This is a genomic window from Achromobacter sp. DMS1, assembly GCF_001270295.1.
Genome location: NZ_LHSJ01000086.1, coordinates 1 through 44,101, shown reverse-complemented (window position 1 = coordinate 44,101; position 44,101 = coordinate 1). Strand labels below are relative to the sequence as shown.

Annotated in this window: 28 protein-coding genes and 12 pseudogenes; 13 read left to right on the top strand and 27 right to left on the bottom strand. The window is 68.6% G+C overall.

What is annotated here, in order from left to right; genetic code table 11:
• Nucleotides 1–423, bottom strand: a pseudogene (locus tag AD428_RS12160) (hypothetical protein); the annotation flags it as partial.
• 172 nt (nt 424–595) lie between these two features.
• Here AD428_RS12160 and flgB point away from each other — a divergent pair.
• From flgB to AD428_RS12140, 4 genes are all read left to right on the top strand, one after another.
• Nucleotides 596–1,003 carry a flagellar basal body rod protein FlgB gene (gene flgB / locus AD428_RS12155; protein WP_053244010.1) on the top strand — a complete coding sequence of 136 codons (408 nt, stop codon included), beginning with the start codon at nt 596–598 and terminating at the stop codon, nt 1,001–1,003.
• A 22-nt stretch (nt 1,004–1,025) separates the two neighbouring features.
• On the top strand, nt 1,026–1,445 hold the full coding sequence (gene flgC / locus AD428_RS12150; RefSeq protein WP_053244011.1) for a flagellar basal body rod protein FlgC: 420 nt from the start codon (nt 1,026–1,028) through the stop codon (nt 1,443–1,445).
• Between the two features lie 35 nt (nt 1,446–1,480).
• The gene (locus AD428_RS12145; protein WP_053244012.1) at nt 1,481–2,176 is read left to right on the top strand and encodes a flagellar hook capping FlgD N-terminal domain-containing protein; all 696 of its coding nucleotides are present in this window, start codon (nt 1,481–1,483) and stop codon (nt 2,174–2,176) included.
• Between the two features lie 131 nt (nt 2,177–2,307).
• Nucleotides 2,308–2,775 (top strand): MarR family winged helix-turn-helix transcriptional regulator, encoded by a 468-nt coding sequence (locus AD428_RS12140; RefSeq protein ID WP_053245326.1) that lies wholly within the window; start codon nt 2,308–2,310, stop codon nt 2,773–2,775.
• A 57-nt stretch (nt 2,776–2,832) separates the two neighbouring features.
• On the opposite strand, the gene AD428_RS12135 is transcribed toward AD428_RS12140, so the two are convergent.
• From AD428_RS12135 to AD428_RS12080, 12 genes and pseudogenes are all read right to left on the bottom strand, one after another.
• Nucleotides 2,833–4,149 carry an MFS transporter gene (locus tag AD428_RS12135; RefSeq protein ID WP_053245325.1) on the bottom strand — a complete coding sequence of 439 codons (1,317 nt, stop codon included), beginning with the start codon at nt 4,147–4,149 and terminating at the stop codon, nt 2,833–2,835.
• Between the two features lie 131 nt (nt 4,150–4,280).
• Nucleotides 4,281–5,427: pseudogene (locus AD428_RS12130) on the bottom strand (c-type cytochrome); the annotation flags it as partial.
• Between the two features lie 26 nt (nt 5,428–5,453).
• Nucleotides 5,454–8,069, bottom strand: a complete 2,616-nt coding sequence (locus tag AD428_RS12125) for a sensor domain-containing protein (protein WP_053245324.1) — start codon at nt 8,067–8,069, stop codon at nt 5,454–5,456.
• Nucleotides 8,070–8,867 (bottom strand): biofilm regulation diguanylate cyclase SiaD, encoded by a 798-nt coding sequence (gene siaD, locus AD428_RS12120; RefSeq protein WP_053245323.1) that lies wholly within the window; start codon nt 8,865–8,867, stop codon nt 8,070–8,072.
• Nucleotides 8,864–9,241, bottom strand: coding sequence for a biofilm regulation phosphoprotein SiaC (gene siaC / locus AD428_RS12115; RefSeq protein ID WP_053245322.1), 378 nt, complete (start codon nt 9,239–9,241; stop codon nt 8,864–8,866). The genes siaD and siaC overlap by 4 nt, the downstream gene beginning before the upstream one ends.
• Before the next feature lie 170 nt (nt 9,242–9,411).
• Entirely contained in the window at nt 9,412–9,897 is a 486-nt protein-coding gene (siaB, locus tag AD428_RS12110) for a biofilm regulation protein kinase SiaB (protein WP_304438945.1), read from the bottom strand.
• 24 nt (nt 9,898–9,921) lie between these two features.
• Complete coding sequence (gene siaA / locus AD428_RS12105; protein ID WP_200908031.1) at nt 9,922–11,907, bottom strand: biofilm regulation protein phosphatase SiaA; 1,986 nt, start codon at nt 11,905–11,907, stop codon at nt 9,922–9,924.
• A 386-nt stretch (nt 11,908–12,293) separates the two neighbouring features.
• Nucleotides 12,294–12,998 (bottom strand): ABC transporter ATP-binding protein, encoded by a 705-nt coding sequence (locus tag AD428_RS12100; RefSeq protein ID WP_053245321.1) that lies wholly within the window; start codon nt 12,996–12,998, stop codon nt 12,294–12,296.
• Entirely contained in the window at nt 12,998–13,786 is a 789-nt protein-coding gene (locus tag AD428_RS12095; protein WP_053245320.1) for an ABC transporter ATP-binding protein, read from the bottom strand. Before AD428_RS12095 ends, AD428_RS12100 begins: the two co-directional genes overlap by 1 nt.
• On the bottom strand, nt 13,783–14,748 hold the full coding sequence (locus AD428_RS12090; protein ID WP_053245319.1) for a branched-chain amino acid ABC transporter permease: 966 nt from the start codon (nt 14,746–14,748) through the stop codon (nt 13,783–13,785). Before AD428_RS12090 ends, AD428_RS12095 begins: the two co-directional genes overlap by 4 nt.
• Nucleotides 14,749–14,750: 2 nt before the next feature.
• Nucleotides 14,751–15,670: pseudogene (locus AD428_RS12085) on the bottom strand (branched-chain amino acid ABC transporter permease).
• 98 nt (nt 15,671–15,768) lie between these two features.
• Nucleotides 15,769–16,932, bottom strand: coding sequence for an ABC transporter substrate-binding protein (locus tag AD428_RS12080; RefSeq protein ID WP_053245318.1), 1,164 nt, complete (start codon nt 16,930–16,932; stop codon nt 15,769–15,771).
• Nucleotides 16,933–17,284: 352 nt separating this feature from the next.
• Between AD428_RS12080 and AD428_RS12075 the strand changes: the two genes are divergently transcribed.
• Nucleotides 17,285–17,779, top strand: coding sequence for a MarR family winged helix-turn-helix transcriptional regulator (locus AD428_RS12075; protein WP_053245317.1), 495 nt, complete (start codon nt 17,285–17,287; stop codon nt 17,777–17,779).
• A gap of 367 nt (nt 17,780–18,146) precedes the next feature.
• Here the strand turns inward: AD428_RS12075 and AD428_RS12065 are convergent, their stop codons facing one another.
• Entirely contained in the window at nt 18,147–18,920 is a 774-nt protein-coding gene (locus AD428_RS12065; protein WP_053245315.1) for an SDR family oxidoreductase, read from the bottom strand.
• Nucleotides 18,921–19,062: 142 nt separating this feature from the next.
• Here AD428_RS12065 and AD428_RS12060 point away from each other — a divergent pair, with 142 nt between their 5' ends.
• A complete protein-coding gene (locus AD428_RS12060) occupies nt 19,063–19,965 on the top strand; it encodes a LysR family transcriptional regulator (RefSeq protein WP_053245314.1) in 903 nt (300 codons plus the stop codon).
• A gap of 210 nt (nt 19,966–20,175) precedes the next feature.
• On the opposite strand, the pseudogene AD428_RS12055 reads toward AD428_RS12060, so the two are convergent.
• From AD428_RS12055 to AD428_RS24900, 10 genes and pseudogenes are all read right to left on the bottom strand, one after another.
• A pseudogene (locus tag AD428_RS12055) lies at nt 20,176–21,136 on the bottom strand (Nudix family hydrolase).
• Complete coding sequence (locus AD428_RS12050; RefSeq protein ID WP_053245329.1) at nt 21,129–21,995, bottom strand: ATP-binding protein; 867 nt, start codon at nt 21,993–21,995, stop codon at nt 21,129–21,131. Before AD428_RS12050 ends, AD428_RS12055 begins: the two are co-directional and overlap by 8 nt.
• A gap of 45 nt (nt 21,996–22,040) precedes the next feature.
• Nucleotides 22,041–23,267, bottom strand: a complete 1,227-nt coding sequence (argJ, locus tag AD428_RS12045; RefSeq protein WP_053245313.1) for a bifunctional glutamate N-acetyltransferase/amino-acid acetyltransferase ArgJ — start codon at nt 23,265–23,267, stop codon at nt 22,041–22,043.
• 118 nt (nt 23,268–23,385) lie between these two features.
• Nucleotides 23,386–24,877, bottom strand: a 1,492-nt coding sequence (locus AD428_RS12040; protein WP_152968065.1) for an efflux transporter outer membrane subunit, incomplete at its 3' end; no start/stop codon positions are given.
• Nucleotides 24,874–27,987 (bottom strand): annotated as a pseudogene (locus tag AD428_RS29490) (multidrug efflux RND transporter permease subunit). The gene AD428_RS12040 and the pseudogene AD428_RS29490, both read right to left, overlap by 4 nt.
• A complete protein-coding gene (locus AD428_RS12030) occupies nt 27,984–31,085 on the bottom strand; it encodes an MdtB/MuxB family multidrug efflux RND transporter permease subunit (RefSeq protein WP_053245312.1) in 3,102 nt (1,033 codons plus the stop codon). The pseudogene AD428_RS29490 and the gene AD428_RS12030 overlap by 4 nt, the downstream one beginning before the upstream one ends.
• Before the next feature lie 6 nt (nt 31,086–31,091).
• Nucleotides 31,092–32,492: an MdtA/MuxA family multidrug efflux RND transporter periplasmic adaptor subunit gene (locus AD428_RS12025; RefSeq protein WP_082308378.1), complete on the bottom strand. Its 1,401-nt coding sequence runs from the start codon at nt 32,490–32,492 to the stop codon at nt 31,092–31,094.
• Nucleotides 32,493–32,808: 316 nt separating this feature from the next.
• Nucleotides 32,809–33,560, bottom strand: a pseudogene (zapD, locus tag AD428_RS12020) (cell division protein ZapD).
• Nucleotides 33,561–33,635: 75 nt separating this feature from the next.
• A pseudogene (gene coaE, locus AD428_RS12015) lies at nt 33,636–34,247 on the bottom strand (dephospho-CoA kinase).
• 16 nt (nt 34,248–34,263) lie between these two features.
• Nucleotides 34,264–35,106, bottom strand: a pseudogene (locus AD428_RS24900) (prepilin peptidase).
• 206 nt (nt 35,107–35,312) lie between these two features.
• Between AD428_RS24900 and AD428_RS12010 the strand changes: the two are divergent.
• Nucleotides 35,313–35,486: pseudogene (locus AD428_RS12010) on the top strand (copper resistance protein NlpE N-terminal domain-containing protein); the annotation flags it as partial.
• A 257-nt stretch (nt 35,487–35,743) separates the two neighbouring features.
• Here AD428_RS12010 and AD428_RS12005 read toward each other — a convergent pair.
• The 3 genes and pseudogenes from AD428_RS12005 to AD428_RS11995 all read right to left on the bottom strand — a co-directional run.
• Nucleotides 35,744–36,627 (bottom strand): annotated as a pseudogene (locus AD428_RS12005) (ankyrin repeat domain-containing protein).
• Between the two features lie 41 nt (nt 36,628–36,668).
• Nucleotides 36,669–37,439, bottom strand: a complete 771-nt coding sequence (locus AD428_RS12000; RefSeq protein WP_053245310.1) for a TatD family hydrolase — start codon at nt 37,437–37,439, stop codon at nt 36,669–36,671.
• Between the two features lie 52 nt (nt 37,440–37,491).
• A pseudogene (locus tag AD428_RS11995) lies at nt 37,492–37,880 on the bottom strand (DNA polymerase III subunit delta'); the annotation flags it as partial.
• Nucleotides 37,881–38,481: 601 nt separating this feature from the next.
• Between AD428_RS11995 and AD428_RS11990 the strand changes: the two are divergent.
• From AD428_RS11990 to AD428_RS11965, 6 genes and pseudogenes are all read left to right on the top strand, one after another.
• On the top strand, nt 38,482–39,222 hold the full coding sequence (locus tag AD428_RS11990; protein WP_053245309.1) for an IclR family transcriptional regulator: 741 nt from the start codon (nt 38,482–38,484) through the stop codon (nt 39,220–39,222).
• Between the two features lie 139 nt (nt 39,223–39,361).
• Nucleotides 39,362–40,105, top strand: a complete 744-nt coding sequence (locus AD428_RS11985) for a glutamine ABC transporter substrate-binding protein (RefSeq protein ID WP_053245308.1) — start codon at nt 39,362–39,364, stop codon at nt 40,103–40,105.
• The gene (locus AD428_RS11980; RefSeq protein WP_053245307.1) at nt 40,102–40,770 is read left to right on the top strand and encodes an amino acid ABC transporter permease; all 669 of its coding nucleotides are present in this window, start codon (nt 40,102–40,104) and stop codon (nt 40,768–40,770) included. The genes AD428_RS11985 and AD428_RS11980 overlap by 4 nt, the downstream gene beginning before the upstream one ends.
• The gene (locus AD428_RS11975) at nt 40,767–41,537 is read left to right on the top strand and encodes an amino acid ABC transporter ATP-binding protein (RefSeq protein WP_152968064.1); all 771 of its coding nucleotides are present in this window, start codon (nt 40,767–40,769) and stop codon (nt 41,535–41,537) included. The genes AD428_RS11980 and AD428_RS11975 overlap by 4 nt, the downstream gene beginning before the upstream one ends.
• Nucleotides 41,534–42,474, top strand: a pseudogene (hutG, locus tag AD428_RS11970) (formimidoylglutamase). Before AD428_RS11975 ends, hutG begins: the two are co-directional and overlap by 4 nt.
• 242 nt (nt 42,475–42,716) lie before the next feature.
• Nucleotides 42,717–44,006, top strand: coding sequence for a Glu/Leu/Phe/Val family dehydrogenase (locus AD428_RS11965; RefSeq protein WP_053245327.1), 1,290 nt, complete (start codon nt 42,717–42,719; stop codon nt 44,004–44,006).
• The last annotated feature ends 95 nt before the right edge of the window (nt 44,007–44,101 follow it).

The window sequence follows — 44,101 nt, the reverse complement described above, 5'->3', positions numbered from 1 at the left end:
AGCTGCGAGCCGATGTGGCAGTCCACGCCCGCGATGCGCAGGCCGGGCAGGGCGTCGCGAGGCCACGTAGTACTGTCCGGGAACGCTGACCGTGGCCTGCACATAGGTGGTCCAGGGCCTGGGGGCGATGCAGCGCACGCCGACCGTCATGCGGGCGCGCGGGCGCATGCCGGAAGGCAGGAAGGGGGACAGATCGGTGCAGGCCGACAGATGGTCGGTGCGGGGCGGGTCGATGGCCACCGTGGGCTGGCCGCGCAGCGCGGACAGCTGCTCGATCAGGTACGACCGGGCGGCGGCGGCGACGGCTTCGGGCGCCTGGACGGCGGCATCCTGGGCGTGCGCGGCCCGGGGAAGCGGCAGCGCGGCAACCAGCAGGGCGCAGGCCGCCAGCGGGCGGAAGCGGCACGGTGCGGGAATCTTCATGGTGAATGAATTGTAGAAGCCCGCCGGCTCCGGCAATACGGGAATTGGATGCGAAATAACGGGTTATTTGGCTGATTGTGCGGCGCGGCCGGCCCCTATGATGCCGTCATCCGAACAAGTCCATGGCGCGTCCGCGCCGAGACATCCGTATTGCAACGCACAGGGCTATCCGATGCTAGACAGGCTCAACGAGGATTTCCGCTTCTTCCAGCAGTCGCTGGCGCTGCGCGCGCAGCGCCAGGAAGTGCTGTCTTCCAATATCGCCAACGCCGACACGCCCAACTACAAGGCCCGCGACTTCGATTTCCGCACGGCCATGCAGAACGCCATGGACGCAGGCATGCGGCTGCCCGACACCCAGCTCACGCTGACCTCGGCCCGGCACATCCCGGCCAAGGCGGCCTCGCCGGGCCCACCCGAGCTGCTCTACCGGCTGCCCTACCAGCCCAGCCTGGACGGCAACACGGTGGACATGGACGTGGAGCGGGTGCAGTTCGCGGACAACACGCTGCACTACCAGAGCACCATGCAAGTCCTGTCGGGCCGCATCCGCACCATGATGGCGGCCATCCAGGAATGACATTCAAAGGGAGCGTCAGGCAATGTCCTTGTTGAGCATTTTCAGTATCGCGGGCTCGGCCCTGAGTGCGCAGTCGCAGCGCATGAACGTGGCGGCCAGCAACATGGCCAACGCCGACAGCGTGGTGGGCCCCGACGGCCAGCCCTACCGGGCGCGGCAGGTCGTGTTCCAGGTCGACCCCGCGGGCGGGCAGGCGGCTGGGCAGGAGATCGGCGGCGTGCGGGTGGCCGGCGTGATCCAGGATTCCTCGCCGCTCAAGCGCGTCTATGACCCCAAGCACCCGATGGCCGACGCCGAGGGCTACGTGAACATGCCCAATGTCGACCCGGTGGCCGAAACCGTCAACATGATCGCGGCTTCCCGTTCCTACCAGGCCAACGTGGAGGTGCTCAACACCGCCAAGAGCCTGATGCAGAAGACGCTGACCATCGGCCAGTCCTGATCACCCCGGCACGCCCCAGACGACAAGGCGATTCCATGACGACTATCGACCAAACCACCAGCTCCACGGCCATGGGCCTGGCCCAAACGGGAGCGAACTCGGCGAGCTCCGCCCAGAGCCTGCAGGACCAGTTCCTGACGCTGCTGGTCACGCAGATGCAGAACCAGGATCCCCTCAATCCCATGCAGAACGCGGAGCTGACTTCGCAGCTCGCGCAGATTTCCACGGTGGAAGGGATCACCAATCTCAAGAACACCATGCTGGCCATCAGCGGCCAGATCGACGTGTCGCAGTCCATGAACGCCGTGGCCATGATCGGCAAGGGCGTGCTGATTCCGGGCTCCACCGTGAAGCTGGGCGTGGATGCCGAGAACCAGGCCGAGCGCGTGGCCACCCCCTATGGCCTGGACTTGCAGAAAGACGCCGCCAAGGTGCAGATCCGCATCTCCGATTCCACCGGCGCCGTGGTGCGCACCATCGAGCTGACCGACCAGAAGACCGGGGTGTACAGCTTCGAATGGGATGGCAAGAACGACGCCGGCGTGGCGCTGGAGCCGGGCGCCTATACGGTTTCCGCGCTCGCCACCGACGCGGACGGCGCCAAGGTTTCTTCGGAAGTGCTGAGCTACGGCCTGGTCATGAGCGTTTCCTATTCGACCGAAGGGCTGCGGCTGGACCTGGGCCTGGAAGGGCAGACCAGCATGCTGGATGTGCGCAAGGTGATCGGCTGAAACCGGCCGAGTTGACTAGCGGCCGGCGCTCGGGCGGCGGCCTGTTCCCTACGGCGCCGCCGGGCCTCGTACACTGCGCAAACATCCATTGAGAAAAATCACAGTGTCCATTGCATCGCTCGGATAGGCTCATGCGAAATACGAAAGGCAAGTCCGCCTCCAACGAAGACGACTATTTGTTCTCCGACCAGATCGGCCACCTGCTCCGGCGCGCCTACCAGCGGCATACCGCGCTTTTCCAGCAGTACATTCCCGACTCCCAGCTCACCGCGGCGCAGTTCGTGGTGCTCTGCTCCGTGCGCGACAACGAGGGAAGTTCCCTGGCCGACATCGTCAAGGTCACGGTGATAGACCAGGCCACCATACGCGGCGTAGTGGACCGGCTCAAGCAGCGCAAGCTGGTCCAGGTCGATCACGATCCGTTCGACCGCCGCAAGCTGGTCGTCAACCTCACGCCCGTCGGGCGCGGGCTGGTGGAGCAGATGGAGCCGTTCGCCAAGCAGATCACGGAAAGCACTTATGGCAAGCTCAATCCGGCCGAGCGCGTGGCGCTCGATTTCCTCTTGAAGAAGATGCTGGAGAGCGACGAGACGGAATGAGCGGCCGGTGGGCCGGGAGCCGCGCCCGGGGGCGCGGCTCCCGGTTGCCGGCGCCGTTCAGTCCAGCGCGCGGTTGCGCGATTCCACGTCCACGGCCCAGATCGAAAGCGCGCCCGCCGCCAGCATGCTCGACAGCACGACCAGCGCCAGCGTGAAGTGGCTGCTCATGATGGGCGCGATGATCGCCGGCGCGAAGAGCCCGCCGAAACGGGCGACCGCGCCGGCCATGCCCATGCCGCTGGCGCGCAGGTCGGTCGGGTAGACCTCGGGCGTGAAGGCATACAGGGCTCCCCAGGTGCCCAGCAGCGAAAAGCTCATCAGCAGGGTGGAGCCGACCACCACCACGGGCGAAGTGCCCAGGCTGTAGAGCATGCAGCCTGCGGCGCTCAGCAGCAGAAAGCCGATGAGCGTGGGCTTGCGGCCCCAGCGCTCGACACCGTAGGCCGACAGGGCGAAGCCGGGCAGCTGCACGAGAGCGAGCACGACCAGGAATTCCTGCCCGCGCATGAACGCGAAGCCCGCGCTGCTGAGCTTGATGGGCAGGTAGACGAAGACCCCGTAGTAGGCGATGGAGATCAGCGCCCAGGCCAGGAAGAGCGAAACGCTGCGGCGCCGGTAGCCGGAGGAGAACAGCGCCGACAGGGGCTTGCGCTCCAGCAGTTCGGGCTTGATTTCAGGGATCTCGGGAGAACGGCCGTTGACGCGGGCCACCCGTTCCAGCACCTTGCGCGCCTGGCCCGGCCGGCCGCTGCGGTTCAGGTACATGGGCGATTCGGGAATGTAGAAGCGCAGCGCCACGCCGATGAGGGCAGGCAGCCCGGTCACGAAGAAAATCATGCGCCAGGCATCGTCTCCCCGCGACGCGGCAGCCAGCGCCAGCACGGCCAGGCAGATGGTGCCCACCGCCCAGAACGATTCCAGCAGCACCAGCCAGCGGCCGCGGCGGTCGCTGGGCAGGAACTCGGCCATCATCGTGTAGTCCACCGGCAGCGTGCCGCCCACGCCGATCCCCGTCAGGAAGCGCAGCAGCAGGAGCCAGCCGAATTCGGGCGCGAAAGCCGAGGCCACCCCGGCGCAGGCGTCGACGATGACGGCCATCATGAGCACCGGACGGCGGCCGATGCGGTCGGCCAGGCGGCCGAATACGAAGGCGCCGATCAGCATGCCCACGAAGAAGGACGTGCCCGTCTGCAGCGCCTGGGGCACCGTGATGCCGAAGGTCTTGGCGATCGTCGGTGCGCTGAAGCCGATGGACAGCACCTGCATCGCGTCGGCCAGCCACACCAGGCCGAAAATCACGAAGAGCCGGTACTGGAATTTGCCGACGCCCGCCGCCTGGATGCCCTGTTCCACTGAAATGAATGAAGCTGACATGTGTAGATTTCCTTTTTGTCATCACCGCAATTGCCGATTCCGCGCGTTTCTGGGCATGCAAGCCGCGCGCCGGGCCGGGGGGAACGGCTCATGGGTGGCTCACAGGGGCCGTTGCCCCTGTTTTCCCCTTGCTACTCTTGCTGCGCATGCGCGCGCAGCCTGCTGATCGTCGTCGTGTCAACTGTCCAGGCTTCTTCCTCCGGCGCAAACCGTCCGCGCAAATAGTCGATCAAATCCGCAATCTGCCTGTCGTCCAGGCTGTGCCCGAACCCAGGCATGTATCCCAGCTCGTCGTTCGCGGGAGCCTGGATGCCGTTCAGGATCACGTGGACCAGGTTGTCGGGCGTTGCGGCGTGCAGGTTGGTATTGAGCCCGAGCGGGGGCTTCACGCCAAACAGCGTCGGCCCGCTGCCGGCCTCGTGACAGGCAGCGCAGGCGTTCCGGTAGATGCGTTCGCCGTTCGCGCGCCTGCCCGCGATGGACAGGCCCGCGTCCGGCGCCGAGGCGGGCGGCGCGGCGGAGGGCGCCACGGCCGCCGCCGGTTTCGGCAGGTCCATCAGATAGGCGACGATGGCGCGCACGTCGCTCTCGGGGCAGCTCGGCCAGGCCGTGGATCACCGGAGCCATGGGGCCGGCCGCCACGCCGTGGCGGGGCGAGTAGCCGGTGCGCAGGTACTGGTAGAGCTCGTCCCGGCTCCAGGGCAGCTTGCCCGAGGCGAGCCGGTCCAGCGCGGGCGCGGTCCAGCCCTCGGCCAGGCCACCGGCGAGATAGTGCGGGCCGCGTTTTTCCGCGCCCAGGGCATTGCGCGGCGAATGGCAGGCCGCGCAGTGGCCGGCGCCTTCCACCAGATAGGCGCCGCGGTTCATTCGGCGCTGCGCGCGGGGTCGGGCGAGAACGGTCCGGCGCTGTGGAACAACAGGTTCCAGCCGGCCAGGAGGGGGCGCAGGCCGAATGGAAAAGCCAGCCGCGTTTCGGGTGGACTGGACGTCACGGCCGGCTGCGACATCAGGTAGCCGTACAGGGCCTGCAGGTCCGCGTCGCTGAGCTTGGCGAAGGCCGTATACGGAAACGCGGGATAGAGCCGGCGTCCGTCGCGGTGGATGCCCTGGCGCATGGCGCGCTCGAAGGCGCCATAGGACCAGCGGCCGATACCGGTTTCGTTGTCGGGGGTGATGTTGGTGGAGTAGATCGTGCCGAATGGCGTTTCCAGCGCGAGGCCGCCGGCGTTGGCCGCGCCGCCCGGCGCGGTGTGGCAGGCCACGCAGTCTGCCGGCCGCNNNNCGCGCGCCCGGAAGGCGGATGCCTACCCCCGCTCGCGCAGCCAGGCTTCCAGCTCTTCGGCCGGCAGCGGCGGCGAAAACAGGAAGCCCTGTCCCGCGGCGCAGCCCTGCTCGATGAGAAAACGGCGCTGCTCCTCGTTTTCCACCCCCTCGGCCACCACCGGCAGGCTGAGGCTTTCGCCGATGCGGATGACGGCGCTGGTGAGCGCGCGCGCCGCGTCGTCGCTCTCCAGCCCCTGCACGAAGCTGCGGTCGAGTTTGAGCTCGTCCACGATGAGCCGGCGCAGGTGGCCCAGGCTGGAATAGCCGGTGCCGAAATCGTCCATGGACAGGCGCACTCCCAGCCGGTGCAGCTCCGCGATGGTGCGCAGCGTGCCGGCGGTGGCGTCCAGCACCACGCCTTCGGTGATCTCGAGCATGAGATCGCCCGGGGCCAGGCCGAATTCGGCGAGATTGTCCGCGATCAGGCGGGGCAGGTTGAGGTTGTGGAAGTTGGTGGCCGACAGGTTGACCGACACCGACGGCACGCGCAGACCCCGGCCGCGCCACGCCGCGAGCTGGGAGCAGGCTTCCCGCAGCGCCCAGTGGGCCAGGTCGCCGATCAGGCCGCACTCCTCCGCCAGCGGCACGAAGCGCGCCGGGGAGATGTCGCCCAGCGTGGGGTGGCGCCAGCGGGCCAGCGCCTCCACGCCGTACAGGCTGCCGTTCTTCAGGCCCACCTGCGGCTGGTAGTGCAGGCGCAGCGCCTTGGCTTCCAGCGCGTCGCGCAGGGCGGCCTCCAGCGCCAGCCGTTCCTGCGCCTGGCGGTTCATCTCGGCGCTGAAAAAGGAAATGCGGTTGCGGCCCGCCGTCTTGGCCTGGTACATGGCCATGTCGGCGTGGCGCAGCAGCGTGTCCATGTCGCGCCCGTTTTCCGGAAAGACGCTGATGCCGATGCTCACCGAGGGGTTGAGCGTGATGCCGCCGACGCCCAGCGGCTGGGCCAGCGCCACGAGGATGTGCTCGGCGGCGGCGGTCAGCCGGCCGTGCTCGAAATCCGGCATGAGCATGACGAATTCGTCGCCCGAGAGGCGGCCCACGATGTCGGTGGCGCGCGCCAGTTTGCGCAGGCGCAGGGCCACTTCGCGCAGCAGGGCGTCGCCGATGGGGTGGCCCAGCGTGTCGTTGACCTGCTTGAAGCGGTCCAGGTCCAGGAACAGCACGGCCACGCGCTTGCGGTCGGGCTCGGCCCGCGCGATGGCCTGCTCGGCCTGGGCCAGCAGCAGGTTGCGGTTGGGCAGGCCGGTGAGCTCGTCGTAGAAGGCGAGCTGCCGGATGCGGGCGCGGGCCTCTTCGCGCTCCAGCGCCAGCGCGCATAGATAGACGCAGACATCCACCAGGCGATGATGGAAGTCGTCGGGCAGGCGGCGTTCGCGGAAATAGAAGCCGAAGGTGCCGATAACGCGCCCGTCGCTGGACTTGATGGGCGAGGACCAGCAGGCCTTGATGTCCGCGGGCAGCGGCAGGTGCCGGTAGTCGCGCCACAGCGGGTCGGTGGCGATGTCGGGCACGATGACGGGCCGGCCCAGGAAGGCCGCCGTGCCGCAGGAGCCGGCCTGCGGGCCGATGGGCAGGCCGTCCAGCGCCTCGGCGTAGGCCGCGGGCATGGAGGGCGAGGCCAGCGTCCGCAGCCGCCCGCTTTCGTCCACGCGCAGCACGGTGGCCAGCACTTCGGGCGCCAGCCGCTCCACCTCGCGGCAGACCATGTTCATCACCTCGGTCACGGAGGCTTCGTTCACCATGGCCTGCAGCACGCGGCGCTGCAGCACTTCGTGCACCTTGGTGGGCGTGATGTCGGTGAGCACGTCCACGATGTTGACCAGCGTGCCGCGCTCGTCGAACACGGAGTTGGCCATGACCGAGACCCACAGGGGCTTGCCCCCGCGGTCGTAGACCAGCACGTCCTTGTGGAAACCGTCGCGGCAGGCGATGCGGCGGTCCAGCTCTTCGCGGGTGCCGCCGTCCGGCCGGCCGCCGGCCAGCAGCTCGCCCAGTTCCTGGTCCAGCGCATCCGCGCGCGAAAACCCCAGCATGCGCTGGAAGCCGTCATTCACGTACACGATGCGGCCGTCGGCGCCGGACACGGCCACCGCGTTGCCGGTTTCGTTGATGCCCAGCATCAGCAGGCGGATTTCTTCCAGGCGCTCGGCATCGGCGATGGACTTGCGCGAGATGACGGTGATGCGCCGCACTTCGCCGGCGGCATCGGCGATGGGCAGATAGGTGGCCTCGATCCAGAGGAATTCGCCGTCGGCGCGGCGATAGCGGCAGGTGCCCGAAAAATGGCCGCCGCGGCGCAGCCGCGCCCAGACCTGCTCGCTGCTGGCGCAGCCCTGCCCCTCGTCCATGCTGTCGCACAGCATGTCGTGGCGCATGGCGGTGATTTCGTCGCGGGAATAGCCCACCGCGGCGAGGAAATTGGCGTTCGCGTGCAACACGTGACCGGCGGGGTCGAAGTCGAACAGCAGCAGTGCCCGGTCCATCGACGCCAGATAATTGCCCACATGCCACATATCCCCTGGCGGGGACGCGCTCGAAACGCCGAGATGAGAATCAAGCATACAGGGCTCCATGCCGGAAGACTGCGGTTCCGGTTTCATTCAGGGCCGGGGAAACCCGAGCGCGACGCGGTCGCGCCCGTCCTGCTTGGCCAGGTAGAGCGCCTGATCCGCCCGGCTGAGCGTTTCCGAAAAGGTTTCCCCGAGCTGGTGCGACGCCATGCCGATGCTGACGGTCAGCCGCAGCACGTCGCCGTTCACCTCGACCGCCAGGCCGCGCACGGCCGCCACCAGGCGGTCCATGACGCCCTGCGCGGCCTCGGGCGGAGTGTTGGGCAGCAGCACCAGGAACTCTTCGCCGCCCCATCGCCCGCACAGGTCGTACTCGCGCAGGCTGGCGCCCAGCACGCCGGCCAGCTCCACCAGGACGCGGTCGCCCGACTCGTGGCCGTAGCGATCGTTCACGGACTTGAAATGGTCCACGTCCAGCATGGCGACCACGAAAGACTGGCCGCTGCGGCCCGCCCGCGTGACTTCCTGCTTGATCATATCCATGAGCGCACGGCGGTTATACAGGCCGGTCAGCGGATCACGGCTGGATGTTTCCTGCAGCGCGGCGTTGAGGTCGCGCATCATGCTCTGGTAGTGATCGGAGATGCGCGCAATGCGCGCGAGCCGGCGCAGCTGCCGGTCGAAGCGTTCGCACAGGCCCAGCTCGCGCTCGTGGGCCATGCTCTGGAAGGCGTCCGAAAGCTGGGTCACGCGCTCGATGCGCGTCATCTGCTCGGCGTTGTGCCGCCACAGCGATTCCAGCGCATCGCGCAGCGGATGGCCGAAATGCGCCGGATCGGCGAGCAGCGCCGCGATGCGCTGGTCCAGTTCGGAGGAGCCGGTTTTCATTGCCGCCCGACGACCGAGAAGGGGAAGGTGCAGTCTTCCTTGAACTCCTCGGCCAGCTCGCCCACGCGTTCGTTGCGCATGTCGTAGTACCAGATCACGCCCACCTCGCGGCCCTTGCCGTGGGCGGCTTCCAGCAGGTCGAAGATATCCATCATGGACTTGATGCTGCTGGTGTTCAGGTAGAGCAGTTCCAGCTCCAGGCGCAGCGGCGCCGCGGACGTCGCCAGGTACGATTCCACCCACTCGATCACGGGGCCGAACAGCTCGAAGGAATTTTCGGGATAGGAATCGCCGCGCATCGCCAGCACGCCGGTCGCGGCGTCGGTCGAAATGGCGGGCGTGGACTGGGTGCCCGGTATGTTCAGGTCGTTCATCAATGACTCCGATAACGCCCGCGCGGGCGGCACGGCGCGCGCGCCGCCGCCCGCGGCCGCCAGGGGCCGTTGCGGGTTTGCTGATTCAGGAAACGGTGACATGCGCGCCATCGCCATTCAGATGACCGCGCTCAGGCTGAAGAAGGCCAGGCCCTGCGCCTCGACCGGCTTCAGGCTGGCCTCCAGCGCGCGCCGGCGCGCCGCTGGATGTCGATCAGGCCCAGGCCCGCGCCCGAGGCCACGCCCTGCGCCCGGGGCTTGTGCAACTGGGCCTTGTATTCCGCCTTCAGGGCGGGCTTGTCGAGCGCGGCCAGCTCGCGGATGCGCGCCACGAGCTGGTGCCCGTCCTCGAGGCGCACCAGGTTGCCGGCCGACACCACGTAGCGGCTGTCCTCATTGCGGCCGATCACCACCGTGGCGGCGGCGTCGACCTGGCCGCGCAGGGCCGCGTACTGGCGGATGTTCTGGATCATCTCGATGTAGACCGAGAACACGTCCATGGCCTCGGCCGGGCGCACGTGCTCGGCGGTCAGGTAGTTCTTCAGCGCGTTGCCGATCTCCTCGATCAGGCTGCGGGAAATCGGCCCGTTGAAGCACAGCAGGGTGCGGCTCTGGGTGAACCGTTCGCCCAATGCGTAGAGATCGGAGGCATTCATGGGGGGTTACCGCCTTGATAACGTTTATTCGAATCGGAAAGACAGCAGGGTAATGTCGTCGCGCTGGGGCTGGCCGCCCTGGTACTCGGCCAGCGCCTGCGTGAACGCGGCCGCCTGCTCGGTTAACGGTCGCCCGGCATGCCGTTTGAGCATTTCGGCGAACCGCGTGTTGCCGAAGCCGAAGCCATGCTCGCCGCCCGCCTGGTCCAGGAAGCCGTCGGTCGCCAGGTAATAGGTCCAGCCCGGCTCCATGGGCAGTTCGATATTCCGGTACTCGCCGGCCCGCTTGTCGCCCAACGCGCGCCTGCCGCCGGGGATTTCGCGCAGGTCGTGGCCATTGCTTGCGTACAGGCTGATCTTCGCCCCTGCGTACAGCAGCCTGCCGGCCTGGCGGTCAATATATACCAGCCCCGCATCGGTATTCGTCGCCAGCGCGCGCGGCAGCTGCGCGTCGGCGAGCATGGCGCGGATGGCGTTGTCGGTGCGGGCCAGCACGCCGGCCGGATCGCGCGGCCCGGCCTCGGAAACCGCCAGGTCGATGGCCGCGCGCGCCAGCATGGTCATGAGCGCGCCCGGCACGCCGTGGCCGGCGCAGTCCATGATGCCCAGCAGGCAATTGGCGCCGTCGGAATGGAACACGTAGAAATCGCCGCCCACCACGTCGCGCGGCTTCCACAGCACGAAATGGTGCGCGCCCAGCGACTGCGTCAACTGGCGGTCGGGCAGGATGGCGCGCTGGATCAGGCTGGCATAGTCAATGGAATCGCCGATCTTCTTGTGCGCGGCCGCCATGGCGCGGTTGGCGCTCTCGAGCTCGGAGGTGCGTTCGCGCACCTTGGTTTCGAGCTCGGCCGTGTGCTGGCGCACCTTGTCGGCCATGATGCCGAAGGCGCGGCTCAGATCGCCGATCTCGTCCTGCCCGCCCGGCGGCAGGCGCACGTCGTAGCTGCCGTTGGCGATGGCCCGGGCCGATTGCTGCAGGCGGCGCAGCGGCCGCAGCATGAGGCGTTCGACCGCATAGCCGAAACACAGCAGCAGCGCCGCGAACAGCAGCACCAGCCCGGCGGCGGCGGGCCACAGCCAGCGCGTGTCCAGCACGCGCGCCGCCCCCAGGTCCACCAGCGTCAGCACGTGCCAGTGCAATTCCGGCATATAGGCCACGGAAACGAGCTGTTTCACGCCCTTGACGTCCGCCCAGCCGCTCTGCACCGACTGCGGATCGGCCTTCGCCGCCCGCATGGCCGAGCGCAGCGCGTCGCGCCCCGGCCCGTCGTCCACCAGCCGGAACACGGTGTTGGCGTCGCTCGCGCCGCCCGCGCCCGAATTGTAGGCAATGAGGGACGCGTCGGAATACGCCTGGATCGCGCCGTTTTCGTCGACGATGACGGGCGTTACTCCCGGCTGGCCGCTATTGACGAACTCGCGCAGGAACCCGCCCACGTCCAGGCCGCCGCCCGTCAGCCCCAGCACCTTGCCGCGGTCGCGGACCTGCACGTTGATCCAGACCCGCGTGGTCTTGAGCTTGAGATCGGGATTGACGTTGATGTTGTACGGCGCGGACGACTTGATGGTGTTGTAGAACCAGCCATCGTCCGGCGCCGTGGGGCTGAGCGTATAGCGCGGCGCCTCGGACAGGGGCTGGTCGTCGTTGAAGTAATAGTTGCCGGTGGCGGCGCTGGCGATGAAATAGGCGTGGCTCAGCAGATCGCGCCGGTAGCCGTCGGCTTCGACGAAAAAGAGCTCGCGGGCGGCCGGGTCGCTCTCGTTGCGCAGCCAGCGCCGCGTGACTTCGCTGTCGGCCAGGCGCTGCGACAGCGCCAGCTCGCGCGAAATCGGCGCCAGGATGCGCTGCCGGTTGAGTTGAGTGAAGTTGTCGGCAAATGCGCGCCCGAAGTGCTCGCGCACGCCGTCGAGCACTTGCCAGCCGATGATCACGGCCGGCGCCAGCGCGACCAGGCACGCCAGCAATAACGCCAGCAACGATTTCCTGCGCAAACCCCATTTCGCCATGCGAAGTCTTCCCAACCGCCAATCAAGACATCGGCCCGTCCCGAAAACCGGGTACGGACCGGCTGCATAAATCAAATCAGGGCGCGCGCGCAGCCTTGCACAGGCACGCTGGACCGGCCGGGCGCGGGGGCCGGTCTGGACCGGCCGCCTGCCGTGCGCCCACGCGCACCGCCCGCCGCGTGCCAGGCAAGGCACGGAGTGCCGGCGCGCCCGCGCGGCACGTCCGGCGCGCTAAGTGTAGAGAACAGTCAAGGGAATTGAAACAGGTGTATACGAGCGCCCCGCGGACGGCCCGCTTTCATTGCGAAGACGCAACATATATTTCAATTTATTTCTCTTTGTTTCTCCGTGCGGTCCGGACGGGCGCGCATTCTGCGGCTTTCCCGCTACACCCCCAGATACCGTTCCCACAAGCCCCGGTCGGCGTCCAGGGCGGCCGAATCGCCCGCCCACACCACCTTGCCGCGCTCCAGGATGACGTGCCGGTCGGCCAGCCGGAGCAATCTTTCCACATATTTGTCGATGACAAGAATGGTTTGTCCCGCCTCGCGCAGGCGCGCCAGGCAGTTCCATATTTCTTCCCGGATGCGCGGCGCCAGGCCCTCGGTGGCCTCGTCCAGGATCAGCAATCTCGGGTTGGTGACCAGCGCCCGGCCGATGGCGAGCATCTGCTGTTCTCCGCCCGACAACTGGTTGCCCATGTTGCGGGCGCGCTCGGCCAGGCGGGGAAAAAGCTCGAATACGCGTTCGGGCGTCCAGGGCCGCCCGATGTCGGGGTTGCGGCGGTCGGCGAACGCCGTCAGGTGTTCGCGCACCGTGAGGTTGGGAAAGCACTGCCGCCCCTCGGGCACGATGGCCATGCCCAGGCGCGCGATGCGGTCCGGGCTCCAGCCGCCGATGTCCTGGCCGGCAAAGCGCATCCTGCCGCCGCGCAGCGGCAACTGGCCGAACAGCGTGCGCAGCAGCGTGGTCTTGCCCATGCCGTTGCGCCCCAGCAGCGTCACCACCTGCCCGGCGCCGATCTCCAGGCTCACGCCGAACAGCACCTGGCTGGCGCCGTAGCCGCTTTGCACCGATTCAATGGCCAGCATCAGGCGGTCTCCTTGGCGTCGGTTTCGTCATCGCCCAGGTAGGCCTGCCGCACTTCGGGATTGGCGCGGATCTCGTCCGGCGTGCCGGTCGCGATGACGCGCCCGTACACCAGCACCGAGATCCGGTCGGCGAGCCGGAACACGGCCTGCATATCGTGTTCCACCAGCAGCATGGCGGCCTGGCCGCGCTGGGTTTCGATGAGTTCGGTCAGGCGCAGGGTTTCGTCCGGCCCCATGCCCGCCATGGGCTCGTCCAGCAGCAGCACGCTGGGCCGGGCCGCCTGCGCCAGCGCGAACTCCACCTTGCGCTGCTCGCCGTGCGGCAGGGTGCCCGCCGGCCTGCCCAGCAGGGCCGGGTCGATGGCGCATTCGCGCGCCAGCTCGCGCGCCTGGTCGTACAGCGCGGTGTCGGCCGCGCGCGGCCTCCAGAAGCGGAAGCTGCTGCCCGAATGCGCCTGCACCGCCAGCGCCAGGTTGTCCAGCACGCTGGACTGCTTGAAGATATGGGTGATCTGGAACGAACGCGACAGGCCCGCCGCCACCCGCTGGTGGGCGTTCAGAGCGGTGATGTCCCGCCCGCCCAGCATCAGCCGGCCCTCGTCGGCCGCCAGGGTGCCCGACAGCAGGTGGATGAGCGTGGACTTGCCCGCGCCGTTGGGGCCGATGAGCGCATGGATCTCGCCCGGGTTCAGCGTGAGCGAGACATGGTCGGTGGCCACCAGCGCGCCGAAGCGGCGCACCAGGCCGCTGGCCTGCAGGGCGGGCGCGGAGGAAACGGCGGCGTTCATGGGCCCGCCTTTCCGGATCGCGGCGCCGCGCGCCCGGCGAACAGCGGGCCGAACAGCCCGGCCAGCCCGCGCGGCGCGCCGAACAGCACGCACAGCAGCAGAATGCCCAGCGGCAGATGCCAGTATTCGGTCCAGAGCCTCAGGGCTTCCTCCAGCACGAGCATGACCACCGCCCCCGCCACGCCGCCGTAGCGCAGGCCGATGCCGCCCACCAGCACCATGATCAGCAGGTTGGCCGACTGCGTCCAGTGCATGATGCTGGGCGAGATGAAAAGGTTATGGTTGGCCAGCAGCGCGCCCGCCAGGCCGGCCGCCGCGCCGCTGATCGTGAAGGCGGTGAGCTTGATGCGGTAAACGGGATAGCCCATGGACTCCATGCGCGACTCGTTTTCGCGCACGCCCTGCAGCGCCATGCCGAAGCGCGAGGCCGTCACGTGGCCGAAGGCCCACATGGCCAGCGCGAAAATCGCCAGCACGAGATAGTAGAAGGACACGTCATTGGCCAGGTCCAGCCCCGGCAGCGTGGAATAGCCGGGCAGGTTCAGGCCGTCTTCGCCGCCGTACTGGCGCAGCGAAATGAATATGTAGAACAGCATCTGCGCGAACGCCAGCGTAATCATGATGAAGTACACGCCCCGCGTGCGCAGCGAGACGGCCCCGGTGACGAAGGCCAGCAGCGCGGCCAGCGCCACCGCCGCCGGCCAGCTCACCAGCGCCGAATCCACCCCCAGGGTGCCCAGGATGCCCACCGCGTAGGCGCCGGCGCCCAGGAAGGCAGCGTGGCCCAGCGCCACCATGCCGCCATAGCCCAGGATGAGGTTCAGGCTGGTGGCGGCCAGCGCGTAGATCAGCACGCGCCGCACGAAGGAAACGTAGAAATCCAGACCGAGCATGGGCGCGACCAACGGAAACGCCGCCAGCAGCGCCAGCAGGGCCAGGGACCAGACTGTGGTTCTGCTCATGGTCAGCCGCGCGCCGGAAACAGGCCGGAAGGCCGGAACACCAGCACGACCGCCATCAATACGTAGATCGCGATGGCGGCCAGCGTCGGGCCGACGCTGGAGGCCACCGCGGGAGAAAACACCTGGCGCAGCAGCATGGGCAGGAAGGCCCGGCCCGCCGTGTCCACCATGCCCACCAGCAACGCCCCCACGAACGCACCGCGGATCGACCCGATGCCGCCGATCACGATGCATACCAGCACGAGGATGAGGATTTCCTCGCCCATGCCGATCTGCACCGAGGTCAGCGGCCCCAGCAGCGCGCCCGCCACGGCGGCCAGCATGGCGCCCAGCACGAACACGCCCAGGAACAGCAGGGGCACGCGCACGCCCATGAGCGTAGCCATCTGCCGGTTGGAGGCGCCCGCCCGCACCAGCACGCCGGCCCGGGTGCGCGTCACGAACCAGTACAATCCCGCCGCCGCGAGCACCCCGAACACGATGATCATCAGGCGATAGGCCGGGTACAACAGGTCGGGCAACAGCCGCACCGGCCCCGACAGGGCGGCTGGCATGTTGAGCATGACGGGGGCCGGCCCCAGATCATCTTGACCAGGTCGTTGGCGATGAGAATGACGGCGTACGTTCCCAGCACCTGCGCCAGGTGGTCGCGCAGCGCCAGCCGCCGCACGAGCGCCAGCTCCAGCGCCAGGCCCACCGCGCCGGTGGCCAGCGCGGCCACCAGCACCGCGGCGGTGAAAGAACCCGTGCGCTGCATGGTTTCGGCCGCGACGTAGGCACCCGCCATGTAGAGCGAGCCGTGCGCCAGATTCATGATGTCCATGATGCCGAACACCAGGGTGAGGCCGGCCGCGATCAAAAACAGCATCAATCCGAATTGCAGACCGTTCAGCAGTTGCTCGAGGATGAGCGTGAACGTCATGAAGCTTCCCCTTGCCGCGGGCCTGTTTGCGGCCCGCGTGCCTTCGATGCCTGGTCCGCGCGGAAGCAGGCGGGCGCGAGCCCGCCGGCGCCGCCCGGTCAGAGCTTGCAGTCGCCCACGTAGACGTCCTGGTACTGGTCGAACACCTTGCCCACCAGCTTGTTGGTGATGCGGCCGTCGGCGTCCTTGTCGACCACGCGCAGGTAGTAGGCCTGGATGGGATAGTGGTTCTTGCCGTAGGTGAAGCTGCCGCGCACCGAGGGGTAGTCGGCCTTTTCGAGCGCCTTCACGATGGCCTGGCGGTCGGCGGCCTTGCCGCCGGCCTGCTTGACGGCCGCATCCATGGCCATGATGACGTCATAAGCCTGGGCGGCGTACACCGACGGATAGCGGCCGTTGTATTCCTTGCGGAAGGCCGCGACGAAAGCCTTGTTCTGCGGCACGTCCAGGTCGTGCGCCCACTGCGCCGTGTTGTACATGCCCAGCATGGGCTCGCCCACCGCCTGGATGACGTCCTCGTCGGCCGAGAAGCCCGGGCCGATGAGCTTGATGCTCTGCGACAGGCCGGCCGACACGAACTGCTTGACGAAATTGATGCCCATGCCGCCGGGCAGGAAGATGTAGACCGCATCGGGCTTGGCGGCGCGGATCTGCGCCAGCTCGGCCGCGTAGTCGATCTGCCCGAGCTTGGTGTACACCTCGTCGGCCGGCGGCGTCTTGTAGCCGCGCTTGAAGCCCGTGAGGGCATCCTTGCCCGCCGGGTAGTCCGGCGCCATGATGAACATCTTCTTGTAGCCGCGGTCGGCCGCCACCTTGCCCGCCGCCTCGTGAAAGGCGTCGTTCTGGTACGACGTGCCGAACCAGTAGGGGTTGCACTGCGCGCCGGCGAGCTGGCTGGGGCCGGGATTGTTGGACAGGTACGGCACCTTGGCCGCGAACAGCGCCGGGCCCACGGCCAGCGCCACGTTGGAGCCGATGGGGCCAGTGAAGAAATCGATCTTCTCGCGCTGGATGTAGCGGGTGACGAGCTGGCGGGCCTGGTCGGGGTTGCCGCCCATGTCGGTCTGCAGGAATTCGGCGGGCTGGCCGCCCAGCTTGCCGCCCAGCTGCTTGATGGCGAGGTTGAAGCCGTCGCGGGCCTCGGCGCCCAGCGCCGAGAAGGGGCCGGAAATGTCGTTGGCGATGCCGACCTTGATGGCGTCCGCCTGCGCGAGGGCCGGAACCAGCGCGGCGGCGGCGAGGAAGGAAGTGATGAAACGCATGGTGGTTTTCTCCGTGCGCGAGCCGCGCAGAGGGGTGTTCTTGTAAATTGCGGTTCGAAAGACTTCTGCCGGCCCGGCGGGGCCTGCAAGACCCTGGCAAGACCGGCGCCTGCAACACCGCTCCCGCATTGCGGCATGGGGAAAAGTGGCGCGCAGCATAGTTTAGGTTTAAAGTATCAGGCAAAACAAGTCTAGGGTTTTTACCAATAAACTACCGTCATGGTTACCCTTTTCGCCTTCGCTGTCTCCGCCTTGCGCCATGGCGCTGGTCGGACAGTACCCGACATCCCGCCCGCGCTCAAGCTTCGCGATCCGCGCGCGCCCTTCCGCTCCCACGGTACGGACCCACGCCATGATTGACGCTCCCGATCTCGAATCCCGCGCAGCGCCCGACGATCATCATGCGCTGCGGCTGTGGCTGCGCATGCTCACCTGCTGCAATCTCATCGAAAGCGAGATCCGCAGCCGGCTGCGCAACGAGTTCGACACCACGCTGCCGCGCTTCGACCTCATGGCGCAACTGCAGCGCGCGCCCAAGGGCATGAAGATGGGCGAGCTGTCGCGCCACATGATGGTCACCAACGGCAACATCACGGGCATCACCGACCAGCTCGAGAAAGAAGGGCTGGTGGTGCGCACCAAGGTCGAGTCCGACCGCCGCAGCTCGCTCATCAAGCTCACGCCGCAGGGCAAGAAGATCTTCGCCCGCATGGCGCGCGCCCACGAGTCCTGGGTGAAAGGCATGCTGGGCGACATGCCCGAGGCCAGCCGCAACGCGCTCTACCAGGCGCTGGGCGAGCTGAAGCTGCAGGTGGTGGCCACGCGCTCCGAATCGTCACGCTCCTGAGCGCCGCGCCTCCCGGGGTTTGGCGCATAATTGCCGCCATGATCCCGGTTTCACTTCCTGGCGGCAATTTCTACGTACTGATGGCGGCCTCCCTGGCCTGCCTCAGCACGCTGCTGACCTGGCTGGCCGTGCTGGCCACCAGCCGCAGCGCCCGGCTCTGGCTGGGCGGGCACCGCCGCGCCGGCGGGCTGCTCATGGCGCTGCTGGCCCTGGTGGGCCTGGTCTTTCCCTATCAGCAATTCAGCCTGTGGCTCGCGGCGCAACGCGACGCCGAAGCCGACGCCGGGCGCAGCGCCCAGCTCGCGCAGGCCACCCGNCCCCGCCGCCCGCTTCGCCCGCCGGTTGAGGGCGGACGCGCCGCGGCGGCCTACCTGGTGGTGTAGCCGCCGTTGATGAGCAGGGTCTGCCCGGTGATCCACCAGCCTTCGGACACCAGGAAACGGATGAAGGGCGCCACGTCCTCGATGTCCGTGAGGCCGGTGCGAGAAAAGGCCGACAGCGCCGCCGCGGTCTTGTGATACGCCACGGCGTCCGCGCCTTCGGCCGGATAGAAGAAGGGCGTGTCCATCGGGCCCGGCCCGACCGCCGTGACCGAAATGCCGCGCGCGCCGAATTCCTTGGCGGCCGCGCGGGTGTAGTGCTCCACCGGCGCCTTGGTGCCGGCGTAGGCGGCATAGCAGGGCGTGAACGCGCCCAGCAGCGAAGTCACCAGGGTGCAGATCTTGCCGTTGTCGCGCAGCCGGCGCCCGGCTTCCTGCAGGAAAAAGAACGCCGTCTTGGCGTTCACGTCGGACATCTCGTCGTACTCGGCCTCGGTGACTTCGGCAATGGGCTTCTTCAGCACCTTGCCCACCGTATTGATGGCGATGTCGAACTGGCCCAGCGCGGCCTGCGCCTCGTCGTACAGCCGCGTCATCGCGGCGGCCGAACGCAGGTCGCCCTGGAAGGCGGCCGCCTGCGCGCCGGCCTTTTGCACTGCGGCCACCGTGGCCTCGGCGTCCGCGCGGGCGGCATCGCTGTTGTAGTGGATGGCGATGGCGCGCGCGCCGTGCGCGGCCAGGTCGCGGGCGATGAGGCCGCCCAGGTTTTTCGCGCCGCCCGCAATGAGGACGGTCTTGCCTTGAATGCTGTGGTCTGCCATGTCGGGCTCCGCTTCGGTTCAGGAGAGAGGCGGGCCGCCTTGCGCGGTGCCCGCATGGCTTCGATGATATATTCCAGAAAAATGGCATAAATCATGTATTTCTGGTTGCTCTATACAGAAATTACGAACAAACCAGCCCGCTGTGGACCGCATCGATCTTTTTCGCGTCTTCGCCCGCGTGGTGGAGTGCGCCAATTTCACGCGCGCCGCCGACACGCTCGGCCTGCCGCGTTCGACGGTTTCCGCCGCCGTGCAGGAGCTGGAAGGCCGGGTGGGCGCGCGCCTGCTCAACCGCACGACGCGCCAGGTCGCGCCCACGCGCGAAGGAGAGCTGTTCTACGAACGCTGCCTGCGGCTGGTGGCCGACATGGAAGAAACCGAAAGCCTGTTCCGCCGCGACGCGGGCCCGGCGGGCCTGCTCAGGGTGGACGTGCCCGGCCGCATCGGCAGGCTCATCGTGGCGCCGGCCCTGCCGGACTTTCTCGAACGCCATCCCAGGCTGCAACTGGCCCTGGGCATGAGCGACCGCCCCGTGGACCTGGTGGGCGAGGGCGTGGACTGCGCGCTGCGCGTGGGCCGGCTGGGCGACTCCGGCCTGTATGCGCGGCCGCTGGGCGAACTCGCGCTCATCAACGTGGCCAGCCCCGCCTATCTGGCGCGGCACGGCGTGCCGGCGCACCCGGCCGAGCTGGACGCGCACTGGGCGGTGCACTATGCGCCGCCGGCAAGCGGGCGGCCCGCGCCCTGGGAATGGATGGAAGACGGCGCGTTGCGCACCCGGCCGCTGCCCGGCCGCGTCATCGTGGACAACGCCGAAGCCTACATCGCCTGCTGTCTGGCGGGCCTGGGCCTGATCCAGATCCCGGCCTACGACGTGCGCGACGCGCTGCGCGCCGGCGACCTGGTGGAAGTCATGCCCGCCCACCGCGCCGCGCCCATGCCCATGACCCTGCTCTACACCCACCGCCACCCGCCCTCGCGCCGCGTGCAGGTATTCGCCGGCTGGCTGGAAGAACTGATGGCCGGCGCCTGCGCGCCCGAGTAACCGCCACGCCGCCTCAGCAGCGGCCGGCTCCTTGCCCCTTTTTCAGAAGAACCCCGTCCCAACGACCGGGGAGAATGCAGCGCCCCACCGCAAATCCCCCGTCGCCGAACAACGGCGCCTTTCCCACCAGCGCGGATCCGGCTTTGCCGGTCCGCCGGCGCGCCCCCTTTGAGGGGGGAAGCGCCGCAGGCGCTTCGGGGGTGGGCTCCCCTAAACCCCCCGTATCCCCGCAATCCCATGCCCGCCATGGCGTAGCGCCTGGGACAGGGTGGCGGCCGACTGGCCGCCCAGCGCGAAAACGGGAAGGCCCGCATCGCGGATGCCGGCCTCGAACCCCTCCCAGCCCAAGGTGGGAGCGCCGGGATGCGAGGCGGTGTCGAGCACGGGGCCGAGCACGGCGAAGTCCGCGTCCAGGTCGCGGGCGTGCAGGACCTCGGCGTTGTCATGTGCGGACACGCCCACCAGCGCGCCATCGGGCAGGGCGGGACGGGCGGAGAGCCCGGCCGCGTCGGCCGCGCGCAGGTGCACGCCGTCGGCTTCGCGCCACCAGGCGGCGGGGTGCGCGCTGTTGACCAGCACCCGCGCGCCCTGCGCCTTGCAGCGCCTGAGCACCTGCTGGAGCAATTCATGCAGCGAAGTGGCGGCCGGGCCGTCCGGCCATGCGGGCTCGCGGAACTGGAAGAGCCTCACGCCGCGCGCCAGGGCGGCGTCCAGCCGGCCCAGGTAGGCCGCCGCGCCCCGCGCGCGAGCCGGCCGAGCTGATGCTGTAGGCGGTGGGCAATTGCAGCCAGCGCAGCGGCGGCAGGGCGGCGGGCAGCAGGTCGCCGACCTCGGCCGCGCGCGCGGGGTCCACCCATTCGAGGCGCTGGTTCTCCAGGCCCTTGGGTTCGCCTTCCCAGCCCGTGACGTGGCAGAAAGCCAGGCGCACCGTGGTGTGCGGGTAGGCATGCACGTAGGTGACCCAGCGCCGCGACTGCGTCACGCGGATGCCGATTTCTTCCTGCAGCTCGCGCGCCAGCGCCTCCAGTACCGTTTCGCCGGGCTCGAGCTTGCCGCCCGGCAGCTCCCACCAGCCGGCCCAGGGCTTGCCCTCGGGGCGCTGGCCCAGCAGCAGCTTGCCGTCGCTGCGCAGGATCAGGCCGGCGGCTACGTCGACGATCTTCTCAGACATGGCGGGCCGCCCAGTCGCGCGCGAATTGGTAGGCCACGCGGCCCGAGCGCGAGCCGCGCTCCAGCGTCCATTGCAGGGCTTCGGTGCGCGAGGCCTCCACGTGCTCCTCGGGGCAGCCCAGCTCGCGCAGCCAGTGGTAGACGATGTCCAGGTAGTCGTCCTGCTTGAAGGGATAGAACGACAGCCAGAGCCCGAAGCGCTCGGACAGGGAAATCTTTTCCTCGACGGTTTCGCCGGGGTGGATCTCGCCGTCGGCCTGGTGCCTGGCCTGCAGGTTCTCGCTCATGTATTCGGGCATGAGGTGGCGGCGATTGGAGGTGGCGTAGATGAGCACGTTGTCGCCCGAGGCGGCCACCGAGCCGTCCAGCACCGATTTCAGCGCCTTGTAGCCGGCTTCGCCTTCCTCGAAGGACAGGTCGTCGCAGAACACGATGAAGCGCTCGGGGCGGGAGGCGACCAGCTCGACGATGTCGGCCAGGTCGCCCAGGTCGGATTTGTCCACTTCGATCAGGCGCAGCCCGCGCCCGGCGTAGGCTGCCAGCATGGCCTTGACCAGCGAGCTCTTGCCGGTGCCGCGGGCTCCGGTCATGAGCACGTTGTTGGCGGGCTTCTTCTCGATGAACTGCTGCGTGTTGCGGTCGATGATGGATTTCTGCCGCTCGATGTGCTGCAGGTCGTCGAGCTCGATGCGCGCGACGTGGCGCACGGCGTCCAGCCAGCCGCGCGAGCCGCGCTTGCGCCAGCGGAAGGCGTGGGCGGTCCAGTCGATGTCGGGGGGAGCCGGCGGCAGCCAGGCTTCCAGTTGGGCCAGCACGCGTTCGGCGCGCTGCAGGAGCGAGGAATAGTCGGTTGCGGTCACGGTGTCTTCCAATGGAGCGGCGGCGGCGGGCCGCCGCCGGCGCGGTCAGGAGCGGTAGTCGGCGTTGATGGACACGTAGTCGTGCGAGAAGTCGCAGGTGTAGACGGTGTCGCTGGCCTGGCCGCGGCCCAGCGCGATGCGCACCCGGATCTCGGGCTGCTTCATGACGCGCTGGCCGTCGGCTTCCTGGTAGTCGGGGTTGCGGCCGCCGTCCTTGGCCACCAGCACGTCGTCCAGCCACAGCCGGATGCGCGAGACGTCCAGGTCGTCGATGCCGGCGTAGCCGATGGCGGCCAGGATGCGGCCCAGGTTGGGGTCGGAGGCGTAGAAGGCGGTCTTGACGAGCGGCGAATGCGCCACGGCGTAGGCCACCTTGAGGGCCTCCTCGACGTTGCCGGCCTCCTCGACGCGGATGGTCATGAACTTGGTGGCGCCTTCGGCGTCGCGCACGATCTTCTGAGCCAGTTCCAGCGCGGCGGCGGCCAGCGCCTCGCGCACCTCGGCATAGCCGGGGTCGGTTTCGGCGTCGATGTTCAGGCCCGACTTGCCCGTGGCGATGAGAATGAAGGAGTCGTTGGTGGAGGTGTCGCCGTCTACCGTGATGCGGTTGAACGAGGCGTCGGCGATCTCGCCGGCCATCTTGCGCAGCAGCGGCTGGGCGATGCCGGCGTCGGTGGCCAGAAAGCTCAGCATGGTGGCCATGTTGGGGCGGATCATGCCCGCGCCCTTGCTGATGCCGGTAAAGGTGACGGTCTTGCCGCCGATGGCCGCCTTGCGCGAGGCGATCTTGGGCAGGGTGTCGGTGGTCATGATGCCGTGGGCCGCGGCGAACCAGTGGTCGGGGCCCAGGTCGGCGATGGCGGCGGGCAGGCCGGCCACCAGGCGGTCCAGCGGCAGCGGTTCGAGGATGACGCCGGTGGAGAAGGGCAGCACCTGATCGGCCGGCACGCCCAGCAGCCTGCCCAGCTCGGCGCAGGTGTCCTGCGCCTTTTTCAGGCCCTCGGCGCCGGTGCCGGCGTTGGCGTTGCCGGTGTTGATGACCAGCGCGCGGATCGGGCCGTTCTTGGCCAGATGGGCCTGGCAGACCTGCACCGGCGCGGCGCAGAAGCGGTTGCGCGTGAACACGCCCGCCACGCTGGCGCCTTCGGCCAGGCGGAAGACGGTCAGGTCGCGCCGGTTGGCCTTGCGGATGCCCGCCTCGGCTACGCCGATTTCGACGCCGGCGACTGGAAAGATTTCGGACTCGGAGGGGATCTGCAGGTTAACGGCCATGACTTCGTCTCATGAATGAGCAGGACGGATACGCCGCCGGACCAGGGGCGGCGCGCGGGGGAAAGCTTCGTATTATCCCACCGCCGGGCGCGGGGGGCCGGCGGCGGCGGGTCAGGGNCCAGCCCCTCCCAGCCGCCGCCCAGGGCCACGATGAGATTCACGCTGGCCACCAGCCGGTTGCTCAGCAGGCTGAGCGCGTTGCGCTCGCTGCTCAGCGCGGCCGCCTCCACGGTGGCCACGCTCAGGTAGTCCACCATGCCGGCCTGATACTGGTTCTGGATCAGGCGCAGCGATTCGCGCGCCGCCTCCAGCGCGCGGCGCTGCACCGTCTGCTCATCGGCCAGCACGCGCAGCAGGATGAGATAGTCTTCCACCTCGCGCAGGCCGGTGAGCGCGGCCTGCCGGTAGGCGGCGGCCTGCGCGTCGTAGGCCGCCCGCGCCTGCTCGATCTGCGACTGGCGCGCGCCGCCGTCGAAGATCGTCATCGCCAGCGCCGGGCCGAGCGACCAGAAGCTCGCCGGCGCGGTCAGCAGCTCGGCGAACTGCCCGTTGCGAAAGCCGCCGTCGGCCGACAGCGTCAGGCTGGGAAACCAGGCCGACTGCGCCACGCCGATCTGCGCGTTGGCCGCCGCGGCGCGCCGCTCGGCCGCCGCCACGTCGGGCCGCCGCTCCAGCAGTTCCGACGGCAGGCTGAGCGGAATCTCGGGCAATTGCAGCGTAAACGGCCTGGCCGCCAGCGAAAAACGCGAAGGCGCCTGCCCCATCAGCACCGCGATGGCGTGCTCGTACTGGCCGCGCTGCCAGTCCAGGTCCAGCGACTGCGCGCGGGTGCTTTCGAGCTGGGTGCGCGCCACGGCCACGTCCGACAGGCCGGCCACCCCGGCCGCGTAGCGGTTCTGCGTGAGCTGCAGCGAACGCTCGTAAGCGGCCACCGTGTCTTCGAGCAGGCGCTTCTGCTCGTCGAGCACGCGCAACTGCAGATAGGCCGTCACCAGCGCCGCCTGAGCGCTCAGGCGCGTGGCGGCAAGGTCCGCCAGGCTGGCCGAGGCGCTGGCCTGGGATGCCTCCACCGAGCGCCGCACCTTGCCCCAGACATCCAGCTCCCAGCTCACGCTGCCGGCCAGGGTGTACTGGTTGGACACCTGGCTGCCCGACACCGACGAGGAGCCGCTCTGCCCTCCGCCGCTGCCGGAGCGGGTCACGCCCGCCGACGCGCCCACCGTGGGGAAGAATCCGGCGCGCGCGTTGCGCACCAGGGCGATGGCCTCGCGGTAGTTGGCTTCGGCCTGCGCGATGGTCTGGTTCGAGGCGTTGAGCCGGTCCACCAGGCTGTCGAGCACCGGGTCGTCGTACACCCGCCACCACTGGCCGCGCTCGGCCTGGTCGCGCGGCTCGGCGCGCTTCCAGCCCGGCACCGCGTCCTGACCCTCCTTGTAGGCGGCGCCCCACGTCCAGCACGGCCGCTGGTAGTCCGGCCCCACGGCGCAGGCGCCCAGCGCCGCGCACAGCCACCGCGGCCAGGACGCCCGCGTCAGCGCGGTCCGGGCAGCGCCGGCCGAAGCGGCCCGGACGGAAGGAGTTCGAGGTTGCGGCTTGGCGTGGTCGATCATGGTTGTTCTGGTGTTGCGGCCGCGCCGTCCTGGCGGGCGCGCCCGCGCGCGGCCCACAGGCGGAAACGGTCCAGGTAGAGATAAACCACCGGCGTGGTGTAAAGCGTGAGGATCTGGCTGAGCACCAGGCCGCCCACAATGGTAATGCCCAGCGGCTGGCGCATCTCCACGCCCGCCCCGGTGGCCAGCACCAGGGGCAGCGCGCCGAAGATGGCGGCCATGGTGGTCATCATGATGGGACGGAAGCGCGTCAGGCAGGCCTGGAAGATGGCCTCGCGCGGCGCCATGCCCTGCCCGCGCTCGGCCTCCAGCGCAAAATCCACCATCATGATGGCGTTCTTCTTGACGATGCCGATGAGCAGGAACACCCCGATCAGCGCGATCAGCGTGAAATCGTAGCGCAGCACCTGCAGCGCCAGCAGCGCCCCCAGGCCCGCCGAAGGCAGTGTGGAGAGAATCGTGAGCGGATGCACGAAACTCTCATACAGAATGCCCAGCACGATGTACATGGTGACCAGCGCGGCCAGGATCAGCCAGGGCTGCTGCGACAGCGTCTGCTGCAGGGCGGCGGCCGTGCCCTGGAAGCCGGCCTGGATCTGGTCGGATGGCAGGCCCAGGCGCGCCACGGCGGCGTCGATGTGCGGCCGTGGCCTGGCCCAGCGACACGCCGGGCGCCAGGCTGAAGGACACCGTATCGGCCACGAACAGCCCCTGGTGCTGCACGCTCAGCGGCGCGTTGGCGTACTCGAAGCGCGTGAAGGCGGACAGCGGCACGCGCGCGCCCTCCGAGGTGATCACCTCGACCTGCTTGAGCGAATCGATGTCCTGCGCAAAGCGCGGCTCCACGCCCATCACCACGTGGTACTGGTTGAGCGGCCCGTACATCACCGAAACCTGCCGCTGGCTGAACGAGTTGTTCAGCACGGCCGAGATGGTGGCCATGCTCACGCCCAGTCGGGTGGCCGCTTCGCGGTCGATGACGAGGTTGATCTCGCGGCCCTTGTCTTCCACGTCGGTGTCCACGTCCGTGATCTCGGGCAGCCGCGCCATGGCCTGCTGCACCTTGGGCATCCAGGCGCGCAGGAGCTGCAGGTCGCCCGACATGAGCGTGTAGGAGTACGAACCCTGGCTCTGGCGCCCGCCGATGCGGATGTCCTGCTGCGACACCAGGAACATGCGCGCGCCCGGCATGTTCTGCAGCCGGCCGCGCAGGCGGTTGATGACCACGTCGGCCGACACCTTGCGCTCCTCCAGCGGCTTGAGCTGAATCTGCATGAAGCTGCTGTTGCTGCCGCCGCGCCCGCCGGCATAGCCGGTCATGCTCTGCACGGCGGGGTCGGCCAGCACAACCTGGCGCAGCGCGTCGAGCTTGGGCACGGTGGCCTGGAACGAGGTGCCCTGGTCCACCCGGAAGAAGCCCAGGATCTGGCCCGTGTCCTGCTGCGGAAAGAACCCCTTGGGCACCACGGCGTACAGGTAGACATTGAGCCCGATGGCGCAGGCCAGCGAGAGCATCATCAGACGGCCGTGCGCCAGCGCCCAGGCCAGGCTGCGCCGGTAGCCGTCCTGCATGGCGGCGAAGCCGCGCTCGGCCCAGCGCGCCAGCGGGCCGGCGGCCGGTGCTGTTCCGGCGCGGGGCGCAGCAGGCGCGCGCACATCATGGGCGTGAGGGTGAGCGACACCACGAGCGACACCATGATGGCCGCCGACAGCGTGACCGCGAACTCCCGGAACAGGCGCCCCACCACCCCGCCCATCAGCAGGATGGGGATGAACACCGCCACCAGCGACAGGCTCATGGAAAGCACGGTGAAGCCCACTTCGCGCGAGCCCCGCAGCGCCGCCCGCATGGGCGACATGCCGTTCTCCACGTGGCGCATGATGTTCTCGAGCACCACGATGGCGTCGTCCACCACGAAGCCCGTGGCCACGATGAGCGCCATCAGCGAAATGGTGTTCAGCGTGAAGCCGCACAGGTACATGATGCAGAACGTGCCGATCAGCGACACCGGCACCGCGATGCTGGGAATCAGCGCGGCGCGCCAGCGCCGCAGGAACAGCAGCACCACCAGCACCACCAGGCCCACGGCGATCACCAGCGTCAGTTCGGCCTCGTGCAGCGAGGCGCGGATGCTGGGCGTGCGGTCCTGCGCCACGCTGAGCGTCACGTCGGCCGGCATCAGCGCCAGCAGCGTGGGCAACTGCGCGCGCACCGCGTCCACGGTTTCGATGATATTGGCGTCGGCCTGCCGGCGCACGATCATGAGAATGGCCTTGCGGTCGTTGTAGAAGCCGGTCTGATACAGGTCTTCGACCGAGTCCTCGACCTTGGCCACGTCCGACAGCCGCACCGGCGCGCCGTCGCGCCAGGCCACGATGAGCGGCCGGTACTGCTCGGCGCGGCTGAGCTGGTCGCTGGCCATGATCTGCCAGTGGTAGCGGTCGTTCTCCAGCACGCCCTTGGGCCGGTTGGCGTTGGCGTTGGACAGCGCTGTACGCACTTCGTCGAGCGAGACGCCGCGGTTGGCCAGCGCCCCCGGCAGCACGGTGACGCGCACGGCGGGCAGCGAGCTGCCGCCCACCGTCACCTCGCCTACGCCGTCCACCTGCGACAGCTTCTGCGCCACGATGGTCGAGGCCACGTCGTAAAGCTGGCCCAGCGACAGCGTGTCGGAGGTCATGGCCAGCGTCATGATGGGCGCATCCGACGGATTGGCCTTGTGGTAGGTCGGATTGCTGCGCAGGCTGGTCGGCAGCAGCGAGCGAGCCGCGTTGATGGCGGCCTGCACGTCGCGGGCCGCGCCGTCGATGTCGCGGCTCAGGTCGAACTGCAGGGTGATGCGGGTGGACCCCTGCGAGCTGCTCGACGTCATTTCCGTCACGCCCGCGATGCTGCCCAGCGAGCGCTCCAGCGGCGTGGCCACGCTGGACGCCATGGTTTCCGGGCTGGCGCCCGGCAGGCTGGCCGACACCGAGATCGTGGGGATGTCCACCTGCGGCAAGGGCGCGACCGGCAGCAGGAAAAACGCCAGCATGCCGGCCAGCACGACCGCCAGGCTCAGCAGCGTGGTCGCGACCGGCCGGGCGATGAACGGCGCCGACAGGATCATGAAACCTCTCCGGCGCGACCGGCCGGCCGCGCCGCGCCGCTACGCCGCGCGAAGCGGTCGAACATCAGGTAGATGACCGGCGTGGTGAAGAGCGTGAGCACCTGCGACACCAGCAGGCCGCCCACCATCACCAGGCCCAGGGGCTGGCGCAGCTCCGCGCCGGTGCCGGTGGACAGCATCAGCGGCAGCGCGCCGAACAGGGCGGCCAGCGTGGTCATGAGAATCGGGCGAAAGCGCAGCAGCGCAGCCTCGTGGATGGCTTCGCGCGGCGGCAGGCCGCGCTTGCGCTCGGCGTCCAGCGCGAAGTCGATCATCATGATGGCGTTCTTCTTCACGATGCCGATCAGCAGGATGATGCCGATGATGCCGATCATGTCGAGCTCGGTGCCGCTGATGAGCAGCGCCAGGAGCGCGCCCACGCCGGCCGAGGGCAGCGTCGAGAGAATGGTGATGGGATGGATGTAGCTTTCGTACAGCACGCCCAGCACGATGTACATGGTGACGACGGCGGCCAGGATCAGCAGCAGCGTGCTGGACAGCGAATTCTGGAACGCCAGCGCCGCGCCCTGGAAGCGCGTCTCCACGCTGGCGGGCAGGCCGATTTCCGTCTCGGCCGCCTTGATGGCCTCCACCGCGTCCGACAGCGAGGCGCCGGGCGCCAGGTTGAACGACACCGTCACCATGGGGAACTGGTCCAGCCGGTTCACGGCCAGCACGGTCTTGCCCTCGGTGATGCGCGCCACCGACGACAGCGGCACCTGTCCGCCCGAGGAAGTGGGCACGTGCAGCTGGCCCAGCGCGGAGGGCGTCATCTGGAACTGCGGCTGCACTTCCAGCACCACGCGGTACTGGTTGGACTGGGTGAAGATGGTGCTGATGAGGCGCTGGCCGAAGGCGTTGTACAGCGCCTCGTCGATCACGGAGGCGGTGATGCCCAGGCGCGAGGCGGCGTCCCGGTCTATTTCCACCCAGGTCTGCAGGCCCTCGTCCTGGAGGTCGTCGGTCACGTCCTTCAGGCCGGGCATCTGGCTCAGGCGCTCCACCAGCCTGGGCGTCCACAGGCTCAGCACCGACAGGTCGGGGTTGGAAAGCGTCATCTGGTACTGCGTGCGGCTGACGCGGTCTTCGATGGTGAGATCCTGCACCGGCTGCATGTACACCGTGAGGCCGTTCTGGCGCGAGAGCGACTGGCGCAGGCGCTCCATGACTTCCGCAAGGTTGCCCTGCCGCTCGGCCTGTGGCTTGAGCGCGATCTGCATGCGGCCCGCGCTCAGCGTGGGGTTGCTGCCGTCCACGCCGATGAACGACGACACCGCCTCGACGTCCGGGTCTTCCAGCACCAGGCGCGCCGCCTCGCGCTGCCGCTCGGACATCGCGGTAAACGAGATCGACTGCGGCGCCTGGGTAATGGCCTGGATGAGGCCGGTGTCCTGCTGCGGGAAGAACCCCTTGGGAATGAGGATGTACAGCAGCACGGTCAGGGCGAACGTGGCCAGCGCCACCAGCAGGGTCAGCGGCTGGTGGCGCAGCACGACCTGCAGCATGCGGTCGTAGCCCGCGATGACGCGGTCGATGAAGACCCCCGTCATCTGGTGGAAGCGCCCGTGCTTCTGCTCCGACTCGGCGCGCAGCAGCCGCGCGCACATCATCGGCGTGAGCGACAGCGACACCACCAGCGAGATCAGGATGGCCACGGCCAGGGTGACGGCGAACTCGCGGAACAGCCGGCCCACCACTTCCTGCATGAAGAGCAGCGGGATCAGCACCGCGATCAGCGAGAAGGTGAGCGAGATCAGCGTGAACCCGATCTGCGAAGCGCCCTTGAGCGCGGCCTGCAATGGCGTCTCGCCCTCTTCGATGTGGCGCGCGATGTTCTCGATCATCACGATGGCGTCGTCCACCACGAAGCCCGTGGCGATGGTGAGCGCCATGAGGGTGAGGTTGTTGATGGAGAACCCCGCCAGGTACATGATGCCGAAGGTGCCCACCAGCGACAGCGGCACCACCACGCTGGGAATCAGCGTGGCCGTCAGGCTGCGCAGGAAGACGAAGGTCACCATCACCACCAGCGCGATGGCCAGCAGCATCTCGAACTGCACGTCGTCCACCGAGTCGCGGATGGTCTGGGTGCGGTCGGACACCACGGTGAGGTCGAGCGTGGCCGGCAGCGCGGCCCGCAACTGTGGCAGCAGCGCCCGCACGCGGTCCACCACCTCGATCACGTTGGCGCCGGGCTGGCGCTGGATGTTGAGCAGGATGGCCGGCTTGTCGCCCACCCATGCCGCCTGGCGCACGTCCTCCGCGCCTTCCACGGCGCGCGCCACGTCCGACAGGCGCAGCGGCGCATTGTTCTTGTACGCGATGATGAGATCGTTGTAGTCGGTGGGCGTCTTGAGCTGGTCGTTGGCGTTGATGGTGGTGGAACGCAGCGGCCCGTCCAGATTGCCCTTGGGCTGATTGACGTTGGCGCCCACCACGGCGGTGCGCAGGTCGGACAGCGACAGCCCGTTGGCGGCCAGCGCCTGCGGATTCACCTGCACGCGCACGGCGGGACGCTGGCCGCCCGCCACGCTCACCAGCCCCACGCCGGGAATCTGCGACAGCTTCTGTGCCGCGCGCGTATCCACCAGGTCGCGCACCTGGGGCAGCGGCATGGTGGGCGAGGTCACGGCCAGCGTCAGCACCGCCGCGTCGGCCGGGTTCACCTTGTTGTACGTGGGCGGCACCGGCAGATCGCCGGGCAGCAGGTTGGACGCCGCATTGATGGCCGCCTGCACCTGCTGTTCGGCCACGTCCAGCGACAGCGAGAGGTTGAACTGCAGGGTGATGACCGACGCGCCGCCCGAGCTGGTCGACGACATCTGGTTCAGGCCGGGCATCTGCCCGAACTGCCGCTCCAGGGGCGAAGTGACCAGCGAGGTCATCACGTCCGGGCTGGCGCCCGGGTACAAGGTGACGACCTGGATGGTGGGGTAGTCCACCTCCGGCAGCGCCGACACGGGCAACAGGCGGTAGGCGATGAACCCCGCGATCAGGATGGCCACCATGGAAAGCGTGGTGGCCACCGGCCGCAGGATGAACAGGCGCGACGGACTCACGGCGGCTTACCTGGAAGCGGGCGCGTTGGTGTTGGCCGGCGCGTTGCCGGCGGCCGGCGCATTGCCGCTGGCCGGCGCGTTGCCGCCCGGGCCGGCGCCTCCCTGGCCGCCCTGGGGCCGTTCGCCCGCCCCATGGCGCGAGCGCGGCCGCGTGGCCGGCGTGGTGCCCGCCGGCGCCCCGGCGCCCAGGTTCTGGTCGGAGGACGACGGGATCACGTCGGAACTGGTCACCACCTCGACCTTGGCCCCCGCGCGCAGGCGGTCGGTGCCCTCGGTCACCACGCGGTCGCCCGGCTTCAGCCCCTCGTTCACGGCCACCATGCCGCCGTTGATCGGCCCCAGCTTCACCTGGCGCACCTGCACGGTGTTGTCTTCCTGGACCAGGAACACATACGAGCCGGCCGAGCCCTGCTGCACGGCGGCCACGGGGATGGCGGTGGCGTTCTTGCGCGTGGTCACGTGCAGGCGGGCGTTGACGAACTGGTTGGGAAACAGCGCATCGTCTTCGTTGTCGAAACGCGCCTTGAGCTTGAGCGTGCCGGTGGTGACGTCGATCTGGTTGTCCAGGGTTTCCAGCGTGCCGGTGGCGATACGGTGCGTGTCGGCGCGGTCGTAGGCGTCCACCGCCAGCTTGCGGCCGGCCGCAAGCTGCTCGCGCACTTCGGGCAGCTGCGTCTCGGGCAGCGTGAACACCACCGAGATCGGCTGGGTCTGGGTAATGACCACCAGCCCGTTGGTGTCGGCGCTCGACACCAGGTTGCCCTTGTCGACCTGGCGCAGGCCCAGCCGCCCGCTGATGGGCGCGGTAATGCGCGCGTACTCGAGCTGAAGCTTGGCATTGTCCACGTTGGCCTGGTCGCTCTTGACCGAGCCTTCGTACTGGCGGACCAGCGCGGCCTGGGTATCGACCTGCTGCCGCGCAATGGAGTCCTGCTTGTAGAGGGTCTGGTAGCGCTGCAGGTCGCGGCGCGCGTTCTCGAGCTGGGCCAGGTTCTGCATCTGCTGCCCCTGCGCCTGCGCCAGCGCCACCTGGAACGCGCGCGGGTCCACCTGGGCCAGCAGGTCGCCCGCCTTCACCTTCTGGCCTTCCTGGAAAGCCACCTCGACCAGCTCGCCGCTCACCCGGCTGCGCACCGTCACGGTGTTGTAGGCCGTCACCGTGCCCAGCGACTTCAGGTAGATGTCGATGTCCTGGGTGACGGCGCTGGCCACCCGCACCGGCACCGCCATGCTGGGCATGCCCGCCATGCCGCCCCGCGGCCCGAATCCCTGCCCCCCGGAGCGGGACGAAGGCCGCAGCACCAGCCAGGCAATGCCGGCCACGACGAGCAGGACCACGAGCAGGCCGACGATGCGGCCTCGGCTCCAACGGCGGGAAGGGGTGTCAACAGAACGGCTATCGGACATCGCTTGCGTATGGGCTCGGTCGGAGAAAGCCGTATTGTCTACTACCCGATCCTGAATTGCCCCGCCGCGCTCCGTCGCTGAAATACCCCGCAACAGGAATCCGCCCCCGCAAGCGGCTGAAAACACAAGAAAATTGGGGACACTCTACCCGCCGACCCGCGCATGCCCGCTGCCGACCGGCTCCCTCAAGAATGACCGACCCGGAACGCCGCAGAGCGCCAGTGTCTTCCCGCAATTGCGCATCCCGTCCACAAGAACCGGCGCCGCCCTCGGGGGGTGGGGGGAAGCACCGAAGGCGCTACGGGGCGGGCCCCATTCACACCGCGCAAAGCGTCATCTGGAATGGAATGTCGCGCGCAACCTGCTGGGGCTTGAACTCGCCGTCCTGGGTGGAAAAGCGTATCCAGACCATGTACTTGTTGGCGCTGATCTCGGGAAAGGCGCCGGTGGCGCGGTCGACCCAGACGCGCAGGAGCTGGTACTGCTTGCCGCCCAGCATCTGCTGGTATGCGCCCGCCTCGGCCACCACGTCCGTCTTGCGGCCGGATTCGCGCAGCAGCCGCAGGGCCAGCGTCAGGCCGTCGTACAGGGGAATGAAGGGAGCGATCCAGTTCTGCAGGTCGGCGCAGCGCGCGGCCTCGGATTTGTGCTGCCAGGCATAGTAAGAAGGCATGTCGACCTGGGTGGCGGCGCCGGGCACGGTGAGCCGCCCCCGCAGGCTGGTCAGCCATTCGTTTTCACGCAGCGACTGGCCCGTCTTGCCGGGCGCGGCCAGCGCGGCGCTGACTTTTTCCATTTCGCGCAGCATGCTTTCGAGCGCGTCCTGCGCCACGCCGGGGTGCTCGCGCAGCCCGACCAGCGCCAGACGCTGCGCTCCAGGTCCTGCAGCAGCGCGCTTTTCACGTCGGTGCGCTCGCAGGCGTCGAGCAGATCGAAAAGCGAGGCGACCGCGACCTGGTGCTGTCTGGAATCTCCCTCGCGCGCAAAGAAGAACAGCCTGTCGAACAGGTATTCCAGCCGCAGATACGCACGGATGCGCTCATTGAAGGGGTATTCGAAAACAATCACGCTTGATACAGGCCCGTCAGTAGTGAATCGGCCGGCAGCCGGAGGTCGAGATGAGAGCCCGGCCGAACCCGCGGTTCACCGGCCCGTGGCGCTCGCCAGTGTCAACCAGCGGTCATGCAGGTCTTTTGCCTGCGCGCGCAATTGCTCCGGCGTGGTGGCGCCATCGTTGACGATGATGTCGTCGGCGGCTTCCAGCCGGCTTGCCCGCGCAGCCTGTGCCGCCATGATACGCCGGATGGCAGCCTCCGTCAGCCCGCTGCGGGCCCGCACCCTCGCCACCTGCGTGTCGGGGTCGCAATCGACCACGCAGATGCGGTCCAGCCGCGGCCTCCAGCGCGGCAGCGGTCCACCAGCAGCGGCACGACGAACACCAGGTACGCGCCGCGCGCGGCCTGCGCCTGGCGCTCGGTTTCGCGGCCGATGAGCGGATGCAGAATGCCTTCGAGCCGTTGCCGCGCCTGCGGATCGGCGAATACGCGCGCGCGCATCCAGGCCCGGTCGAGCGAGCCGTCGGCAGCCACCGCGCCGGGGCCGAACTCGCGCGCCAGGGCGGGCATGGCCGCGCCGCCCGCACAGCGCGCGCGCGATCTCGTCGGTATCCACGATGGATGCGCCCCATTCGCCGAGCATGTCCGCCACGCGCGTCTTGCCCGATCCGATGCCGCCCGTCAGGCCGATCTTGTACATGTGTCCTCCCGCTACGTCAGAGAATGCGCCACAGGCCGGGCTCGCCGCCCAGGAACAGCACCGCCAGCCCCGCCAGCGCCAGATACGGCCCGAACGGCAGGGCCTGCCCGCGCGCCGCGCGGCCGTGCAGCGCCAGCGCTCCGCTCCCAGCACCCCCGCCAGCGACGCCGCCAGAAGCAGCAGCGGCAGTGCCTCCAGGCCGAACCAGGCGCCCAGCGCGGCCAGCAGCTTGAAATCGCCGAATCCCATGCCTTCGCGGCCCGTGCACAGGCGAAAGACATGGAACACCAGCCACAGGAACCCATAGCCCGCGGCCGCGCCCAGCACCGCCATGCGCAGCGAGGTGAACCCGCCGTCGAGGTTGACCAGCAGTCCGCCCCAGAGCAGCGGCAGCGTCAGCGCGTCGGGCAGCAGCGAGGTTTCGATATCGATCGGCCAGCAGCAGCAGCGCCGCCACCAGCGCCATGGCGCACAGCGCGATGGGCGCCGGGCCGAAGCGCCATGCGCAGGCGGCGAACAGCAGGCAGGACAGCGTTTCCAGCACAGGATAACGCCAGCCTGCGCGCGCGCCGCAGCCCGGGCAGTCTTCACGGCGGCGCCAGCTCGCCAGGGGCAGGCGCGCGCCCCAGGGCCTCCAGGATTCACATTGCGGGCAAGGCGCGGGCGGCGCGCAGCGCGCAGCGGCGGCGCGCGCCGCGCCTCCCGCCGCCTCGTCGATCTGGGCCTGCCACTCGCGCTCCATGGCGCGCGGCAGCCGGCGGCTCAGGACGGCAAGGCCGTTGCCCACTGCCAGGCCGAGCAGCGCGGCGGCCGCGACAAACCAGGCAAGCGGGACGGCGGCTTCGTGCCAGAGCGTCATTGCGCCCACGCCGCGCGGGCCGCCGCGCGCGCCCGCTTCGAGCCGTTGCGCGCAACGGCGGGACCTCCCGCCGGCGCGTGTCGTAAATTGTGCATACAGGAGAATGGCGTAAGCCCGCGGACCTCGATTGCAACGGGGAAATCTCTCCGAATCTTCGCATAAATGCGTAAAATCGGAGACAGACTCAACTCACCGGACAAGCTGCCATGACCGCGCGCGCAGAATACCTTACCCGCCCCCGCAAACCAGGCATTACCGGACTGCTGCTGGTGGGCGCGGCGCTGGGCATGACAGGCTGCGCCCAGCAAAAGACCGAGGGCTATTATGACCCGCCGGTCGAAAGCACCGTGACCGATGCGCAAGCCCAGGGTTCGGGCGCCAACTTGCTCCAGGTTGATGGCGCGCAGATTATCAATTTATGGAGTAGAGAGCATGAAATTTTCCCATTAATCGAGAATATTTAGGGAAAACCCCGAAAATCAGCCGATCCGGTCCGGGCAGGCCGGAGGCAAGAAAGACCCTCGGCGCACCCGCTGCGTTGCTTGCTGCCCCGGGGAGCGTTTTTTGTCTTGGCGCTGCCCGGCAAAAAAAACGCCCCTGGGGGCGGTCGGCAAACCGATGTGCGGGAGCGCGCCGGTCAGGGCGAGGCGGGCTCGTCGTAGCTGTTGAGCCGCACGCCCGACACGCCCTGCACCCGCGAGCGGTCGGGCCCGGACTCGGGCGCGGCCGCCGCGGCGGCAGGCGCGGGAACGGACTCGGCGACAGGCGCGGCGGCAGGCGCGGCGGCAGGCGCCTCGGCGGCCGGTTCGGCGGCCCCGCCCGCCCGGCGCGCGCGCTTGGCGGCATCGGCGCTGGCGATCCGCCGGCCAGCTCATCGGCCAGCGCCGTGGACTTGCCCATGCGCGCCCAGTCGGCCGCGCTCTGGCCCTTGAGGTCGCGCGTGGTGATGTCGGCGCCTGCGTCCAGCAGCAACTGCACCATGGGGCGGCTGCCCGAGAGCGCGGCCATCATGAGCGGCGTGGCCCCGTCCGGCGAAGGCGCATTGACCAAGGCGCGCTTTTCGAGAAGCAGCTTCGCCACGCCCAGTTGCCCTTTCGAGGCCGCGTAGTGCAGCGGCGTCCATCCCAGCCGGTTGACCTGCGCGCCGCGCGCGATGAGCTGGCGCGCGCGCTCGGTCTGGCCGGCGATGGCCAGGTACATCAGCGGCGTTTCACCCGCGGGGTTCTCGATATTGAGATCGGTGCGCTTGTCGGCTGCCAGCACGTCGAAAACCTTCCAGGCGCCGTCCGCCACCGCCCGCATGATGGCGGGCTGGCCGTTTTTGTAGCGCACGTTGGGGTCGGCCCCCTGGGCCAGGAGTTCGCGGATGTCGTCGGGGTAGTCATTGGCCACATACACCCACCAGTCGGCCGCGTTGGCGGCGTGCGCCGCGGGCAGCCCGCCCAATGCCAGCGCCACGGCCAGCAGGCCCCGGCGGCAGCAGGAAAGAAGGCGGAAAGAAAGCGCCGATGCGCGGGTCATGGCCAACTCCTGAGAAATTACTTTAAATATTATGGATTAAGTTATGTTTTTATCTTTCTGAAAAGATTGAAGAAATTATCCGTGGACGCGCGCGCCACGTCCGCCACGGGTATTCCCTTCAGGTCGGCGATCTTCTCGGCCACGTGAATCACCTTGGACGGATCATTCAGCTTGCCGCGGTACGGCACCGGCGCCAGATACGGCGAATCGGTCTCGATGAGCAGGCGGTCCAGCGGCACCTTGGCGGCCACTTCGTGTACGACCTGGGCGTTCTTGAAGGTGACGATGCCGGAAAGCGAAATGTAGAAGTTCTGGTCCAGCGCAGCCTGGGCGACGTCCCAGTTCTCGGTAAAACAGTGCATGACGCCGCCCACCTCGGCGGCCTTCTCCTCGCGCAGCATGCGCACCGTGTCTTCCGCGGACGCGCGCGTGTGCACGATGAGCGGCAGCCCGGTATCGCGCGCCGCGCGGATATGGCGCCGGAACCGCTCGCGCTGCCAGTCCAGCGGCTCGGACAGCCGGTAATAGTCCAGCCCGGTCTCGCCGATGGCGACCACCTTGGGATGCCCGGACAGGCGGGCAAGCTCCTCGGGCGAGGGATCGGGCGTGTCTTCGTAGTCCGGGTGCACACCCACCGAGGCCCACAGGTTGGCGTGCGGCTCCACCAGCGAGATCAGGCCGGGCCATTCCGGCATGTTCACGCTCACGACCAGCGCGTGCGTGACCTGGTTGGCGGCCATGCGCTCGAGGATGGCGGGCAGGTCGTCCGCCAGTTCGGGAAAATTCAGATGACAGTGGGAATCGACGTACATAGCATTTGGAGCATCGCGGCCCCCCGCGCCAGCCCGGGCGCGGGGAACCTGTTCATGCCTGGCAGGATAGCACCACGCGCTGCAGCGCCGCGTGGGCAAAGAGCTTGCCGTTCAGGGGATGGCTGGCCAGGGCGCGCTGCCGGGTGAGCCAGCGCGCCGCCTCGGCCGCGCGGGCCGCATTCATGCGCGTCCCCACTTTGCCGGTAAGACCGGCCAGCCCCGGAAAATAGCGTGGTGGCTGGCCCGCCGCGCCCAGCATCAGGTCGGTGAACAGGCGCTGCAGGGCGTCTATCCACTCGGCGGGCGGCGCTTTTTCCAGCGATTCGGCCATGCCGCCCACATCGGGCGCCTGCCCCTGCGCGAGGGGTTCCAGCAACTGGGACAGCCAGGGCGGGCACGGCGCCTGCCCTCCCTGGGCCATGCGCAGGGGCGGCCAGCGGCNGTTGCTGCTGGACGCAGCGCCGACATCACCACGCGCGACCTCAAGGGCCAGAGCGCGGCCGACTGGGCGCGCATGGGCAAGTCCACGGCGCTGGCCGATGAGCTGGCCGGCGGATCGCCAGCGCCGATGCCGCGAAGCGCGCGCGGCGGGCGGGCGGGGCCGCCGAACCGGCCGCCGAGGCGCCTGCCGCCGCGCCTGCCGCCGCGCCTGTCGCCGAGTCCGTTCCCGCGCCTGCCGCCGCGGCGGCCGCGCCCGAGTCCGGGCCCGACCGCTCGCGGGTGCAGGGCGTGTCGGGCGTGCGGCTCAACAGCTACGACGAGCCCGCCTCGCCCTGACCGGCGCGCTCCCGCACATCGGTTTGCCGACCGCCCCCAGGGGCGGTTTTTTTTGCCGGGCAGCGCCAAGACAAAAAACGCTCCCCGGGGCAGCAAGCAACGCAGCGGGTGCGCCGAGGGTCTTTCTTGCCTCCGGCCTGCCCGGACCGGATCGGCTGATTTTCGGGGTTTTCCCTAAATATTCTCGATTAATGGGAAAATTTCATGCTCTCTACTCCATAAATTGATAATCTGCGCGCCATCAACCTGGAGCAGCTTTTTTCTTATGCGTAATCCCACCGTTGGCGCGGGGGCCGACCGCGTGCTTTACGTGCTGGCCACGCTGGCCCGGCACGATGGCCCCCTCAGCATTGCCGCGCTGGCCGAGAAGACCGGCCTGGCGCAGAGCACCCTGTACCGGCAGGTGGGGCTGCTCAAGCGCTGGGGGTTCGTGGCCGAGCACGAAGGCGAATACGGCCCGGGGCCGCTGTGCGTGCAGCTCGCCTGGGGGTTCGACCAGTCCTCATTCCTGGTGCACGAGGCGCAGCCGGACATGAACGCGCTGGCCGCGTCTTCCGGAGAAACCGTGGGGCTGCTCGTGGCCGTGAAAGACCAGGCCGTGTGCCTGGATATGGTGGAGAGCCAGCATCCGCTGCGTTGCTCCTTCGTCAAGGGGCGCGGCCTGCCGCTGGTGCGCGGCGCCTCGGCCAAGTCGCTGATGGCCTTCATGCCCGCGGCCCGGCGCCAGGCGGCCCTGGACGCCATCGCGGCCGACACCGGCGCCGATACCGAGGCGCTGGCCGCCGAACTGGACGCCATCCGGGCGCGCGGCTATGCCGTCACCGACGGCGAGGTGGACGCGGGAGTCTGGGGCGTGAGCGTGCCGGTGTTCCAGCGCGCCAACCAGGCCGTGGCCTCGATCACGCTCATGGCGCCTTCCACCCGCGCGGCGCAGCGCCCCGACGCGCTGATCGACCAGACGGTGGCGGCGGCGCGGCGCATCTCGGCCCGCCTGCAGAGCCATTGAGTCCGCCATGCCGATGCGCGCGTCCGCCCTTGTTTTCTTCCGGTCCGTCCGCGGACCGTTCCGCAGTGCCTGATGCCTTATCCATCCCGGCCTCAACCGCCCGCAACCGCCGTATCTCTTTCCTAAGGACGACTACACCATGATTACCCGCCGCAAACTGCTTACCGCTGTTGTCACCCTGGGCCTGGCCTGGGGCGCTGGAGCCGCGCATGCCCAGGAAACCCTGCGCGCGGTGACCGACGCGACCTTTCCGCCCATGGAATTCGTGAAGGATGGCAAGCGCACCGGTTTCGACATCGAGCTGGTCGAGGCCCTGGGCAAGGCCATGGGCAAGAAAATCGAGTGGATCGACATCGACTTCAAGGGCCTGATCCCCGCGCTGCAGGCCGGCCGCGCCGACATCGCCGTCTCGGCCATCTACATCACGCCGGACCGCGCCAAGGTGGTGGATTTCACCGATCCGTACTACGCGGGCGGCCTGGTCGTGCTGACCAAGAAAGACGGCCCGGTCAAGGCCATCAAAGACCTGGACGGCCGCAAGGTGTCGGTGCAGGTCGGCACCAAGTCGGTCAATTACCTGAAGGAGCACTTCCCGAAGGTGCAGCGCGTGGAAGTCGAAAAGAACCAGGAAATGTTCAACCTGGTGCAGATCGGCCGCGCCGATGCCGCCGTGACGGGCAAGCCGGCGGCCAAGCTGTTCGCCCAGAGCACGCCCGATCTCACCGTGCTGGGCGAGCAGATCACCACCGAGGACTACGGCATCGCCGTGCCCAAGAACAAGCCTGAGCTCACGCGCGAACTGAACGCCGCGCTGCAGAAGCTGAAGGCCGACGGCACTTACCAGGCCATCGTCAACAAGTGGTTCGAGGCGCCCGCGAAATGATGCTGGATTTCTCTCCCGTTTTCGCCGACTTCGACGCCCTGCTGCGGGGCGCGGCCGTCACCATCGAGGTGACGGCGGGCGCCTTGCTGCTGGGCTGCGTCATCGGCCTGCTGGTCGGCGTGGGCCGGCTCAACCCCAGGCACCGCATCATCTACAACCTGTGCAGCACGTATCTGCTGTTTTTCCGCGGCACGCCGCTGCTGGTGCAGCTGTTCATCTGGTTCTTCGGCCTGCCGCAGTTCGGCGTGACGCTGCCGGCGTTCGCCTGCGGCGTGCTGGGCCTGGGCATGTATTCGGGCGCCTACGTGTCGGAAATCGTGCGCGGCGCGATCCAGTCGGTGGACCGCGGCCAGACCGAGGCGGCGCGCTCGCTGGGCATGTCGTCCGGGCAGGCCATGCGCATCATCATCCTGCCCCAGGCGGTGGTGCGCATGATTCCGCCGCTGGGCAACGAATTCATCGCGCTGATCAAGAATTCGGCGCTGGTGTCGCTGCTCACCATCCATGACCTGATGCACGAGGGCCAGAAGATCATCAGCGTGTCGTACCGCTCGCTGGAGACGTATCTGGTGGTGGCCCTGATCTACCTGGTGCTGACGACCGTGACCATGATGATTTTGCGCAAGGTCGAACAGCGCCTGCGCGCCGGAGGGATGGTGCAATGAGCGAAGAAATGATCCGCATCCGCGGGCTGCGCAAATCGTACGGCGACCACGCCGTGCTGCGCGGCATCGATTTCGAGGTGCTGCCTTCGCAGGTGGTGGTGGTGATCGGGCCCAGCGGGTCGGGCAAGAGCACGCTGCTGCGCTGCTGCAACGGCCTGGAAGTGGCGCAGGGCGGCACCGTGGAAATCTGCGGGCAGACCCTGCAGGACAACGGCAGGCTGCTGCCCGAGGCCCAGCTCAACCAGCTGCGCATGCAGGTGGGCATGGTGTTCCAGTCGTTCAACCTGTTTCCGCACCTGTCGGTGCTGGACAACGTTACCGTGGGCCCGCGCAAGCTGCGCGGCATGGGGCGCGAGCAGGCCAATGCGCTGGCGGCCGACCTGCTGGCCAAGGTGGGGCTGAGCCAGAAGATGTCGGCCATGCCGGCCAGCCTGTCGGGCGGTCAGAAGCAGCGCGTGGCCATCGCGCGGGCGCTGGCCATGCAGCCCAAGGTCATGCTGTTCGACGAGCCCACGTCGGCGCTGGACCCGGAACTGGTGGGCGAAGTGCTGCAGGTCATGAAGCTGCTGGCGCGCGAAGGCATGACCATGATGGTGGTCACGCACGAAATGGGCTTTGCCCGCGACGTGGCAGACGTGGTGGCCGTCATGGACGGCGGCGTCATCCTGGAATCCGGCAAGCCCGAGGTCATTTTCAGTCAGCCCAGGCAGGCGCGCACGCGTGAATTCCTGCAGGCCGTGCTCAGCTCGGGGCAGGGGGCGGCATGAGCGGAGAATTCGACCGCGGCCTTTGGGCCGCGCGCGACGACAGCGCCGAACGCGGCGACACGCGCCGCCTGGCGCACATCGTGCAGCCCGCGGGCTTGCCTGAGGCAGGCGAGCCCGTGCTGTTGGGGTTCGCCAGCGACGCCGGGGTGGCCCGCAACCAGGGACGCACCGGCGCCGCCGGCGGGCCGCCGCCATCCGGCGCTATCTGGCGGGGCTGCCCGCGCACGGCATGACGCGGTTGCTGGATGCCGGCGACGTGGCATGCGCGGGCGACGCGCTGGAAGACGCCCAGGACCGGCTGGCCGCCAGGCTGGCGGCGCTGCTGGGGCACGGCGCGCGGCCGGTGGTGCTGGGCGGCGGCCATGAGATCGCCTGGGGCAGCTTCCAGGGGCTGGCCCGCTGGATGCAGGCCGCGGGCCAGGCCGGCCCGGTGCTCGTGCTCAACCTCGACGCCCACTTCGATTTGCGCACCGGCCGCCCCGGCAGCTCGGGTACGCCGTTCGATCAGATTGCGGCCGACTGCCAGGCGCGCGGGCAGGCGCTGCAATATGCCTGCCTGGGCGTCTCGCGCCTGTCCAATACGCCGGCGCTTTACGCGCGCGCGGCCGAAGTGGGGGCAGTGTGGCGCGAAGACCGCGAGATGCAGGAGCGGCACCTGGCCGACCGGCTGGCCGACGTGGACGCCTTGCTGGCCGACGCGGCCCACGTCTACCTGACGGTGGACCTGGACGTGCTGCCGGCCGCCGTCATGCCGGGCGTGTCCGCGCCTGCTCCCTATGGGGTGCCGCTGGCCGTGATCGAGGAGATCGTGCTGCGGGTCAAGGCGAGCGGCAAGCTCAGGCTGGCCGACCTGGCGGAATACAACCCGCGCTTCGATATAGACGGGCACGGCGCGCGCGCCGCCGCCCGCCTGGCCTGGCAACTGCTCTCGGTCTGAAATCGACGGGGCGCCGCCGGAAACGCGCCCCGCAAATCGTTCCCCGCAAGGCGCTGCGCGTTTTCCTGGAGGCAGGGTCTACGCGTAGCGCCTTCTTGCGTCCGGGCGCATAGAATGGGACTGGCGATGCAGGCTCCGCCGCGGGTCCATTATTGTGTCCCTATTTAAAATATTATTTTTAAAATGGGGACGATACTGGTTTCATGGATAAAATGGCGCAACTTTGTCAGGAGAGCATGCTCATGTCTCAAACCTCCACCCACGCCTTGCCGTCTTATCTGAATGCCGACGATCTCGGCCCCTGGGGTAATTACCTGCAACAAGTCGATCGGGTCACGCCGTACCTCGGCCCGCTCGCGCGCTGGGTCGAGACCCTGAAGCGTCCCAAGCGTTCGCTCATCGTGGACGTGCCTATCGAAATGGACGACGGCAGCATCGCCCACTTCGAGGGCTACCGCGTGCAGCACAACACCTCGCGCGGTCCGGGCAAGGGCGGCGTGCGCTTCCACCAGGATGTGACCCTCTCCGAAGTCATGGCGCTGGCGGCGTGGATGTCCATCAAGAACGCGGCGGTCAACCTGCCGTACGGCGGCGCCAAGGGTGGCATCCGCGTCGATCCCCGCAAGCTTTCCATGGCCGAGCTGGAGCGCGTGACCCGCCGCTACACTTCCGAAATCGGCGTCATCATCGGCCCGGCCAAGGACATTCCCGCGCCCGACGTCAACACCAACGCCCAGGTCATGGCGTGGATGATGGACACCTACTCCATGAACGAAGGCGCCACCGCCACCGGCGTCGTCACCGGCAAGCCGATCGCGCTGGGCGGCAGCCTGGGCCGCGTGGAAGCCACCGGCCGGGGCGTGTTCGTGGTGGCTTGCGAAGCCGCGCGCGACCTGAACATCGACGTGGCCGGCGCCCGCGTGGTGGTGCAGGGCTTCGGCAACGTGGGCGGCACCGCCGGACGGCTGTTCCACGAGGCCGGCGCCAAGGTGATCGCCGTGCAGGACCACACCGGCACCGTGCACAACGCCAACGGACTGGACGTGCACAAGCTGCTGGCCTACGTGGCGCAGCATGGCGGCGTGGGCGGTTTCTCCGGCGGCGAAGCCATGGACAAGCAGGAATTCTGGACGCTGGAAACCGAGTTCCTCATCCCGGCTGCCCTGGAAAGCCAGATCACCGCCGAGAATGCGCCCAAGGTGCGCGCCCGCATCGTGGTCGAAGGCGCCAACGGCCCCACCACGCCCGAAGCGGACGACATCCTGTTCGAGCACGGCGTGTACGTGGTGCCCGACGTGCTGGCCAACGCCGGCGGCGTGACCGTGTCGTACTTCGAATGGGTGCAGGACTTCTCCAGCTTCTTCTGGAGCGAAGAGGAAATCAACGTGCGCCTGGAGCGCATCATGCGCGAAGCCTACGCCGCCGTGTCGCAGGTGGCGCGCGAGCACAAGGTGACCCTGCGCACCGCCGCGTTCATCGTGGCTTGCACGCGCATCCTGCAGGCTCGCCAGGTGCGCGGCCTGTATCCCTGATCCGCTTCCCGCGGCCGGGCGCCCGCTTCGGGCGGGCCGCCCGGGACAGGAAAAGCCCGCCCATGGGGCGCGCCGTCGGGCCGGCCCGCGGCGCC

Coding starts and splice junctions, on each gene's coding strand:
- flgB (WP_053244010.1), top strand. CDS start 596: ATGCTAGACAGGCTCAACGAGGATTTCCGCTTCTTCCAGCAGTCGCTG.
- flgC (WP_053244011.1), top strand. CDS start 1,026: ATGTCCTTGTTGAGCATTTTCAGTATCGCGGGCTCGGCCCTGAGTGCG.
- AD428_RS12145 (WP_053244012.1), top strand. CDS start 1,481: ATGACGACTATCGACCAAACCACCAGCTCCACGGCCATGGGCCTGGCC.
- AD428_RS12140 (WP_053245326.1), top strand. CDS start 2,308: ATGCGAAATACGAAAGGCAAGTCCGCCTCCAACGAAGACGACTATTTG.
- AD428_RS12135 (WP_053245325.1), bottom strand. CDS start 4,149: ATGTCAGCTTCATTCATTTCAGTGGAACAGGGCATCCAGGCGGCGGGC.
- AD428_RS12125 (WP_053245324.1), bottom strand. CDS start 8,069: ATGAAACCGGAACCGCAGTCTTCCGGCATGGAGCCCTGTATGCTTGAT.
- siaD (WP_053245323.1), bottom strand. CDS start 8,867: ATGAAAACCGGCTCCTCCGAACTGGACCAGCGCATCGCGGCGCTGCTC.
- siaC (WP_053245322.1), bottom strand. CDS start 9,241: ATGAACGACCTGAACATACCGGGCACCCAGTCCACGCCCGCCATTTCG.
- siaB (WP_304438945.1), bottom strand. CDS start 9,897: ATGAATGCCTCCGATCTCTACGCATTGGGCGAACGGTTCACCCAGAGC.
- siaA (WP_200908031.1), bottom strand. CDS start 11,907: ATGGCGAAATGGGGTTTGCGCAGGAAATCGTTGCTGGCGTTATTGCTG.
- AD428_RS12100 (WP_053245321.1), bottom strand. CDS start 12,998: ATGCTGGCCATTGAATCGGTGCAAAGCGGCTACGGCGCCAGCCAGGTG.
- AD428_RS12095 (WP_053245320.1), bottom strand. CDS start 13,786: ATGAACGCCGCCGTTTCCTCCGCGCCCGCCCTGCAGGCCAGCGGCCTG.
- AD428_RS12090 (WP_053245319.1), bottom strand. CDS start 14,748: ATGAGCAGAACCACAGTCTGGTCCCTGGCCCTGCTGGCGCTGCTGGCG.
- AD428_RS12080 (WP_053245318.1), bottom strand. CDS start 16,932: ATGCGTTTCATCACTTCCTTCCTCGCCGCCGCCGCGCTGGTTCCGGCC.
- AD428_RS12075 (WP_053245317.1), top strand. CDS start 17,285: ATGATTGACGCTCCCGATCTCGAATCCCGCGCAGCGCCCGACGATCAT.
- AD428_RS12065 (WP_053245315.1), bottom strand. CDS start 18,920: ATGGCAGACCACAGCATTCAAGGCAAGACCGTCCTCATTGCGGGCGGC.
- argJ (WP_053245313.1), bottom strand. CDS start 23,267: ATGGCCGTTAACCTGCAGATCCCCTCCGAGTCCGAAATCTTTCCAGTC.
- AD428_RS12025 (WP_082308378.1), bottom strand. CDS start 32,492: ATGTCCGATAGCCGTTCTGTTGACACCCCTTCCCGCCGTTGGAGCCGA.
- AD428_RS12000 (WP_053245310.1), bottom strand. CDS start 37,439: ATGTACGTCGATTCCCACTGTCATCTGAATTTTCCCGAACTGGCGGAC.
- AD428_RS11990 (WP_053245309.1), top strand. CDS start 38,482: ATGCGTAATCCCACCGTTGGCGCGGGGGCCGACCGCGTGCTTTACGTG.
- AD428_RS11985 (WP_053245308.1), top strand. CDS start 39,362: ATGATTACCCGCCGCAAACTGCTTACCGCTGTTGTCACCCTGGGCCTG.
- AD428_RS11980 (WP_053245307.1), top strand. CDS start 40,102: ATGATGCTGGATTTCTCTCCCGTTTTCGCCGACTTCGACGCCCTGCTG.
- AD428_RS11975 (WP_152968064.1), top strand. CDS start 40,767: ATGAGCGAAGAAATGATCCGCATCCGCGGGCTGCGCAAATCGTACGGC.
- AD428_RS11965 (WP_053245327.1), top strand. CDS start 42,717: ATGTCTCAAACCTCCACCCACGCCTTGCCGTCTTATCTGAATGCCGAC.